General features: G+C 69.6%; 56 protein-coding genes, 1 rRNA gene and 1 riboswitch (1 of these 58 cut by a window edge). Of the genes, 27 read left to right on the plus strand and 30 right to left on the minus strand.

Annotated features, from left to right (window positions below):
• The 4 genes from rrf to ACFOW8_RS20170 all read left to right on the plus strand — a co-directional run.
• Positions 1–114, plus strand: a 5S ribosomal RNA gene (gene rrf / locus ACFOW8_RS20155); the annotation flags it as partial.
• 261 nt (positions 115–375) lie between these two features.
• Positions 376–1,014 carry a YdcF family protein gene (locus ACFOW8_RS20160; protein WP_378552518.1) on the plus strand — a complete coding sequence of 213 codons (639 nt, stop codon included), beginning with the start codon at positions 376–378 and terminating at the stop codon, positions 1,012–1,014.
• Positions 1,015–1,102: 88 nt separating this feature from the next.
• Positions 1,103–1,912, plus strand: a complete 810-nt coding sequence (locus ACFOW8_RS20165) for an SAM-dependent methyltransferase (RefSeq protein WP_378552520.1) — start codon at positions 1,103–1,105, stop codon at positions 1,910–1,912.
• 44 nt (positions 1,913–1,956) lie between these two features.
• The gene (locus ACFOW8_RS20170) at positions 1,957–3,237 is read left to right on the plus strand and encodes a diguanylate cyclase domain-containing protein (RefSeq protein WP_378552522.1); all 1,281 of its coding nucleotides are present in this window, start codon (positions 1,957–1,959) and stop codon (positions 3,235–3,237) included.
• Positions 3,238–3,256: 19 nt separating this feature from the next.
• Here the strand turns inward: ACFOW8_RS20170 and ACFOW8_RS20175 are convergent, their stop codons facing one another.
• Positions 3,257–4,249, minus strand: a complete 993-nt coding sequence (locus tag ACFOW8_RS20175; RefSeq protein WP_378552525.1) for an acyl-ACP desaturase — start codon at positions 4,247–4,249, stop codon at positions 3,257–3,259.
• 204 nt (positions 4,250–4,453) lie between these two features.
• Between ACFOW8_RS20175 and ACFOW8_RS20180 the strand changes: the two genes are divergently transcribed.
• The gene (locus ACFOW8_RS20180; RefSeq protein WP_378552527.1) at positions 4,454–5,674 is read left to right on the plus strand and encodes a KasA/KasB family beta-ketoacyl-ACP synthase; all 1,221 of its coding nucleotides are present in this window, start codon (positions 4,454–4,456) and stop codon (positions 5,672–5,674) included.
• A gap of 84 nt (positions 5,675–5,758) precedes the next feature.
• The gene (gene fadD32 / locus ACFOW8_RS20185; protein WP_378552529.1) at positions 5,759–7,642 is read left to right on the plus strand and encodes a long-chain-fatty-acid--AMP ligase FadD32; all 1,884 of its coding nucleotides are present in this window, start codon (positions 5,759–5,761) and stop codon (positions 7,640–7,642) included.
• A 52-nt stretch (positions 7,643–7,694) separates the two neighbouring features.
• Here the strand turns inward: fadD32 and ACFOW8_RS20190 are convergent, their stop codons facing one another.
• The 3 genes from ACFOW8_RS20190 to ACFOW8_RS20200 all read right to left on the minus strand — a co-directional run bounded on the left by ACFOW8_RS20190 (position 7,695) and on the right by ACFOW8_RS20200 (position 9,746).
• Positions 7,695–8,240 carry a YceI family protein gene (locus ACFOW8_RS20190; protein ID WP_378552531.1) on the minus strand — a complete coding sequence of 182 codons (546 nt, stop codon included), beginning with the start codon at positions 8,238–8,240 and terminating at the stop codon, positions 7,695–7,697.
• Positions 8,241–8,328: 88 nt separating this feature from the next.
• Entirely contained in the window at positions 8,329–8,523 is a 195-nt protein-coding gene (locus ACFOW8_RS20195; RefSeq protein ID WP_378552534.1) for a hypothetical protein, read from the minus strand.
• Entirely contained in the window at positions 8,520–9,746 is a 1,227-nt protein-coding gene (locus tag ACFOW8_RS20200) for an MFS transporter (RefSeq protein ID WP_378552536.1), read from the minus strand. Before ACFOW8_RS20200 ends, ACFOW8_RS20195 begins: the two co-directional genes overlap by 4 nt.
• Positions 9,747–9,851: 105 nt before the next feature.
• On the opposite strand from ACFOW8_RS20200, the gene ACFOW8_RS20205 reads away from it, so the two are divergent.
• Together ACFOW8_RS20205 and ACFOW8_RS20210 are read left to right on the plus strand one after the other, a co-directional pair.
• Positions 9,852–10,694 carry a DUF72 domain-containing protein gene (locus ACFOW8_RS20205; RefSeq protein WP_378552537.1) on the plus strand — a complete coding sequence of 281 codons (843 nt, stop codon included), beginning with the start codon at positions 9,852–9,854 and terminating at the stop codon, positions 10,692–10,694.
• Between the two features lie 239 nt (positions 10,695–10,933).
• Positions 10,934–11,293 (plus strand): Rv3235 family protein, encoded by a 360-nt coding sequence (locus ACFOW8_RS20210; RefSeq protein WP_378553163.1) that lies wholly within the window; start codon positions 10,934–10,936, stop codon positions 11,291–11,293.
• A gap of 1 nt (position 11,294) precedes the next feature.
• On the opposite strand, the gene ACFOW8_RS20215 is transcribed toward ACFOW8_RS20210, so the two are convergent.
• The 4 genes from ACFOW8_RS20215 to ACFOW8_RS20230 form a co-directional block, all read right to left on the minus strand.
• Entirely contained in the window at positions 11,295–11,579 is a 285-nt protein-coding gene (locus tag ACFOW8_RS20215; protein ID WP_378552538.1) for a metallophosphoesterase, read from the minus strand.
• A gap of 338 nt (positions 11,580–11,917) precedes the next feature.
• On the minus strand, positions 11,918–12,730 hold the full coding sequence (locus tag ACFOW8_RS20220; RefSeq protein ID WP_378552540.1) for an ion transporter: 813 nt from the start codon (positions 12,728–12,730) through the stop codon (positions 11,918–11,920).
• A 257-nt stretch (positions 12,731–12,987) separates the two neighbouring features.
• A complete protein-coding gene (locus tag ACFOW8_RS20225; protein WP_378552542.1) occupies positions 12,988–13,443 on the minus strand; it encodes a DUF4254 domain-containing protein in 456 nt (151 codons plus the stop codon).
• 169 nt (positions 13,444–13,612) lie between these two features.
• Positions 13,613–14,758, minus strand: coding sequence for an acyl-CoA dehydrogenase family protein (locus tag ACFOW8_RS20230; protein ID WP_378552544.1), 1,146 nt, complete (start codon positions 14,756–14,758; stop codon positions 13,613–13,615).
• A 340-nt stretch (positions 14,759–15,098) separates the two neighbouring features.
• On the opposite strand from ACFOW8_RS20230, the gene ACFOW8_RS20235 reads away from it, so the two are divergent.
• Together ACFOW8_RS20235 and ACFOW8_RS20240 are read left to right on the plus strand one after the other, a co-directional pair.
• Complete coding sequence (locus ACFOW8_RS20235; RefSeq protein WP_378552546.1) at positions 15,099–16,385, plus strand: hypothetical protein; 1,287 nt, start codon at positions 15,099–15,101, stop codon at positions 16,383–16,385.
• 78 nt (positions 16,386–16,463) lie between these two features.
• On the plus strand, positions 16,464–17,732 hold the full coding sequence (locus tag ACFOW8_RS20240; protein WP_378552547.1) for a hypothetical protein: 1,269 nt from the start codon (positions 16,464–16,466) through the stop codon (positions 17,730–17,732).
• 96 nt (positions 17,733–17,828) lie between these two features.
• Here ACFOW8_RS20240 and ACFOW8_RS20245 read toward each other — a convergent pair whose 3' ends face one another.
• The 10 genes from ACFOW8_RS20245 to ACFOW8_RS20290 all read right to left on the minus strand — a co-directional run bounded on the left by ACFOW8_RS20245 (position 17,829) and on the right by ACFOW8_RS20290 (position 28,480).
• Complete coding sequence (locus tag ACFOW8_RS20245) at positions 17,829–19,244, minus strand: AIM24 family protein (RefSeq protein ID WP_378552548.1); 1,416 nt, start codon at positions 19,242–19,244, stop codon at positions 17,829–17,831.
• Positions 19,245–19,340: 96 nt separating this feature from the next.
• Positions 19,341–19,895, minus strand: a complete 555-nt coding sequence (locus tag ACFOW8_RS20250) for a GNAT family N-acetyltransferase (RefSeq protein WP_378552549.1) — start codon at positions 19,893–19,895, stop codon at positions 19,341–19,343.
• The gene (locus ACFOW8_RS20255) at positions 19,892–20,869 is read right to left on the minus strand and encodes an ABC transporter substrate-binding protein (protein WP_378552552.1); all 978 of its coding nucleotides are present in this window, start codon (positions 20,867–20,869) and stop codon (positions 19,892–19,894) included. The genes ACFOW8_RS20250 and ACFOW8_RS20255 overlap by 4 nt, the downstream gene beginning before the upstream one ends.
• Before the next feature lie 33 nt (positions 20,870–20,902).
• Positions 20,903–21,982, minus strand: a complete 1,080-nt coding sequence (locus ACFOW8_RS20260; protein ID WP_378552554.1) for a FecCD family ABC transporter permease — start codon at positions 21,980–21,982, stop codon at positions 20,903–20,905.
• Positions 21,979–22,914 (minus strand): ABC transporter ATP-binding protein, encoded by a 936-nt coding sequence (locus tag ACFOW8_RS20265; RefSeq protein WP_378552555.1) that lies wholly within the window; start codon positions 22,912–22,914, stop codon positions 21,979–21,981. Before ACFOW8_RS20265 ends, ACFOW8_RS20260 begins: the two co-directional genes overlap by 4 nt.
• Complete coding sequence (locus ACFOW8_RS20270; protein WP_378552556.1) at positions 22,911–23,864, minus strand: GHMP family kinase ATP-binding protein; 954 nt, start codon at positions 23,862–23,864, stop codon at positions 22,911–22,913. The genes ACFOW8_RS20265 and ACFOW8_RS20270 overlap by 4 nt, the downstream gene beginning before the upstream one ends.
• Entirely contained in the window at positions 23,861–25,417 is a 1,557-nt protein-coding gene (locus ACFOW8_RS20275; RefSeq protein WP_378552558.1) for an MFS transporter, read from the minus strand. The genes ACFOW8_RS20270 and ACFOW8_RS20275 overlap by 4 nt, the downstream gene beginning before the upstream one ends.
• Positions 25,414–26,451, minus strand: a complete 1,038-nt coding sequence (locus ACFOW8_RS20280) for a PLP-dependent cysteine synthase family protein (protein WP_378552560.1) — start codon at positions 26,449–26,451, stop codon at positions 25,414–25,416. The genes ACFOW8_RS20275 and ACFOW8_RS20280 overlap by 4 nt, the downstream gene beginning before the upstream one ends.
• Positions 26,448–27,263 carry a hypothetical protein gene (locus ACFOW8_RS20285; RefSeq protein ID WP_378552562.1) on the minus strand — a complete coding sequence of 272 codons (816 nt, stop codon included), beginning with the start codon at positions 27,261–27,263 and terminating at the stop codon, positions 26,448–26,450. Before ACFOW8_RS20285 ends, ACFOW8_RS20280 begins: the two co-directional genes overlap by 4 nt.
• Positions 27,260–28,480 carry an ATP-grasp domain-containing protein gene (locus tag ACFOW8_RS20290; RefSeq protein ID WP_378552563.1) on the minus strand — a complete coding sequence of 407 codons (1,221 nt, stop codon included), beginning with the start codon at positions 28,478–28,480 and terminating at the stop codon, positions 27,260–27,262. The genes ACFOW8_RS20285 and ACFOW8_RS20290 overlap by 4 nt, the downstream gene beginning before the upstream one ends.
• A gap of 161 nt (positions 28,481–28,641) precedes the next feature.
• On the opposite strand from ACFOW8_RS20290, the gene ACFOW8_RS20295 reads away from it, so the two are divergent.
• Complete coding sequence (locus ACFOW8_RS20295) at positions 28,642–30,063, plus strand: amidase (protein WP_378552566.1); 1,422 nt, start codon at positions 28,642–28,644, stop codon at positions 30,061–30,063.
• Here the strand turns inward: ACFOW8_RS20295 and ACFOW8_RS20300 are convergent, their stop codons facing one another.
• Together ACFOW8_RS20300 and ACFOW8_RS20305 are read right to left on the minus strand one after the other, a co-directional pair.
• The gene (locus tag ACFOW8_RS20300; protein WP_378552568.1) at positions 30,064–30,294 is read right to left on the minus strand and encodes a hypothetical protein; all 231 of its coding nucleotides are present in this window, start codon (positions 30,292–30,294) and stop codon (positions 30,064–30,066) included.
• A gap of 181 nt (positions 30,295–30,475) precedes the next feature.
• Positions 30,476–30,961 (minus strand): MarR family winged helix-turn-helix transcriptional regulator, encoded by a 486-nt coding sequence (locus tag ACFOW8_RS20305; protein WP_378552569.1) that lies wholly within the window; start codon positions 30,959–30,961, stop codon positions 30,476–30,478.
• 49 nt (positions 30,962–31,010) lie between these two features.
• On the opposite strand from ACFOW8_RS20305, the gene ACFOW8_RS20310 reads away from it, so the two are divergent.
• The 7 genes from ACFOW8_RS20310 to ACFOW8_RS20340 all read left to right on the plus strand — a co-directional run bounded on the left by ACFOW8_RS20310 (position 31,011) and on the right by ACFOW8_RS20340 (position 35,955).
• Complete coding sequence (locus ACFOW8_RS20310) at positions 31,011–31,385, plus strand: cupin domain-containing protein (RefSeq protein ID WP_378552570.1); 375 nt, start codon at positions 31,011–31,013, stop codon at positions 31,383–31,385.
• Positions 31,386–31,452: 67 nt separating this feature from the next.
• Positions 31,453–32,373 (plus strand): metal ABC transporter substrate-binding protein, encoded by a 921-nt coding sequence (locus ACFOW8_RS20315; protein ID WP_378552571.1) that lies wholly within the window; start codon positions 31,453–31,455, stop codon positions 32,371–32,373.
• A complete protein-coding gene (locus ACFOW8_RS20320; RefSeq protein WP_378552572.1) occupies positions 32,370–33,101 on the plus strand; it encodes a metal ABC transporter ATP-binding protein in 732 nt (243 codons plus the stop codon). Before ACFOW8_RS20315 ends, ACFOW8_RS20320 begins: the two co-directional genes overlap by 4 nt.
• Positions 33,102–33,111: 10 nt before the next feature.
• Positions 33,112–33,987, plus strand: coding sequence for a metal ABC transporter permease (locus tag ACFOW8_RS20325; RefSeq protein ID WP_378552574.1), 876 nt, complete (start codon positions 33,112–33,114; stop codon positions 33,985–33,987).
• Positions 33,988–34,026: 39 nt separating this feature from the next.
• Entirely contained in the window at positions 34,027–34,368 is a 342-nt protein-coding gene (locus ACFOW8_RS20330) for an MmcQ/YjbR family DNA-binding protein (protein WP_378552575.1), read from the plus strand.
• Positions 34,369–34,388: 20 nt separating this feature from the next.
• The gene (locus tag ACFOW8_RS20335; RefSeq protein WP_378552576.1) at positions 34,389–34,931 is read left to right on the plus strand and encodes a YaeQ family protein; all 543 of its coding nucleotides are present in this window, start codon (positions 34,389–34,391) and stop codon (positions 34,929–34,931) included.
• 73 nt (positions 34,932–35,004) lie between these two features.
• A complete protein-coding gene (locus ACFOW8_RS20340; RefSeq protein WP_378552578.1) occupies positions 35,005–35,955 on the plus strand; it encodes an alpha/beta hydrolase fold domain-containing protein in 951 nt (316 codons plus the stop codon).
• Here ACFOW8_RS20340 and ACFOW8_RS20345 read toward each other — a convergent pair.
• Positions 35,909–36,490, minus strand: a complete 582-nt coding sequence (locus ACFOW8_RS20345) for a TetR/AcrR family transcriptional regulator (RefSeq protein WP_378552579.1) — start codon at positions 36,488–36,490, stop codon at positions 35,909–35,911. The genes ACFOW8_RS20340 and ACFOW8_RS20345 overlap by 47 nt on opposite strands.
• Positions 36,491–36,580: 90 nt before the next feature.
• On the opposite strand from ACFOW8_RS20345, the gene ACFOW8_RS20350 reads away from it, so the two are divergent.
• Complete coding sequence (locus ACFOW8_RS20350) at positions 36,581–37,618, plus strand: beta-ketoacyl-ACP synthase 3 (RefSeq protein WP_378552581.1); 1,038 nt, start codon at positions 36,581–36,583, stop codon at positions 37,616–37,618.
• A 36-nt stretch (positions 37,619–37,654) separates the two neighbouring features.
• On the opposite strand, the gene ACFOW8_RS20355 is transcribed toward ACFOW8_RS20350, so the two are convergent.
• Positions 37,655–37,990, minus strand: a complete 336-nt coding sequence (locus ACFOW8_RS20355) for a hypothetical protein (RefSeq protein WP_378552583.1) — start codon at positions 37,988–37,990, stop codon at positions 37,655–37,657.
• Positions 37,991–38,315: 325 nt separating this feature from the next.
• Between ACFOW8_RS20355 and ACFOW8_RS20360 the strand changes: the two genes are divergently transcribed.
• On the plus strand, positions 38,316–38,984 hold the full coding sequence (locus tag ACFOW8_RS20360) for an MspA family porin (protein WP_378552585.1): 669 nt from the start codon (positions 38,316–38,318) through the stop codon (positions 38,982–38,984).
• Positions 38,985–39,025: 41 nt separating this feature from the next.
• Entirely contained in the window at positions 39,026–39,688 is a 663-nt protein-coding gene (locus ACFOW8_RS20365; protein ID WP_378552586.1) for an MspA family porin, read from the plus strand.
• A gap of 225 nt (positions 39,689–39,913) precedes the next feature.
• Here ACFOW8_RS20365 and ACFOW8_RS20370 read toward each other — a convergent pair whose 3' ends face one another.
• The 3 genes from ACFOW8_RS20370 to ACFOW8_RS20380 form a co-directional block, all read right to left on the minus strand.
• Positions 39,914–41,326, minus strand: a complete 1,413-nt coding sequence (locus ACFOW8_RS20370) for a HAMP domain-containing sensor histidine kinase (RefSeq protein WP_378552588.1) — start codon at positions 41,324–41,326, stop codon at positions 39,914–39,916.
• The gene (locus ACFOW8_RS20375) at positions 41,292–41,999 is read right to left on the minus strand and encodes a response regulator transcription factor (RefSeq protein WP_378552589.1); all 708 of its coding nucleotides are present in this window, start codon (positions 41,997–41,999) and stop codon (positions 41,292–41,294) included. Before ACFOW8_RS20375 ends, ACFOW8_RS20370 begins: the two co-directional genes overlap by 35 nt.
• Positions 42,000–42,061: 62 nt before the next feature.
• The gene (locus ACFOW8_RS20380; RefSeq protein WP_378552591.1) at positions 42,062–42,643 is read right to left on the minus strand and encodes a TerD family protein; all 582 of its coding nucleotides are present in this window, start codon (positions 42,641–42,643) and stop codon (positions 42,062–42,064) included.
• 129 nt (positions 42,644–42,772) lie between these two features.
• Between ACFOW8_RS20380 and ACFOW8_RS20385 the strand changes: the two genes are divergently transcribed.
• Together ACFOW8_RS20385 and ACFOW8_RS20390 are read left to right on the plus strand one after the other, a co-directional pair.
• Entirely contained in the window at positions 42,773–44,479 is a 1,707-nt protein-coding gene (locus ACFOW8_RS20385) for a SulP family inorganic anion transporter (RefSeq protein WP_378552592.1), read from the plus strand.
• Between the two features lie 111 nt (positions 44,480–44,590).
• Positions 44,591–45,958, plus strand: coding sequence for an MFS transporter (locus ACFOW8_RS20390; RefSeq protein ID WP_378552594.1), 1,368 nt, complete (start codon positions 44,591–44,593; stop codon positions 45,956–45,958).
• 113 nt (positions 45,959–46,071) lie between these two features.
• Here the strand turns inward: ACFOW8_RS20390 and ACFOW8_RS20395 are convergent, their stop codons facing one another.
• The 4 genes from ACFOW8_RS20395 to ACFOW8_RS20410 form a co-directional block, all read right to left on the minus strand.
• Positions 46,072–47,094 carry a medium chain dehydrogenase/reductase family protein gene (locus ACFOW8_RS20395; protein WP_378552595.1) on the minus strand — a complete coding sequence of 341 codons (1,023 nt, stop codon included), beginning with the start codon at positions 47,092–47,094 and terminating at the stop codon, positions 46,072–46,074.
• A gap of 71 nt (positions 47,095–47,165) precedes the next feature.
• On the minus strand, positions 47,166–47,738 hold the full coding sequence (locus ACFOW8_RS20400; protein WP_378552596.1) for a TetR/AcrR family transcriptional regulator: 573 nt from the start codon (positions 47,736–47,738) through the stop codon (positions 47,166–47,168).
• 62 nt (positions 47,739–47,800) lie between these two features.
• Positions 47,801–48,349: a TerD family protein gene (locus tag ACFOW8_RS20405; RefSeq protein WP_378552598.1), complete on the minus strand. Its 549-nt coding sequence runs from the start codon at positions 48,347–48,349 to the stop codon at positions 47,801–47,803.
• A 59-nt stretch (positions 48,350–48,408) separates the two neighbouring features.
• Positions 48,409–49,614 carry a glycoside hydrolase family 76 protein gene (locus tag ACFOW8_RS20410; RefSeq protein ID WP_378552599.1) on the minus strand — a complete coding sequence of 402 codons (1,206 nt, stop codon included), beginning with the start codon at positions 49,612–49,614 and terminating at the stop codon, positions 48,409–48,411.
• Between the two features lie 165 nt (positions 49,615–49,779).
• A riboswitch (cobalamin riboswitch) is annotated at positions 49,780–49,948 on the plus strand.
• Positions 49,949–49,981: 33 nt separating this feature from the next.
• Here ACFOW8_RS20410 and ACFOW8_RS20415 point away from each other — a divergent pair.
• Positions 49,982–50,971 carry a methylenetetrahydrofolate reductase gene (locus ACFOW8_RS20415; RefSeq protein ID WP_378552601.1) on the plus strand — a complete coding sequence of 330 codons (990 nt, stop codon included), beginning with the start codon at positions 49,982–49,984 and terminating at the stop codon, positions 50,969–50,971.
• Between the two features lie 89 nt (positions 50,972–51,060).
• Here ACFOW8_RS20415 and ACFOW8_RS20420 read toward each other — a convergent pair whose 3' ends face one another.
• Positions 51,061–52,488 carry a short-chain fatty acyl-CoA regulator family protein gene (locus ACFOW8_RS20420; protein ID WP_378552602.1) on the minus strand — a complete coding sequence of 476 codons (1,428 nt, stop codon included), beginning with the start codon at positions 52,486–52,488 and terminating at the stop codon, positions 51,061–51,063.
• Between the two features lie 155 nt (positions 52,489–52,643).
• Here ACFOW8_RS20420 and prpD point away from each other — a divergent pair, with 155 nt between their 5' ends.
• The 3 genes in view from prpD to ACFOW8_RS20435 are tightly spaced (each overlapping or abutting the next) and all read left to right on the plus strand, a layout consistent with a single transcriptional unit that may run on beyond the window.
• Positions 52,644–54,146: a 2-methylcitrate dehydratase PrpD gene (gene prpD / locus ACFOW8_RS20425; RefSeq protein ID WP_378553165.1), complete on the plus strand. Its 1,503-nt coding sequence runs from the start codon at positions 52,644–52,646 to the stop codon at positions 54,144–54,146.
• A complete protein-coding gene (gene prpB, locus ACFOW8_RS20430; protein ID WP_378552604.1) occupies positions 54,146–55,060 on the plus strand; it encodes a methylisocitrate lyase in 915 nt (304 codons plus the stop codon). Before prpD ends, prpB begins: the two co-directional genes overlap by 1 nt.
• Positions 55,057–55,414: the 5' portion of a bifunctional 2-methylcitrate synthase/citrate synthase gene (locus ACFOW8_RS20435; protein WP_378552606.1), read on the plus strand. Its footprint extends 809 nt past the window's final position; only the first 358 of its 1,167 coding nucleotides appear in the window; it begins with the start codon at positions 55,057–55,059; its stop codon lies beyond the right edge, outside the window. The genes prpB and ACFOW8_RS20435 overlap by 4 nt, the downstream gene beginning before the upstream one ends.

The raw sequence follows: 55,414 nt of genomic DNA on the forward strand, positions 1-55,414 counted from the left end.
GGCGGTTATAGCGGTGGGGAAACGCCCGGTCCCATTCCGAACCCGGAAGCTAAGGCCACCTGCGCCGATGGTACTGCACTCGACAGGGTGTGGGAGAGTAGGACACCGCCGGACATACTTTGCGAAAGGCCCTCCAACTACGGTTGGAGGGCCTTTTTGCGTTTTCGCACGCTTGATGGGGGCGCGCGGTAACTCCATCGGGCAGGCTCGCCCCGCCGCCGCCTGACTCAGGCATGCCCGACCCGCAACTAGCGGGCTCCTGGGTTCACGACCACGGCGCGCAGCAGCAGGACTGAAGTGAGCAATTTTCAGAAACCGGCCCGGCAGGCGGTCGCCGTCGGTCACCATGGTCCCACGTTGATTCGGGAGGTCCCCATGGATTGGCTGTTCTCACCTACGTCACTGCGACGCTGCACCGTCGCACTCCTAGTCCCCGCGGCGCTGATCGGCGCCGTTGCCATCGCGTCGCCCGCGTCCGCCGCGCCGGCGCCCGGCCCCTTCGCCGACGTCGCCGACCGCGTCGCGGTGACCGCCAACTCCGTGGCGGGTATCGCGGGCATCGATCTCCCCGACACCTACGGACCGGAGACGGCGATCGTCGTGCTCGGCTACGGTCTGCTTCCGGACGGCACCATGCGGGCCGAGCTGGGCAATCGGCTGCACGCCGCGCTGATCCAGGCGTTCATGTCGCCGTCGTCCCCGGTGATCGTCACCGGCGGCAACCCGCGTAACGGGATCACCGAGGCGCAGGTGATGGCCGAATGGCTGCGCCTGCGAGGGGTGCCCGCGCATCGGATATTCACCGAGACCAAAGCCGGGTCGACGGTTCAGAACGCAGAGTTCGCCGCCGAGGTGATGGCGGCTCTCGGGCTGCACAGAGCGGTGCTCATCACCTCGGCCGATCACATGCGCAGGGCGCTGGAGAACTTCCTTGCGGTCGGCGTTCCGGTGGTCGCCACGATGACGCCGGACACCGCGCCGCTGTTCGCCAAGCCGTTCGGCGCGGGGAACTAGCTCTACCGCGCGCCGGAAGGGTTCGCGCGCACTACGATGCGTCTGGCGTCATCGCGGGGTGCGAGGACGGAGTGGACAGGGGTATGTGATGGATAGGCCTTCGTGGGCACCTGAGGGCGTCGATATGCAACAACCGAGCCCGGCTCGGATGTACGACGCGCTGCTCGGCGGCTCGCACAACTTCGCGGTCGACCGGATGGCCGCGGAGATGGGAGTCAAGCTGGTCCCGGACCTACCGCGGCTGGCCCTGAGCAATCGGGCCTTCCTTCGGCGGGCGGTGCGGTTCATGCTCGACTCCGGGATCCGGCAGTTCGTCGATGTCGGGTCGGGCATCCCCACCGCGGGCAATGTGCACGAGATCGTGCACGAGCTGGCGCCGGCGGCCCCGGTGCTCTATATCGATGTCGACCCGGTGGCTGTCGCTCACTCGCGGGCGATCCTGCAGGGCAACGAACATGCCGGGGCGATCGAGGCCGACGTGCGCGAGCCCGACGCCATGCTCGCCGCAGTGCGCGACACCGGGCTGATCGACTTCTCCGAGCCGGTCGGCCTGCTGCTGGTCGCGGTACTGCACCTGGTGGCCGACGAGGACGATCCGGCCGGGAAGGTAGCCGAACTGCGGGACGCTGTCGCGCCGGGCAGTCTCATAGCGATTTCACATCTATCGTCCGCGTCGCGGCCGGAGGATGCCGGTAAGCTGGGTGCGCACGCGGTGAACGAGACCAAGGTCGGCATCCATTTCCGGTCCAGAGACGAGATCACCGGGCTTTTTCAGGGATGGGACATGGTCGCTCCCGGCGTCGTCGAGTTGCCGCTCTGGCGGCCGGAGTCGGAGCGCGACCAGCACGAAAAGCCAGGCCGTTCGCTAGGGCTGGCCGGGGTGGCGCGCAAAGACTGAGCCGTTCGCACGGCGGGGTCGTGAGATGACAGGGTGGACGAGCAGTGGGGTCGTGGGAGCTGGCGCAGCGGTGGGCGGATGCCCTCGACGGCGTCGTCGCCCCCACGCTGAACCGCTCGCAGATCGAGGAGATGCTCGCGGCGCTGTGCATCGGACTGATCGACGCGGCGCGCGGTGGCGAGGATCCCGATATCGCGCGCCGGTCCGCCAGGATGCTGGTCGCCGCCAACTACCGTGATCCGGCGGCGGTGAGCAGGTCGGTGCGGGTGATCTGCGACGACCTGGTCACCGCGGCCGCCGACGGTCCCACCGATCCCGCCGTGCCCGAGATCAGGGACCGCGCGATCGGGCTGGCCGCCGACTTCGCCGCAGGCTTCACCGCCGCGCTGCGGGCGGCTGCCCTGGCCGAACAGGAAGCGACGCTGGCCGCGGTACTCGCCGCCGCGCAGGAGGCCGAGAGCAACCGGGTGCTGTCGGAGGCCCGTTTCGAGGCGGTGTTCGACGGCGCCATGGTCGGCATCGGCACCGTCGACATGACCGGCCAGGTGGTGAACTGCAATGCCAGGATGGCCGAGATGCTAGGCCAGACGCCCGAGACCATGCCGGGCCGCACGGTGGCCGATATTCTCGGGCCGCAGAATCTGAATCACGCTTTCGTCGAACTGCAGCGCATGGTGGCCGGCCAATCGGACAGCTTCCGCACCGAGACCGAGCACCTGCACGACGACGGCGAGGTCACCGTCATCGACCTGTCGATGTCGGCGGTGCGCGACGCCTGCGGCGATATCCGGTTCCTGATCGGCGTCGCCGTCGACGTCACCGAACGTAAGAAGCTGGCCGATCGGCTGTGGCACGACGCCAACCACGACGCGCTCACCGGGCTGCCGAACCGCCCACACCTGTTCGGCAAGCTGGCCGAGACCGAACCTCCGGTCGGGGTCTGCTACCTCGACCTCGACGGCTTCAAGGAGATCAACGACCTGTGGGGTCACACGATCGGCGACCGGGTACTGCGCATCGTGGCCGACCGGCTGCGCGATACCGTGCGGGCCGCCGACGCGACAGCGGCCAGGATCGGTGGTGACGAGTTCCTCGTACTCGTCGAGAACTGTTCGGGGCAGGAACAGCTGGGGGCGCTGGCCGATGAGCTGATGGCGGAGCTCACGGCACCACTGGAAGTCGACGGTCATATGCTGGCGGTCGGGGTGAGTATCGGCGCCGCCTATTTCGACGAAATGCCGAGCACCGTAGACGAACTGGTGCACGCCGCCGACGCGGCCATGTACCGGCGCAAGCACGAGGCGCGGCGCGATCCGGCGCGCTAGCGCCGATCGCGCCGCACGCTCACACCAGCTCGGCCGCGCGGCGCGCCGCCCGCGCGAGCGAGCGATCGCGCTGTTCCTCGAAGCGCGCCACGTCCGCGCGCAGGCGGTCGAGGAACGCCGCGAGGTCCTCGCGGACTCGCTCGCCGCGCGCACCGAAATCATTGCGCTCGAAGATGTTCCACTTGCGCAGTACGGGCAGTAACACCTCGTCGAGGTGCTGGCGCAGGTCGTAGATCCCGTGCTTGGCCATCAGCACGCCGTTGCGCCGCCAGCCCGGCATCCCGGCCCCTGGCATCTGGAAACCTTGCACGATGGTGTTGATCGCCTCGATGGTCTGGTCGGGCGCGAGGTCGAGCGCGGCCGCGCACAGGTTGCGGTAGAAGATCATGTGCAGGTTCTCGTCGGCGGCGATGCGGGCGAGCATGCGGTCGGCGATCGGGTCGTCGCAGACGCGGCCGGTATTACGGTGGCTGACCCGGGTGGCCAGCTCCTGGAACGTCACGTAGGCGACGGAGTAGAGGAAACCCGCGCCGGACTCGGGCCGGATGTCCTGCTCGCCCGCCTTCGCGTCGACCACCGCCATGGCCGAGTAGCCGTTGGTCATGTGGACCATCCTGGCCTCTTCCAGGGCCACCGGGTCGACCCCGCGGGTGACGACGAGGTAGTCGCGCAGCACGATGCCGTGCCGGTTCTCCTCGGCGGTCCACCGGCCCACCCAGGTGCCCCACGCCCCGTCCTTGGAGAAGTTCTCGGCGATCTCGCGGTGGTAGGAGGGCAGATTGTCCTCGGTGAGCAGGTTGGTGATCATCGCCGCCCGTGCCACCTCCCCTAGCGCGGATTGCTCGGTGTCCCAATCGATTCCGCCCATGGCCGCGAAGTTGCGGCCTTCGTCCCACGGGACATAGTCATGGGGGTGCCAGTCCTTGGCCATCGACAGGTGCCGGTCGACATTGCGTGCCGCGATCGGCTCCAGTTCGATGAGCAATTCCAGCTGGGTGAGGTTCCTGGCCACGCTCGTACCCTTTCGGTCCGGTAGTGTTGCCCGTCGTCGCCGACAATAGCCCCGGTGCATGGCGGCTCCGAACGACACGGTGCGCTCGCGCCGTTTCCCGGAATTTGGGCGCGTCGCGTCGCCTGCATATACGCTCCACCAGTTCAGCTCCATCAAGCGGTTCCCGATCAGTCGTGGCATAGCTAGAGAGAGTGAGCGAGAAATATGACGGACATCGTGGTCACGAGCCTCGCGGCGACCACATCGATCGCGGGTGACGTCGACTCCACCTGGAAGGGTCTGCTCAACGGGGAGAGCGGTATCGATGTCCTCGACGACACCTTCATCGACGACTTCGACCTGCCGGTGCGGATCGGTGGCCATCTGAAGGTCTCCCCGGCCGCCTCGCTCACCCGCGAGGAGGCGCGCAGGCTGTCGTATGTGGAGCAGATGGCCGTGGTACTCGGCCGTGAGGTATGGCGCAACGCGGGCAGCCCCGAGGTGGATCAGGACCGGCTCGGTGTCTCGGTCGGTACCGGCCTCGGCGGCGCCGAATCGCTGATCTACGCGCGCGACAAGCTCGGCAACGGTGGCTACCGCAAGGTGTCGCCGTTGACCGTCGGGGCGATCATGCCCAACGGGCCCGCCGCCTGCGTCGGTCTCGAGCTAGGTGCCCGCGCCGGAGTCTCCACCCCGGTGTCGGCCTGCTCGTCGGGTTCGGAGGCGATCGCCAACGCCTGGCGGATGATCGTGATGGGCGACGCCGACATGGTGGTGACCGGCGGCGTAGAAGGCTCCATCCAGGCGCTGCCGATCGCGGCCTTCACGCAGATGCGCGCCATGAGCACCCGCAACCACGACCCCAAGGCCGCGTCGCGCCCGTTCGACGCCGATCGGGACGGCTTCGTCTTCGGCGAGGCGGGCGCGATGATGGTGCTCGAGACCGAGGAGCACGCCAAAGCGCGGGGCGCGACGATCCACGCCAGGCTGCTCGGCGCAGGCGTCACCTCCGACGGATTCCACCTGGTCGCCCCCGATCCCGAGGGCACCGGCGCGGCGCGGGCGATGACGAGGGCGCTGCAGACCGGCGGGATCAGCAGTACCGATGTCACCCACATCAACGCGCACGCGACCGCGACGCCGATCGGTGACACCGCCGAGGCCAACGCGATCGGCAAGGCGATCGGTGACCACGCCTCGGTGTACGCGCCCAAGTCGGCGCTCGGGCATTCGATCGGCGCGGTCGGCGCGCTGGAGGCGGTGCTCACCGTGCTCAGCGTCCGCGACAGCGTCATCCCGCCCACCCTGAACCTGGAGAACCAGGATCCCGAGATCGCGCTCGATGTGGTCTCGGGGCAAGCCAGGACCGGGCGAATCGACTACGCGGTGAACAACTCCTTCGGATTCGGCGGGCACAACGTCGCTATCGCCTTCGGTCGGTACTGACGATCGCCGCGGCGGCGCGCCCGCCACTTGCATTGCACGATCGGGGCCTCTCGGCGAGGCATTGTGCGTGGAAAAGGATTGGGAATGATCGGCGAGACTTTCGATGACTATGTGGACGAATCGGGCAATATCCGGATCCCCGGTGATCAGACTCTGATCGATTTCGTCGACAAACACAGTGAAGACAACGGGGATGATCTGGCCTACCGCTTCATCGACTATTCCCGGGAACGCGAAGGGGAATATCTGGAACTGACCTGGCGGGAATTCGGGGTGCGGCTGCGCGCGGTGGCGGCGCGGTTGCAGCAGGTCACCGCGCCCGGCGATCGGGTCGCGGTGCTCGCGCCACAGGGCCTGGACTATGTCGTCGCGCTGTTCGCGGCGGTGTACGCGGGGAATGTGGCCGTGCCGCTGTTCGACCCGGAGGAACAGGGTCACAGCGACCGGCTGCACGCGGTGCTCGGCGACTGCGAGCCCGCAGCCGTGCTCACCGTCGGTTCGGCGGCGGCCGGGGTGCGCGCGTTCTTCCGGGAACAGCCCGCCGCGCAGCGGCCGCGGATCATCGCCGTCGAGGCGATCCCGGATACCGTCGGCGCCACCTGGCGCAGGCCCGACATCAATATCGACAGCGTGGCCTATCTGCAGTACACCTCCGGCTCGACCAGGGTGCCCGCGGGTGTCGAGATCACCCACCGGGCCGTCGGCACGAATCTGCTGCAGATGGTCGACGCGATCGGGATCACCGAGAACGCGCGCGGGGTGACCTGGCTGCCGCTGTTCCACGACATGGGGCTGCTCACGGTGATCCTGCCGACCATTGGCGGCAAGTTCATCACCATCATGTCGCCGAGCGCGTTCGTGCGCAGGCCGTCGCGCTGGATCAAGGAACTGGCCGCCCAGGCCGATGGCGCCGAGATCTATTCGGCGGCACCGAACTTCGCGTTCGAGCACGCGGCGACGCGCGGAGTGCCCAAGGGGGACGAGGCGCTGGACCTGTCCAATGTGATCGGCCTGATCAACGGCAGCGAGCCGGTGTCGGTGGCCTCCATGCGCAAGTTCAACGAGGCGTTCGCCCCGTACGGGCTGTCCAAGACCGCGATCAAGCCGTGCTACGGGATGGCCGAGGCGACGCTGTTCGTCTCCGCGACCCGGCGCGCCGACGAAGCCAGGGTGGTCTATGTCGACCGGCACAAGCTCAACGACGGCCGGATGGTCGTGGTCGACGAGCATTCCGCCGACGCGGTCGCACAGGTGTCGTGCGGGTATGTGGCACGGTCGCAGTGGGCGGTGATCGTCGACCCGGAGACCGGGATCGAGCGCAGGGAGGGCGAGGTCGGCGAGATCTGGCTGCACGGCGACAACATGGGCATCGGGTACTGGGGCAGGCCGGGCGAGACCGCGGAGACCTTCCACAACCGGGTGATCGCCCGGCTGCCGGTCGGTAGCAAGGCCGAGGGCGCGCCCGACGACGCGCGCTGGATGCGCACCGGTGACTTCGGCGCCTATCACGACGGTGAACTGTTCATCACCGGCCGGGTGAAGGATCTGGTGATCGTCGACGGGCGCAACCACTATCCGCAGGATCTCGAACACTCGGCCCAGGAGGCGAGCACCGCCTTGCGGCCCGGCTTCATCGCGGCCTTCTCGGTGCAGGCCGGGCAGCTGCCCGCGCCGGTGCGCGAAGCCGGTGGCGGCGCCGACGAGATGGCCGAGCAGCTCGTCGTGGTCGCCGAACGCGGTACCGGCGCGGCGAAACTGGAGCCGGGTCCGATCGCCGACACGGTGCGCGCGGCGATCGCGCGCAGGCACGGAGTCACCGTGCGTGACCTGCTGCTGGTGCCCGCCGGGTCGATTCCGCGGACCTCGAGCGGCAAGATCGCCCGACGGGCCTGCAAGGCGGCGTATCTGGACGGGACACTGCGCGGCGGGCATCGTCAGCAGGCGTATCCGGACGCGCCGGAGGAATGAGCGGTCCGGTCACCGGGGCGCACCCCGGTGGCCGGTCACCGGGGTGCCCGGCTCAGGCTTGCAGACCCACCTCGACATCCAGCGTGAGCGCGATCTTGTCGCCGACGACGGCACCGCCGTCGGCCATCGGGATATCGGTGGTGATCCCGAAATCACGGCGGTTGATCGTGGCGGTCGCGGTGAATCCGGCGACCGGCGCATCGGTCATCCCGGGGCCGGAGCCGAGGAATTCGACGTCGAGGGTGACCGGGCGGGTGGTGCCCCGGATGGTGAAATCGCCGGTGACCTCGAACTCGGAACCGGCCGGGCGGAATCCGCGCGCGGTGAAGGTGGCGACCGGATAGTTGGCCGCATCGAAGAAGTCGGCGGTGGCCAGATGACCATCGCGCTGGGCGTTGTCGGTGGTGACGGACGCGACCTGGAACTGCACGTCGGCGTCGGCCGTGCCGTCGGGGTGCACGACAAGTGTGCCGCCGAAATCGGTGAACCGACCGCGCACCTTGCTCACCATCAGATGCCGAACCGAGAACTCCAGGGCGGAATGGGCCGGGTCGATGACCCAGGTTCCGGCGGCCAGATCCTTGGTGGGTGCCGACATGATCTCTCCTCACTGAACGGACCGGCCGTGCGGCCGACAAACGGTGAAGCGATGACGGCCTTCAGCCTAGCCCGGCGGGGTCGGTGCGTCAGCCCTCGCTGCTCGTGCGTTCGCCGAGGAAACGCCGCAGCGCGGACTCGGCGGAGGTGAACCGGTCGACCTCCTGCCCACCGGTGCATTCGAACAGCCCGACGGTCACCGTGTCACCGGCGCGGCCGAGCACCCGCCACACTCCGCCGGACTCCGCCCAGCGCCGCAACACCTCGACCGGGTCGCTGCTCATCGTGGCTCCCGGTAGTTCGCGGCGACCAGTGCCAGGCAGGCCGCGGCCAGCAGCGCGGTCACCAGATACATCGCCGGATAGCCGAATCCGAAGCCGCCGTGCAGGGCCGAGAGCACCGCGGGAACGCCGAAGCCGAGGTAGCTCACCGAATAGAAGACCGCGGTGAGTCCGGCCAGATCGCCGGGGCCCGCGACGCGTTCGATCTGCTGGAGCCCGGCGACCAGCCCGATGCCGTAGCCGCTACCGAGGACGACGGCGGTCAGCAAGGTCGCCGAGACGCTGAGGGTGGCGGCCGTCCACGCCGCGAGTAGCATGCCGATGGTGAGCAGCACCAGCGCCACCACTGCGGCGCGGGTGGTGCCGGGCCGGTCGATCCGCCGGGCCACCGACTGGATGAGGAACCCGCAGCCGAGCGCGACCATGGTGACCAGGGCGGAGAACGCGATGGGTGCCTGCTGGACCCGCGGCAGCATAAGCGTCGGCAGCACCGCGTAGGCGGTGGCGTTGGCGGTGAACAGCCACAGCGCGATCGGAACGGCAACCCGCAGGAACCGGCGATGCCCGGCGGCCGGGATCTTCAGGTCTTCGGTGAACGGTCCGGGATCGGCGCGCGGCACGACGGTCTCGGGCGCCCGGCTCAGCCAGACCGCGGCGGCCAGGCACAGCGCGGCGTTGACCAGGTACGCGGTGGAGTGCGGCAGTGGACCCCATTCGGCCAGGGCGCCGGCGACTCCGGCGCCGAGTGCGAAACCCGCGGTCAGGCTCATCGCCGAACGGCGGGCGCCGGTGCCCGCCGCCGCGACAGCGTACGGGGGCTGCGACAGCTCCTTGACCCAGCTGCCGCCGACCGCCATCGCCAGCCCGAGCGCGACGCCGGACAGCATCCGCCCGGCGGCCAGCATCGGCACCGAGGCGGCACCGGCCGCGAGCAGCAGCGAGCCCGCCGCGGCGATGAGCGGAGCGGGCAGCATGAGCGGGCGCCTGCCCCACCGGTCCGAGAGCGGGCCGCCGATCAGCATGGCGGGCACGATGCCGAGCACGTAGTAGAACAGCAGCAGGTCCACCGCGGTGAGTGGCAGCCCGTCGGCCTTGTACATCACCAGCAGCGGGGTGAACTCGTTGCCGCCCCAGGCGATCGCCACGATCGCCGCGGCGACGCCGAGCCAGGCGCGGGGACGGGTACCCACGGCAGCATCGAGCCGCTCGGTGGTGAGAATCGCCATCACAGGCCCTTTCCGTCATGCGCGCACCGTGGCACGCTCCGGGGGCGAATTGGTGGCAACCGGTCTCATTTTAGGTGCGGCATCCGGCTGTACTACCGTCGGCCTGTGCGTGAGCTGCGGGTGGGATGTGCGATGTGGACCCACCCGAACTGGCAGGCGCGGCTGCCCGCGCCGGGGGAGCGGTTGCGCGCCTATGCCGGGTACTGCGGTGCGGTCGAGGGCAACACGACGTTCTACGCGACGCCGTCGGCGGATACCGTCGCCTCCTGGGTCCGGCAGACCGCGCCGGATTTCCGGTTCGTGCTCAAGCCGCCGCGCGCGGTCACGCATGAGCGCAGGCTGGTCGACGCGCACGGCGAGCTGGCGGCGTTTCTCGAGGTGATGGCGCCGCTCGGTCCGCGGGTACACGCGCTGTGGATCCAGCTACCCGCCTCGTTCGGTCCGACCGATCTCGGCGCCCTCGCCCGGTTCCAGCGCGAGCTGCCCGCCGGGCTGCGGTGCGCGGTGGAGGTGCGCCATCCGGCCTTCTTCACCGATGAGCGGGCGGCGGTGCAGCTCGAGCGGGTCCTCGGGCGGATCGGGGCCGAATGGGTGCCCTTCGACACCACCGTGCTGTTCGACGGACCGCCCGGCGACCCGTCGGAGTACGAGGCGCGGGCCAAGAAGCCCCGGGTGCCACGCCGGATGCGGGCACTGACCGAATACCCGATCGTGCGGTATCACGGCCGCGCCGATCCCGACCGCACGGTCGCGGGCTGGCAGCCGTGGGTGGACACGGTCGCGGACTGGCTGCGGGAGGGCCGCTCGCCGACGGTGTTCGTGCACACCCCCGACAATGCCGCCGCCCGCGACCTGGCCCGCCGCTTCCACGAAGCGGTCTCGGCCGTCGTGCCTGGCCTCCCGCCGCAGCCGGTGCCGGCGCCGACCGAACCGATGACGCTGTTCTGAGCGCGCGTGTTCGGATTCACCGGACGGTTGTCGGTGGGTCGTGGCATGCTGTGCGCGTTCACTGGGGAGTGGGTGGGCGTACTCGGAGGGGACGGGTTATGTCCGGGGATGGGTTGTCGTTGGCTCGGGTGCCGCGGTGTGAGCCGGGTGCCGGATCTGGCCGTGGTGTCGCGCCGGGTGTGTCTGTGGCGCCGCGGGTTTCAGAGCGGCGGACGTCGGGCGGTGCGGGCGTGCGCCGAATGGTGCGCGCGGCGTGTGAGGCCGGTACCGGTGATGTGGAGGTGGGTGCGCGGGGTTTCGCGGAGCGGTCGGTGCGGTTGCTGCTCGAGGTCGTCGACCGGCGCAGGAATGTCGATCAATTGTGCTCGGTGGCGGATCGGCGGGTGGTGGAGTCGGTGCGCACGATGCTGGTTCGTGGACTCGCGCCCGGTGCTGGGCTCGGGTCGGCGGCGCTCAAGCAGGTGCGGGTGGTGGTGGCGGGGTCGGCGGGTGCGGAGGTGTTCGCGTCGTACGAGCGGGGGTCGCGGACCTTCGCCCTGGCCGGTCGGGTGGAGTTGTCGCGCGGGCGGTGGTGGTTGGTGGCCTTGCGGATGTTCTGATTCACCGCGCCGCGGTCAGACCGGAGAAGTCCCGGACCACCTGGTGATTGCGGTCGGCGAGGGTGCCGAGGGCGTGATCGGGGTGCAGGCCGGAGTACTGCCTAGCGACGTCATGGTTGCCGCGGCACACCAGATAGTCGTTGCCGTACCGGCCCCACCCGTCGAGGCGGGCGCGAATCCCCGTGACCTGTTCGGCGGTGTCGCGGTCGGTGAGATCGCCGGCGACGACGAGATGGTCGGCCGCGCGTTCGGGCCGCCGGATGTCGTGCAGCAGCGCATCGGTCATCACCTGCGGGTAGTGGCCGTCGTCGTGGCGCAAGTCCGGGTGGCAGCCCGGCCACGATGAGGCCGCTGCGGTCCTCACCCCAGTGCAGGTCGTTGGCCAGCACGATGGTGCGCAGCAGCCTGCCGGGCGGCGGCGGGAGCGGTGCGGAAGACACCGGTCAGCTCGGGCGTGCCGGGTCTGCGGGTCACCCAGGTGCGGCCCGCGACCGCACGCACTCCGTCGGAGCAGGCGGTGAACCGGTAACGGCGGCCCGGTTCGAGCATCGCCGAGCTCCGTTCGCCGTCTCCGTGCCGACGGTACGGGCGCCGGTCGAACGCGTGTGGGCCGTGACGTGGCCGTCAGCCGCCGTGGTCGTGGCGAACGCGGGCCCCAGCGGCGTCGAGTGCGTCCAACCGGGCGTGCATGGTGCGCAGCAGTTCCAGGATCTCGCGGCGTTCCTCGTGCGCGACCAGCTCCCGTGACTCGGTCTCGGCCCGCTGGTCCTGATCGTGCACCTCCTGGGTGGCGCTGACGATGATCGCGATGAACAGATTGAGCACGACGAAGCTGGTGAGCAGGATGAACGGGACGAAATACAACCAGGCGTAGGAGTACTCGGCCATGATCGGCCTGGCGATCCCCATCGACCAGCTTTCCAGCGTCATGATCTGGAACAGGCTGTACACGCTGCGGCCGAGGTCGCCGAACCAGTCGGGAAAGCGCCCGCCGAACATCTCGGTGCCGATGACCGCGAACACATAGAAGAGCAGGCCGAGCAGCGCCGCGGACCAGCCGATACCCGGCAGTGCGCGGGTCAGGGAGTCGACGAGCATCCGCAGGCGGCGCACGGTGGACAGCAGCCGCAGTACCCGCAACACCCGCAGTGTGCGCAGCACCGAGAGCGGGCCGACCGCGGGGACCAGCGCGATGCCGATGATCACGAAGTCGAAGATGTTCCACCCGGATCGGAAGAACCGCGGCCCGGTCGCGATCAGCTTCAGCAGCAGTTCCAGCACGAAGACGGCGAGGAAGACGCGATCGAGAACGGTCAGCAGATCCCCGGCGTGCGCCCGCGCCGACGCCGAGGTCTCGACGCCGAGCACGACGGCGTTGGCCAGGATGACCGCGGTGGTGGTGGTTCGTACGCGCGGGGAATCGACCCACTGTGCCAAGGCGTTCCGCCAGCCTGCCGAATCCGCTTCTACCGCCGTAACACCCACCGCAGCACTCTCTTTCGCACTCAGGACGCTTGATCCTGGCACCGTGCGGGTGCCGTGTCGAATCCGAGTGAGCCCAGCAACGGCCCCGCCGCCCGAAGAGCGGGACCGCCTGCCGCGCCGGACCTGGGGGAGGGTGGGTTGAAACCCGGGCGCGGCGGTGGAGCTGTGGTGCGCCGGTTCCGTGGCCGGATCGGGCAGCGCACCACCCGTTATTCGGTGCGCGGCAGGTTCCGGCTTGGTTGCGCGCCACCGTTTTCCGGTGTGCCGTCGGCGGGGCCGTCGGGCAGCCTGCGGGCGCCGTTGGCGACCTCGACGACGAGATCGTCGTAACCGCAGGCGAGTTCGTGCAGCCGGGTCTGCGCGGCCCGCAGTTGCGCTTCGGCTCCGCAGGCCAGCGCCCGGTAGGTGAGCGCGGCGAAGTGTGCCATCCGGTCGACGACGGCGCCGATGCTCTCGGTGTGCATCGGCGCCGTGGTCGCGGGCCGCGGTGCGCGCAGCACCACCCAGCGGTCGATCTCGCAGACCAGATGCGCTCGCTGCCAATCGATCTCGCTGGTGTCGCCACCGGCGAGCTGTTCTCGCCGCTCGTGCAGGGCGGCGAGCTCGTGCGCGGCGTGCAGCACGGGATCGCCCGAAACCGCCACCCCGCAGACCGCCCGCATCATCTCGGCACGGTCCGGGAGTGTCGGTTCCTGTCCGGGCTCACCCGATGAACCGCCGTCCGTGTCCACTGTGCCGCACCGTCCTCGCTGTCGCGTTCGCGCTGTTCGTCGAAGGACATTCGGTTCGGCGGGGACTATGGATAGGCGGACCGAGCAGGTGGGGTCGCAACCGCTACAGGCTGCGGGCGATGATCTCCTTCATGATCTCGTTGGTGCCCGCGTAGATCAGCTGGACGCGGTTGTCGACCCACATGCGGGCGATGGGGTACTCGTTCATGTAGCCGTAGCCGCCGAACAGCTGCAGGCAGGTGTCGGCGACCTGCATCGCGCGGTCGGTGGTCCACCACTTGGCCATGGCGACGGTGGGGATGTCGAGTTCGCCGCGGATGTGCTTCTCGACGCAGTCGTCGATGAACACCCGCGCGATACGCGCCTCGGTGGCCACCTCGGCCAGCTTGAACTTGGTGTTCTGGAAACCGAACACCGGGCGGCCGAAGGCCTCGCGCTCCTTGGTGTAGCGCAGGGTGTGCTCCAGCGCGACCTCCATGCCCGCGACCGCGCCCATGGCCACGATCAGGCGCTCCTGGGGCAGCTGCTGCATCAGCTGGACGAAGCCCTGGCCCTCCTTGGTGCCGAGCAGATTGCTCACCGGAACGCGCACGTCCTCGAAGAACAGCTCGGAGGTGTCCTGGCCCTTCTGGCCGATCTTGTCGAGCACCCGGCCGCGGCGGAAGCCGGCCCGATCGGCCTCGACCAGGATCAGCGAGACACCGGCCGCGCCCTGGGTGGGGTCGGTCTTGGCGACCAGGATGATCAGGTCGGCCTGGGCGCCGTTGGTGATGAAGGTCTTGGAACCGTTGATGACGTAGTCGTCGCCGTCGCGGATCGCCTTGGCCTTGACCGACTGCAGGTCGGACCCGGTGCCCGGCTCGGTCATGGCGATGGCGCCGACGACCTCACCACTGGCCATCCTGGGCAGCCACTGCTGCTTCTGCTCCTCGGTGCCGTAGGCGAGCAGGTAGTGGGCCACGATGCCGTTGTGCAGGCTCACGCCCCACGAGGTGTCGACCGCGCGGGCCTGCTCTTCCATCAACACGGCCTCGTGGGCGAAGGTGCCGCCACCGCCGCCGTACTCCTCCGGGATCGACAGGCACAGCAGGCCCACTTCACCGGCCTTGTTCCACAGGTCGCGGTCCACGTGGTGCTGCTCGCGGTACTTGTCGATATTCGGGACGAGTTCCTTGTTCATGAACGCACGGGCGAGTTCGCGCAGTGCGTCCAGGTCCTCGTTCATCCAGCTCGACCGATTCGCGGCCATCGAGTCTCCTTACGGCTCGGCACAGCACTGGTTCAGGTAACCAGTGGTCACAGCTACAGTGTGACCCACTATTGGCGAGGTGGCAATAGTGGGTGCGGCTCAGCAACGGTTGGGCACCGATGGCGCGAAACTCTTGGCTCGGGACGGGGTGGGCGTTTATCTTGCAGGGTCGGACTACCGGCGGGTACCGCTTGCGCGTGTCGCCCGCGGCACGCCGGTAACGGGGAGCGGTGTCGGAGTATCGGTTTCACACCGGAGGGTGTATGGACTATTAATGGCGTGTGCCGTTCACACGTGTGGTCACCCGTCTGCCGTCGCGATGCCGGGGCGGTGGTCGCCGATGACCATCGAGACTCCCGTCGAAGACGACGTCAGCCAGCTCGCCCAACGCGTCGAACGGGCGCGTGGGCGCCTCGCCTATCAGTTCGATCCCGCGCTCACCGACGCGTTGTCGGAAGACGAGCTGCGCGCCGAGCGCGAACTCGCCGAACGCATCCGGGAACAGGATCGCGAACAGCGCTGGAAGCACACCCAGGCGATGGCGCAGGCCTCGGACCGGGCCAGGCAGACGACCGAAGCGATCGAGAAGGCCGACATGCGAGATATGCTGCTCGCCAGGAAGGCGATGGCCGCCCAGCGGCGCGAATCGAGCCCGCACGCAAAATTGGCCTCGCTGTACCGGCATCGGTCGTGGTCGCTGAAGGCGCTGGCCGGTGTGGTCGGGGCGGGCATGCTCTGGTCGGCGGTCAACGTGCAGCAGAACATCGCGCCCGGTGGGCCGAGCGACCCGCTGTTCTGGTTCAGCTACCTGCTCGAGGCGATGATCAGCGTCTGCCTGATCATCATCATGGTCGGCACCAACAAGGTGGCCGAGTGGGGCGTCATCGACAACCGGCGCCAGGTGGCGGTGGCCGAGATCGCGCTGCTTTCGCTCACGGTCACCCTCAACACCTATCCGTATGTGCGCGACGGCCGTTGGTACGACGCCGCGGTACACGCCGTCGCGCCGGTCATGATCGGCGTCGCGCTGCTCATCCACGACGCGGCGAGCGCCCGCTACGGCCTGGCCATCACCAGGGCGACGAGCCAGGTCAGGGATCTGCCCGACCCGGCGGAGAACGTGCTCAACCGGCAGCCGGGTGAAGGCGTCCGGCTCACCTACACACCCCCGATGACCGGTGCGGCAAGGGCCGAGGCGTTCGCCACCGAGCAGCAGGCCGTCACCACGCCGGTGAGCCGCGAACCGGCGTGGACGCCGACCGAACCCATCGGCAACGGCAAGCCCACCGAGAAGCGCAAGCGGTTCGGCATCGGTAAGCCGTCGGCGGACAAGGCCAAGAAGTCGGTGGTGCCGCCGGTTCCGGCGCCGGAACCGGTCGCCGAGACCAAACCGGTCGAGGCGCCCAAGCCCGCCGACGCGGTGCCTGCCGCGCGCAAGAGTGCCATCTCCGATATCGAGGCACGTGTGGAGAAGGCGTTCGCGGAGGCCAACTTCGGCTACGAGGCGATCGAGCCGGTGAGCGTGTACGACACCGGGCAGTTCCGCATCGCGGAAAGCCTGGAACAGGAGCTCAACGCCATGCGTGAGGCCAGGCGCCAAGCGCGCAAGGAACGGGCGGGCTCCTAACCCTGTCCAGTGAGAGATCCACGCTGAGCAGCTGATTCGCGCTCGGTGATGCCGTAGGTGCGGCTATCGTGCTCGGGCATGAACGGGCGTTGGGTGGTCTGTGCCGCGGTCGGTGTGCTGTGCGGATACCTCAGCGGGTACGTCATCGGGCACACGCGGACGAACTACGCCGTCGTCGTCCACGATGGGCGGGCGAGCTTGTTCGGATCGGGACCCGCCGCCGCGGCCGTTGTCGCCGCCCTCATCGCGGTGGCGGTCGTGCTGGTCCTCGGCCGATTCCGGGCGCGCTATCTCGTCGCGGTGGCAGCCGGGCTCGCCGGGCTGGCGACGGTGGTGGCGATCGCCGCCATGCAGTCGGCCGGAACCTGGTCACAGGACTGGGTTCTCGGCAGTATCGGCGCCGGATTGCTCGCTGCCGTTGCGGTGAGCAGGCCGGAGGGGCAGGTCTGGTTCGTCGCCGGATCGGTGATCGCCGTACTCTACGGCGCGCGCATCGATGCGAGTGCCGCGGTGATGCGTCGCTACGCCGATTACGCGCCGTCGGGGACCGTGCCCGACCTGCCGGAGAGCTGGCCGCTGCTCGTCGCCGCCGTGATCGCCCTGCTCGCCGCGGGTTTCGTGATCGGAAGGGAACGGATCGAGCCGGTGACCGACCATCGAGCGGTCGTGGTCGGGGCCGCGATCCCCATGGTGGTCGGGGCGCTGATCCTGGTGGTCGGCAGGCTGCCGGGCAAGCCGTCGGTGACAGTGGCGGTGCTCGCCGTCGTCGCGGCGGTGGCGGCGAGCTGGTGGCTACCGCGGGCCGACGGTGCCTTCACGCTGACGATGCTTGCGGTCGCGGCGGTGATCGCGGTGGATCCGTCGGTCGCGTTCGGTCCCGACCGGGTCGGGGTATCGATCCAGGTCGGCGTTCTGCTGCTCGGTGCGCTCGTGGCCACCGTCGCCAGGTCGGCGGGCATGCCTGCGACCGGGACGTGGGGGCCGGTGGCCGGAATCGGGCTGCTCGCCCTGGTGGCGTCGACGGGCCTGGCGCCCGCATCGGCGACCCTCACCGAGGCGGCCTACCGGTTCGTGCTGCCCGCGGTGATCGGATCGGCCGTCGGTTCGTGTCTGCCCGTCGCCCCGACGACCGTCCTCGGTCTCTCGGTGTTCCCGGTCGTCGCCCTGCTGGTCGAGAACAGCCGGGTCGGTACCGAATTCGGCTGGACGGCCTACCTCCCCGACACCTACGAGATCGCCCGCAACCCGACGGCCGCCACGATCGCGGCGACCGTCGTGATCACCGGCTGCGCGGCGCTGATGCTGTTGCTGCGCCGCGTTTCACCGGTCCGCACGAGCGTCGGCTGACCAGGTGGTCATCGAATCCTGGTGCCGCGTGGCGATAGCCGCAGGCGGCCGATTCACGTGGCGAAGGCAGCGGGCGAGGCTTGCCCGCGGGATTCCTCAGCCGAACAGGCCGCCGCCGTGACCGGCCTGCTGGCCGCCACCGGTGCCGCCGATGAACCCGCCCGGCGGCAGTTCCGATGGCTGCACGATGACGAAGCCACGGCCGGTGAACGACAGGGTGCTCGCCTCGCCGGTGCTGCGGCCCATCAGCCTGCCGAGGCCGAAGGAGTCGTTGCGCTTGATCCCGGTCTGCAGACTCGACGACCACGCTACCGCCGCGTTCGGGTCGGCGTAGGTGGCCTGGTCGACGGTGAGGACCACCGGGGAGCCGTGCGTGGTGATGGCGATGCGGCCGCGCCCGGTGAACACGCAGTTGAACAGGCCCGCGTTCGAGGCGTAGCCCGCGGCGCCCTGGACTCGGCCGATGTCGTAGCTCAGCGTCGAGTCGAAGGCCAGCACATTGGCGCCGTTGATGGTGAGGCCGTCGCTGCCGTCGAGATCGATGATGTGCACGTCGGCGGCGCTGTTGGCCAGGAACAGATCACCGCGGCCGGTGACCTTCATCAGCGGCACACCCTCCCCGGTGAGATGCTGCCGGATGGCCCTGCCGATCCCGCCGGAGCCGAGCGCCTGGAACTGCAGCTCGCCCTGGTAGGCCACCATCGACCCGGAGCGGGCCATCACCTCGCCGTTGAGGCCGACCTTGACCATCTTGCCGCCCTGCTTCTGGATGCCGAGCCCGGTGACCTCGGCGTGGGAGGGGTTGAACAGGTCGCTGTGCACGGGGGTGGCTCCTTGCTGTGCGGCGTAGGCGGGTTGTGGCTGCGGTGCCTGCGGCGGGTAGCCGGGCTGGGCGGGTGACGCGAGCCGGCTCGGCTGGGCAGGGGGTGACGCGGGCTGTCCTGGGGTGAACTGGCCCGGAGACGCGGGCGGCGGGGCCGTATACCCCGGCGGTGCGCTCGGCGGCGGTTCCGGCTCGTCGTCCAGGTTCACCCCGAACGCCGACGCGATCCCGGCGAGCCCGTCGTCGTAGCCCTGGCCGATCGCGCGCACTTTCCACGCACCGCCGCGCCGGTAGATCTCCACGCACACCACACCGCTTTCGGTGGTGAGGCCGGGAATGGTGAACGTGAGGTGCTCGGAACCGGATCCGATGGTGGTGGTGAGCTGACCCACCGAGGCGAAGGTGGCTGGTCCGCGCCCGTCCAGGCTCGCGGTGACCACCACCCGGTCGACATCGGCGGGCAGCGCCGATGTCTGCACCTGCACCACGTCGGGTCCGCCGTTGCCGTGCCGGTACAGCACGCCCGGCCCGGCCGGCTGGTTGAAGAACACGAAGTCGGCGTCGGAACGCACCGTGCCCGCGCCGTTGAGCAGCAGTGCGGAGACGTCGACCGAGGCCGAACTCGCCACGGTGACGGTCAGCTGATCGCCGGGGGCGGGCCGGTTCTCACCTGGTGCCAGCGCGGTCACGACACGACACCCGAGGGTCGGGCGGATTGTCCGATTCGCAGTTGGTCCACGGACTCGATAGTGCCGTGAATGCCGCGACCGCGCCAGCGTGCCGAGTCAGGGCGCCGTTTCCCGGTCCAGCGGGATCTCCAGGTGCACCGTCTGGAAACCGGCGTGTGGTCCGCGGGCGTCGTGGACGATGTGGCCGACGGTGCGCCAGAAGTCCAAGGCGCCCACCGTGCGCGCGTCGGTGTGCAGGTAGAGCCGGTCGAACGACGGTGTCGCGCGGACGTGCTCGATCGCCGCCCGCACCAGCAGACTCGCCAGCCCGCGTCGCTGGTGTTCGGGGCGCACGTACACCCGGAACAGTTGCGCGGTGGTCGCGTCGGGATACCGCGCGGCGAGTTCGGCCGGATGCGGTGGATGCGCCGGGCCCTGCGCGCGGATCGCCGTCGTCGCCACGATGGCGCCCTCGTGCTCGGCCACCCACAGGCGGTTACGCGGATGGCGCAGGTAGGCGCCGTCGAGATCGATCACGTCCAGGTGGTATTCGGGCAGGTAGCCGATGCCGAAGACCTGGTAGAAGGTGTCGAGCATGACGCTGCGGGCGCCGGGGAGATCCGCGGGCGCGGCCGGGCGGACGGCGTAGCCGGTGCTGGTCGCCGTGGTCATCGCAGGCTCGCCAGTTCGCGATCGAGTACTTCCAGACCCTCGACGGCCACCGGGCCGGGGCCGGTGTACCCGAAGGGCACCACGATGATCCGGTTGTCGCGGATGGCGCGCAGTCCGGCCAGTTCGGGTCGCTGCCGCAAGGTGGTGCGGACCTCGTCGGGTGTCTGGTCGCCCTGGGTGAGCAGGATGATCACCTCGGGATCGCGGGCGATCAGCGTTTCGGTATTGGCCTCGAAGTTGCGCTTGTCGATCTCGCCGTAGACATTGTCCAGCCCGAGGATCCGCATCTGCTCGTGGACGGTGCTCTTGGCGCCGTAGGCCTTCAGCTGGGCACCGTCGCGGGACAGGATCAGCGTCGCGGCGGGTGCGGTGGCCGCGGCGGCCTGATGGCGCGCGGTCACCGCCGCCACGCGTTGCCGCAGCGCGGTGACCTCGGCGTCGGCGGCGGCCGAGGTGCCGAAGAGCGTGCCGTAGAGCGAGATGTCGGCGAACACGTCCTCGAAGGTGCCTGCGGCGTCCTTGCAGTAGCCGCGGGTGACGATGAGCGGGATGTTCACCCGGGCGAGGTCCTCGGGGGTCACCGAAAGACCCTCGACACTCACGACGAGATCGGGGGAGCGGTTGATGATCTCCTCGCGGGCGAGTTCGGTGGTCGGCGCGGTGATCTCGATGCCGCTGAGCCGCTCGCCGTACTGACCGGGGAACGAGGCGGCCTCGAAGGTTCTGGTGACGATGCGGTCGGCGGCGCCCGCGGCGGCGATCAGCGGCGCGGCGATGGAGCCGACGGTGACAACGCGCTGTGGTGGCGCGGTGAAGGTGACGTCGCGGCCGCAGCTCGAGATCGTCAGGGGGAAGCCTTCGCCGGTGGTTTCCGCAGCGGGCGCCGGTGCGCCGCAACCGGCGACGACGACGCTGGTGAGCAGCGCGAGGACGGGTAGCGCCGCACGGCGCGACTGGATGACACCTGTGAACACGGTGATCGGATTTCCTTTCGTGGAGCGAGAAATTCAGGAGGTGCGCAGCCGCCGGATCAGGACGAGCAGCAGCGGAGCGCCGACGGCAGCGGTGACGATGCCGATGGGCAGTTCGCGTGGGGCGAACACGGTGCGGGCCGCGACATCGGCGACGACGAGGAACAGCGCCCCGAGCAGACCGCTGACCACCACCAGCTGCCGATGCGCGCCACCGGCGCACAGCCGCGCGATGTGCGGCACGATCAGCCCGACGAACCCGATGGCGCCCGCGACCGCCACCACTGAGCCGACGGCGAGCGCGACGATCACCAGGGCCTGCAACCGGATCCGGTTCGGCGCGATGCCGAGGGTGCGGGCGGTGTCGTCGCCGGCGGCGAGCGCGTCCAGGCGCGGCGCGAGCAGCAGCACGGCGGCCACGGTCACGGCGACGACGGCGACGGTGGTCGCCACCGACGGCCATGCCGCGGGCGCCAGCGAGCCGAGCAGCCAGAACAGCACCGTGCGCGCGCCCTCCGGCCGGTCGGAGGCGAAGATCAGGAAGCTGGTCGCGGCCGAGAAGATGTAGCCGATGGTGACGCCGCCGAGCAGGAGGCGCAGTGAGGTGAGCTGTCCGTTGATTCCGGCGATCACGAACAGCAACGCGGTGGCGGCCAGCGCGCCTGCGAACGCGCTGGCCGCCAGCGCGGTCGCGGTGGTCGCGGCGGTCAGCCCGTACAGCAGGTACACCGCGGCGCCGGTGGACGCGCCCGAGGTGACACCGAGGATGTGCGGGTCGGCGAGCAGATTGCGCACCACCGTCTGCAGCACCGCGCCGGTGATCGCGAGCGCGGCACCGACGAGCGCGCCGAGCAGGACACGCGGCACCCGCACGAGCCAGACGATGGAGTCCTGTGCGGTGCTCCAGTCGGCGGCCGCCGGGTGACCGACGGTGTGGTGACCGATGATCCGGGCGACCGTGCCGGGTGGCACCGCGACGGGTCCGAGGCCCGCGGCGACGAGCAGGGTGCCGACGAGCGCGACGCCGAGTCCGCCGACGAGCAGCATGGTGCGGAACCGGTGCCCGGCATGGTCGAGATCGTCGACCGGTTCGACGGTGGTGCGGGTGGTGATCATCGGTGGGTCGTCTCCGTGAGGTCGGGCAGTGCGGGCGACATGGCGGATTCGCGGGTATCCGGGGCGGGCGCGGGCGTGCCGGGGACGGGCGGATTCTCGGGCGTGGAGGCAGGGCTGTGGTGGCCTGCGCCGGGCGGGGATTCGCCGTCGGCAGCGTTGCCAGGGGTGGCCTCGGGAGCCGGGCCGAAAAGCAACTGGATGGCGCCGAACGCGGTGGTCCGGCGGACCGGAATCCGGTAGACGGGTTCGATGGTCTCGGGCGTGAGTACCTCCTCGACGCTGCCGGCGGCGGCGACCCGGCCTGCGTCGAGCAGCACCAAACGGTCGCAGTAGCGCGCGGCCAGATTCAGCTCGTGCAGCACCACGATCGTGGTGGTCGCGGTGAGTCCACGGACCAGGCCGAGCAGTTCGTGCTGGTAGCGGATGTCGAGGTGATTGGTCGGTTCGTCGAGCAGCAGGTGATCGGCCTGCTGGGCCAGCGCGCGGGCGATCAGGACACGCTGACGTTCTCCGCCCGACAGCGTGGCGTACCGCCGGTCGGCCAGCGCCCTTGCCCCGACGTGTTCGAGCGCGGCGGCGGCGGCGACCCGATCGGCCCGCGAATACCCCTGGAACGCACCGACCCACGGTGAGCGGCCGAGCAGTACCGTCTCGGCGACGGTGACCGGGGTGTCCGGCGGTGCTTCCTGGGCGACGACGGCCACGCGGCTCGCCAACGCTCGGCCACGGAGCCGCTCCACCGGGATGTCATCGATTACGACGCTCCCGCCCGCCGGTCTGAGGGCGCGATACATCAGACGCAGCAGGGTGGACTTGCCGGACCCGTTCGGCCCGATCAGCCCGACGGTGCTGCCTGCGGCGGCGTGGAAGCCGATGCCGTCGAGGGTGATTCGGCCGCCGTAGGTGAACTGGATCTGGTCGACGGTGATCATCGCGGTGTGCTCTCCGATCGAAAGACGGCCGAACGGTACGTGTGGTCGACCGGGGGCGTGCGGGTCTCGGCGGTGGGGCCGGGGCGCCAGGTGTGGTGCACAGTGACGGCGCCGGCGAATTCGGCGCAGATCCGGCGCGCGGCGAGCAGCTGTTCACGACAGCGCGGATGCGCGTCGGCGAGCAGGATCCCGGTGGTCGTTCCGCTGTGCGCGACGACGACACCGACCGCGCCGATAGCCGACGCGGCCCGGATCGTGGACTCGAGATGCGGGCGTGCCCGCAGTGCCGTACTGAGCTGGGCGCTGCGGGTGGCCACCGCGCCGATTCCGGCCGCGTCACCGCGGGCGACGGCCAGGCGCAGGTCGTCGAGCAGCCGGTCGTATTCGCGCTGGGCGGCCGGGCCGAAACGGTGCTGTTCCCGGTTGAATTCGACGGTGTCGACGGTGCCGCCCTCGTCGCCGGTGACGATGGTCAGCGCGGGCAGCGTGCCGAGCCGGGCCAGCAGCCGCACCTCCCGGTGCAGATAGGCCACGGTGCCCGGGTACATCACGCCGTCCGACGGTTCGATCGCGCGCAGATCGGCCTCCAGCTCGGCGACCGGAAGGACCCGTCCCTCGGCGTCGGCGACGGCGCGGGCGGTGGCGACCAGATCGGCCGTCGAGCTGGCCAGCCCCTTGCCTTCCGGCAGTTCGCTGTGCACGGTGAGCCGCCCGCCGCGCAGCAGGGGCGAACGCGCGATCATCGCTGAGGCCAGGCGCCGCGCCTTCGACTTGTGTTCCGGGGCGACGGTGATCGACTCGCCGCCCGGCTCGAACACCGCGACCGAGCCGCGACGGATCGGCAGCGTCACCAGGAAATGCCGATCGCCTGCGGTGACACCTTGGAGCAACTCACCGCAGCTCCCGTAGGCGCGCCCGACTCCGATGCCGGAGCGACTCTCGATCATCATGGGGCGCACCGTCGTTCGTGAGTGGAGTCGCCGCGTTCCCCAGCCGAATCGGGGGCGTGGAATGCGCAGGCCGGCGTCGGCCCCGGAGCTGAGCAGCGCTTGCCCGCCGCCGACGACTGCTGCGCAGCGGTTGCGCGATCAGCCAGGTCTCGCTCCGAGCCAACGGCGGCAGCCGATGACTCGGTGGCCGGACGCGCGGCACCTGGCACGACGGTCGGCAGGAGGCGACCGGGATGCGTAGCAGGCGAGTCGGTCTCGGCGCCGGGAACGATGGTGGCCGGCTGCGGCACGGGAGCGGCTTGGCCCGTCGCCGGTTCAGGGAGCAGCGCGCGACGGTGCAGCCACAGCAGCGCGGCAGCGGAGAGCAGCCCGGTGGCCGTGCACAGCAGGGCGGGCGGCCAGCTCAGCGATCCGCCGGTGCGGTCGAGCACCGCGCCGGTCAGCGAGGTGGCGGCGACGGTGAACACGCCGGAGGCGAGATAGAACGCGCCGAAGTAGGTGCCGGTCAGGCGCGTGCCGGCGAACCGGCCGATGGCCTCGTTGACGAACGGGTGCACCGCGGTCACCCCGATCGCGAGCAGTACGGCGGCCGCGATCACCGGTGTGACCCGAATCGCGGTGTCGAGCAGCGCGTTCCCGTCGACGGCGACCAGCTCCGACACGGCGGGCGGAACCAGGAACGCCGACCCCATGATCGCCATCCCCACCGCCATCGCCGGACCACGCCGCGGCCTGCGCGCCAGCACCGTGGTGACCCGCACCTGCAAGGCGATCACCGCGATCGTCTCCACCACGAACAGCGCCGCCACCGCGCCCGCACCGTGCCCCGGCCCCGCGCTGTCCTGCGCTTGCAGGGTGAACAGAAAATAGATCTGGCTCTGCAGGGCGAACATCGGCATGAGCGCGAGGGTGAAGGCAAGGAAGCGACGGTCGGTGAACACCGTGACGAAATCGGCGCCGACCCCGTCGTCGTGGTCCGGCACCGGCCGTGCCGGGAGCAGCAGGTACTGCACCACCGCGAGGACCGCGAAGATCGTCGCCGCGAAGAGCGCCGAGATCCGGAACCCGGCCGCGATCAGCACGGTGCCGAGCACCGGCCCGATCGCGGCTCCCGCGTTGCCGAACACGTTGAACAGCGCGAACGCCTGCGCCGATCGCTCGCCGCTGTCGCGGGCGATGAACGCGCGGACCGCGGGATTGAACAGCGCCCCGGCGAATCCGGTGAGCACCGCCGCGGCGAGCACCACGGGCAGCGACCCACCGACGGCGAACAGCGCGAAACCGAGCGCCCTGATCGCGAGCCCGGTCATGATCACGCCCCTGGCGCCGAGCCGGTCCGCGGCCGAACCGCCGACCAGGAACAGACCCTGCTGACTCAGATTGCGTACGCCGAGCACCACACCGACCACGGCCGCCGACAGCGCCAGGTCGTCGAGCAGGTAGTCCGCGAGAAAGGGGACGAGAAGGTAGAACCCGATGTGCCCGACGAGATGGTTCACCAGCAGCAGCCGCACCGCGCCGGGCAGCGTGCGGAAGGTGGCGAGTCCGCTCACGCGCGCACCCCGGCGGGATCACGGACGACCGTGCACCGGGCCCAGCCGCGTGCCTCGGCGCTGTCGGGGGTGGTGATCGTCGTCGGAGCGGCGGCGGGCGGGCCGGACAGGCCGTTGGCGCGACACCAGTCGTCGTCGTAGATGGTGCGCAGGTAGCGATGCGGTCCGTCCGGGAACACGGTCAGCACCCTGGCACCGGGTTCGCGTTCGGCCACCCAGCCTGCCACCAGCGCGGCCGCGCCGGTGCTCCAGCCGCCCGCGAGGCCGGTCGTCGCCGCGAGCCCGCGGCACGATGCCACCGCTTCGGTCGCGCCGACCCAGTGCACCTCCGCGAAATCGGGATAGGCGACATTGCGGGGCAGGATGCTGCTGCCGAGACCGCGCATGAGGCGCCTGCGGTCGGGCTGGCCGAAGATGCGCGAGCCGACGGCGTCGACGCCGATCACCCGCAGGTGCGGCCAGCGGGTCCGCAGTACCCGGGTGAGTCCGGCGCAGTGCCCGCCGGAACCGATCGCGGCGACCAGCACGTCCACCGCGTCCACCTGGGCCAGGATCTCCTCGCCCATGTCCTGATAGCCGTTGGCGTTGTCGGGGTTGTCGTACTGGTCGGGCCAGTAGGCGCCGTGGTGCGCCGCGAGCAGCTCGGCAAGGCGATCGAGCCGGGCCTGCTGCCAGCCGCCGGTGGGATGCGGGGCGGTGACCACGTCCAGGGCGATGCCGTAGGCCGAGAACAGGGCTCGCAGGTCCGGTTCCAGCTCGTCGTCGACCACGAGCAGCACCGGATGGCCGAGCGCCTTGCCCGCCAACGCGAGCCCGAGACCCAGGGTGCCGCTGGTGGATTCGATGATCGTCGCGCCCGGCGCCAGCTCGCCGCGCGCCGCCGCTGCCCGCAGCATCGACACCGCGGCCCTCGCCTTCATCCCGGCGATGCCGGCCGCCTCGAGTTTCGCGGTGTACCAGCTGTTTCCGGCGGGCACTGTGGCCACCGGGGTACCGCCGATCAAGCGCAGCAGTGCGGGCTGCGGTGCGGTCATGACTGCTCCCGGTAGGTGATGATGGTGCTCGGCCCGCCGTCGAGGGAGAAGAACGGGTAGGGCTCGGCGGAGACCGCGTGCACGCCGGCGCCGAGGAACCACGGCAGCACGGCGCTGCCGGTCTGGGCGAACAGCACCGTGGGCAGGCCGCCGGTCCGCAGCTCGTCGAAAGAACCGTTGCCCAGGGTCATTCCGGTGACGAGCAGCGCGTCGTAGTCCGCGGGCACCGAGGCGACCGAGTCGTACACCGGTTCGCCCCATTCGGTGAGTCCGCCAGCGAGATCACAGGGCAGATAGCCGATCCCGCGCGCCCGCAGTTCGGCCAGGAGCGAGCCGACGACGCCGACAACGAGGACCGTGCGCACCCCGGTGGGCAGCAGATCCACCACCAGGCTCGCGCGGCGGCGCGACTTCGCCAGCGAGGTCGGGCCGTCGATGGTCACCGGGACACCCGCGACACCACCGGCGTACGGATGCGGGCGCACGTGCATGAGATAGGCGTCGAGCGCGGCGATACGGACCGCGGGCACCGGATGCGCGAGCAGTTCGGCCACCCGTGCCGCGACACACTCGTCGACGAGTTCGTCGGCGGCGGTGCCCGGTTCGAGCGCGCACGAGCCGACGGCGGCGCCGATCCGGATGCTGAGGATCTCGTTGCGGTACGAGGTGGTACGGCCGGTATGTCTGGTGCCGTAGGTGGTGCGGAACGCCGTGGCCGCCCGCACACTGCCCGGATCGGTGCCGAGCCGCCCGGACAGTGCCCAGTCGGTGAGCTCGGTGACCGAGGCGGGCCGAAGGGTCGAGTCGATCACGCCCGCACCTCGGCCAGCTCGAAGCACAGGCCCGCGATCAGCTCGTTCGCGAGTTCGCCCGCGGTGCCGGGCTGTTCCACGGCGACCATGACATGACCCAGGTAGGTGTTGTTGTCGGTGGCCGGGCGCACCAGCGCGCCGGGCTCGGTCAGATTCCGTTCCACGACGCGGCGGTCGGTCGCCCAGTGTTCGGCGCCGTCGACCCTGGTCAGCTCGCCGGTCCCGGTGGGAACGGCGAAGGCGATGGCCGCGCTGCCGATGCCGGTGGGGCGTGGGGTGAGATCCGGTGTCCCGCCCGCCGCGACCTCGGCATACGTTGCGGCCAGGTCGATTCCGGTGACCCGGCGGATCAGCTCGGTGATCCGGTTTCCGGCGGGGCGAGGATTCACCTCGATCAGACGTGGTCCGGCCGCGGTGAGCTTGATCTCGGTGTGCGCGACGGTCGTGTCGAGACCGAGTGCCTCGATCGCCGCCACCGCGACCGCGGTGACGGCGTCGATGTCGGTGGGCGAGAGCGTGGCCGGGAACATGTGGCCCGCCTCGATGAAGGCGGGCGCACCGGTGATCTGCTTGTCGGTCACCCCGATCACCGTCGTGCGGCCGCCCACCGTCACGGTCTCCACGCTGAATTCCGGTCCGCACAGGCATTCCTCGAGCAGGATCTGTGGTGCGCGGCGCTGTCCGCGGGCGTTCACGTCGAACTCGCCGATGCGCTCGACCGCGGCGCGCAGCTGGGCGCGGTCGTCGACCCTGGTGACGAACATGCCGCCGCACAGATCCACCGGCTTCACCACCAGCGGGTAGCCGAGTGTGGCTGCGGCGCTGTCGATCTCATCCCACTCCTGGGCGACCGCGAACTCGGGCCCTGCCACACCGGCGTCCCGGCAGAGCTGCCTGGCGCGGTGTTTGGTGCAGGCGGCGGCCACCGCGTCCCGGCCCGGTCCCGGCAGCCCGAGGTCGGCGGCGATCGCCGCAACCGTCGGCAGGTAGTAGTCGCAGGAGGTGAGCACTCCGTCGAACCCGAACACCTCGTGCAGCCGCCGCACCTGTGGCAGCAGGGTCGCCTCGTCGTTCGTCTCGGCGGTGAACACATTGGCCGCGCCGAGCAGCGGATGCGGATGCGGTGCGCCCGGTCGCAGGTAGTGCCCGAGATCCCTGGTCAGGAAACTGAATCGGTGTCCGCTGTCCGTGATTCCCCTCGGGAGCAGGGTGCTCATCGATCCGACCCAACTCTCCACCATCAGCAGATGTCCCACATGCCCTCCAAGCCTCCATCAAGACGCTAATGATAACCATTATCGTTAAGTTCGCGATAGCGGAGGGGGTGATGAAGTCGTTACTGCTGCGAAGGGCTGTCGGTGCGCAGTAGGCTGCGGCCATGAGCTCCGCGGTCCACGGCTTCACCGACGACGCACTCGGCACGCTGGACGCGGTGGGACTCGCCGCCGCGCTGCGCGCGGGCGAGGTGAGCAGGTCGGAAGTGATCGCGGCCGCGATCGCGCGGACCACACTGGTCGACCCGCGACTCGACGCGGTACAGCTCGAGTGCTTCGAGCGGGCCAGGTCGGCGCCGGAGACCGCCGGGGTGTTCGCCGGGGTGCCCGCGTTCGTCAAGGACAACACCGATATCGCCGGTCTGCCGACCTGTCACGGGTCGGCGGCCTTCACTCCGCGCCCGGCCACCGCGACCGCGGGCCCCGGCGCGCAGTTCCTGCATTCGGGCGTGGTGGTGCTCGGCAAGTCGACGCTGCCGGAGTTCGGGCTCACCGCCAGTACCGAATTCACCGACCGGGCGCCGACGCGCAATCCATGGAATCCCGAGTACTCGGCGGGTGCGTCCTCGGGCGGTTCGGCCGCCTTGGTGGCGGCGGGCGCGGTACCGATCGCGCACGCCAACGACGGCGGCGGGTCGATCCGGATCCCGGCGGCGGCCAACGGGCTGGTCGGCTTGAAGCCCACCCGCAACCGGCTCCTCGACCAGCCGGGCGCCCGGCAGCTCCCGGTGCAGCTGGTCGCCGAGGGTGTACTCACCCGTTCGGTGCGCGACACCGCGCATTACCTGGCCGCTGTCGAACGGTTCCGGCCGAATCCCCGGCTCGAGCCGATCGGCCTGGTGGCTGGGCCGAGCGCGCGCAGGCTGCGGATCGGGTTGATCACCGCGGATGTCCTCGGGCGCCCGGTGCATGCCGACAATGCCGCGATTCTCGCCTCCGCGGCGGCGACATTCGGTGGTCTCGGACATGAGATCGTCGAAGCGCGCCTGGCGGTGGAGCCGCGCTTCGTGGCGGACTTCCAGCGGTATTGGGCGGTCATGGCCGGTGCGATGGCGCTGTCGTTCCGGCTCGGGCACCGAGCCCGGTTCGACACCGGCAAACTCGACCCCTTCACCAAGGGCCTGATCGGGCTCGCTGTGCGCAATCCGCTCGGCGCGGCTGCGGCGACCTGGCGGCTGCGGTCGGGCACCGCCACCTACGACCGGCATTTCGCCGATGTCGACGTGTTGCTCACCCCGGTGCTCTCGCATCCGGCGCCGCGGATCGGTGAGCTCGCGCCGGGTCAGCCGTTCGATGAGCTGTTCACCAAGCTCGTCGACTACGTGGGGTTCACTCCGCTCAACAATGTCGGCGGCGGGCCCGCGGTGTCGGTGCCGCACGGGCTGCTCCCGCACGGGCTGCCCGGCTCGGTCCAGCTCGCCGCGCCCCGTGGCGGCGAACGGACCCTGCTGGACCTGGCCTATCAGCTCGAAGCGGCGAGTCCGTTCCCGCGCATCGTCGACCTCACGGCCGAGGGCGCCGCCTGATCAGTTCTGGCGCACCGCGACATTGATCGGGCGCAGCCGCCCCGGGCTCATCGTGCCGACCTCGAACGCCCAGTGCTCGCCGGTCCAGCCCGGATAGTCGGCGTGCCAGCGGCCGACCAGCCGCGGATCCTCGAGCGAGGCGATGACGCCGGCCGAGCCGGTGTACTGCAGCCGCTCGTACTTGTGCCGGGTGATGGTGTCGACCGTGGCGAGGGTGGCTGGTGAAGACATGACGATCCTGTCGAGGCGAGGAGGTGGCTGACGTGACGAGGTGCACCGGGTCGGCAGGCCCGGATGCCGCGGTGGCGCGTCACCGCTCGTCGCCGAGTATGCCGCGCGGTGCGAGAGTACGCGCAGATTTTTGAAAATCCCGTACTCCGAATTGGCGGTTACGGTAATCGGGCGGCAGGTCTCACCACGTGGGCCTGACCCGGCCCGGCGTGACCACCAGGGCCAGCGCGTCGCGGAGTTGTCCGAGGGCGCGCGGGCCGATGGCGCCGGACCAGCGCCCGGCGAACTCGGCGAGCGCCGCGTCGGCGGCCCTTGTGCACGCCCAGCCGCGCTCGGTGAGGGTGATCAGCTTGGCTCGCGCGTCGCGCGGGTGTGGGTTGCGCTGGGCGTAGCCCTTGGTGACCAGCTCGTCGACGAGCTGACTCGCCGCCTGCTTGGTGACGCCGAGGTGCTCGGCGATCTCGCCGACCGTCGCACCGCCAGGTGCCATCCGCACGAACGCGAAGCCGTGCGCGGGCCGCACATCGGTGAACCCCGCGGCGCGCACGCCCGCCTCGACCGCCGCGGTCACGTCGGCGGCCGCGGCCAGGAGCAGGAGGGGGAGATCGCCCGCGGGCGGGGAGTTCTCGGGCACGGTCGCCATTCTGGCACTTGACAATATGGTCAAGTTAATTGACTATATGGACAAGGTGATTGACTTTATCGAGGAGGTTCGCGTGCCGGTCGTCCGTTCCGAACATGCGCCGGTGCACGAGGTGCACAACGCCCGTTTCATCTCACTGATCCGCCCCGATGTCGGTAGCTGTGAGCTGTGCGTCTGGCGGACCGAGGTGGCGCCGGGATCGCAGGGTGTGCCGCACCGGATCCTGGGGGAGGAGGCGTTCGTCCTACTGTCGGGTGCGGTGGGCATGCTGATCGACGGGGAATCGGCGCTGCTCGCGCCGGGTGACGCGGCCATCGCGCCCGCCGGCTCGGTCATCGCGCTGAGCAACGCGGGCGCCGAGCCCGCCGTCCTGCTCGTCACCGTGCGGCGCGGGTTCGCTGCCGAATTGCCCGACGGCTCCACCTTCGTTCCGCCCTGGGCGTCCTGAGCCGTCAAGCCGCCTGTTCCGGTGGCAAAACTTGAAAGTTCGGTCTCCCGAACAATATAATTCAGGAATGAAGGTTGGGTTTCGGGGTGCCGCCGCGGCAATGCTGAGTGTTCTGGCGATCACGCTCTCCGCGTGTGGTGGTGGCGTGACCGCCGAGGGCGACGGGAGGAAGGTGGTGCTCACCACCTTCACCGTGCTCGCGGATATGGCACGCAATGTCGCCGGTGATCATCTGCGGGTCGAATCGATCACCAAGGTGGGCGCCGAGATCCACGGGTACGAGCCGACCCCCGGCGATATCAAGAAGGCCGCGAAGGCCGATCTGATCCTGGACAACGGACTCAATCTGGAGGCCTGGTTCGCCCAGTTCGTCGCCGACCTCGACGTGCCGCACGCGGTGGTCAGCGAGGGTGTCGCGCCGATGGACATCGCCGAGGACGCCTACCAGGGCAAACCCAATCCGCACGCCTGGATGTCGCCGGTGAACGCGCAGATCTACGTCGACAACATGGTGCGCGCCTTCAGCGAGCTCGACCCCGATCATGCCGAGGATTACCGCGCCAACGGCGCCGCCTACAAGACCCAGCTCGGCGCCGTCGGCGACGACCTGGTCGCCGCGGTGAGCACCCTGCCCGCCGACCAGCGGGCGCTGGTGACCTGTGAGGGCGCGTTCTCCTACCTGGCCCGCGACGCCGGGCTCACCGAGAAGTACATCTGGCCGGTCAATGCCGAACAGCAGGCGACGCCGCAGCAGATCGGCTCGGCCATCGACTTCGTGCGCCAGCGCGGTGTGCCCGCCGTGTTCTGTGAGTCGACGGTCTCCGACGCGCCGATGCAGCGTGTCGTCGAGGCGACCGGTGCCCGCTTCGGTGGCGTCCTCTACGTCGACTCGCTGTCGGAGGCCGACGGCCCGGTGCCCACCTACCTCGAGCTGATCCGCCACGACGCGACCACCATCGCCACCGCACTCGCAGGAGCGTCACAATGACTACCGCGCCCGTCGTCGAGATCCAGGACGTCACCGTCCACTACGGTGACGTGCTCGCGCTCGACACCGTGGAACTGACCTTGAAATCCGGCCGGGTCACCGGCCTGATCGGGATGAACGGCTCGGGCAAGTCCACGCTGTTCAAGACCATCATGGGCCTGGTCACCCCGGGCCGGGGCCGGGTGCTGATCAACGGGCGCCCGCCCGCCGCCGCACGCAAGGCGGGCAGCCTCGGCTATGTGCCGCAGTCCGAGGACGTGGACTGGAGTTTCCCGCTGTCGGTCCGCGATGTCGTCATGACCGGCCGCTACGGGAAGATGGGGTTCACCAGGCGGCCGAGCAGGGCCGACAAGGCCGCTGTCGCCGAGGCGCTGGCCAGGGTCGAGCTCACCGAGCTGGCCGACCGCCAGATCGGCCAGCTCTCCGGTGGACAGAAGAAGCGGGCGTTCGTGGCCCGCGGTATCGCCCAGGAGGCCACGATCCTGCTGCTCGACGAGCCGTTCGCTGGTGTCGACAAGCGGTCGGAGGCCACCATCACCGGCCTGCTGCGCGCGCTGGCCGCCGACGGTGCCACCATTCTGGTGTCCACCCACGACCTGCACGCCCTCCCACAACTGGCCGACGAGGCGGTGCTGCTGTACCGCAAGGTGCTCGAGCACGGCGACCCCGACGTGGTGCTGCGGCCGGAGAACCTGGCCAAGGCCTTCGGGCTCGACGCGGCCGCGTGAGGAAGAACCGATGAGTCTCGACGAATTCCTGCTCGACCCGCTGCGCTACGAGTTCATGGTGCGGGCGCTGGCGACCACCGTCACCGCCGCGCTGGTGTGCGCGGTGCTGTCCTGCTGGCTGGTGCTGATCGGCTGGTCGCTGATGGGGGACGCGGTTTCGCACGCGGTACTGCCCGGTGTGGTGCTCGCCTACATCGCCGGCTGGCCGTTCGCCGTCGGCGCGGTGATCTTCGGGTTCCTCGCGGTCGCGCTGATCGGGGTGGTCCGCGACACGAGCCGGGTCAAGGAGGACGCCGCCATCGGCATCGTGTTCACTTCCCTGTTCGCGTTCGGCCTGGTCCTGGTGTCGGTGACGCCGAGCCAAACCGACTTGAACCACATCGTGTTCGGCAATCTGCTCGGCGTCGGCCGCAGCGAGATGATCCAGATCATGATCCTGGCCGCGATCGTGCTCACCGCGTTGGTGCTCAAGCGCCGCGACTTCACGCTCTACGCCTTCGACGCCACTCACGCGCACGCCATCGGCCTGAATCCGCGGCTGCTCGGTACCGCGCTGCTGGCCCTGCTCGCCCTCACCTCGGTGGTGGCGCTGCAGGCTGTCGGTGTGGTGCTGGTGGTGGCCATGCTGATCATTCCCGGCGCGACGGCGTACCTGCTGACCGACCGCTTCTCCCGCATGCTGATCATCGCGCCGACCGTCTCGGTCGCCTGTGCGGTGACCGGCCTCTACCTGAGCTACCACCTCGACACCGCCTCCGGCGGCATGGTCGTGGTCACCCAGGGCGTGGCGTTCGCCCTCGTCTATCTGTTCGCGCCGAGGCACGGCATCATCGGCCGCCGGGTGAGCGCGGCGCGGGCGCGAGCGAAGGTGGCCGCCGTGAGCTGACCCGGATTGTTGTCGGGGTCGGCTGGCAAGATGGGCGCCATGAAGCTCACCGGGGAGGATGTTCGCGCGTTCGTGCTGTCGCTGCCGGAGACGGCCGAGCAATTCGCCTGGGGCATGCCGATTTTCAAGGTCGCGGGCAGGCTGTTCCTCACCCTGCCAGAGGAGGAGACCTCGATGGCCGTGCGCTGCCCGATCATCGACCGTGACGAACTGGTGCAGGCCGAGCCCGCCAAGTTCTGGATCGCCGACCACGAGGCGGGCAACGCGTGGGTGCGGGTGCGGCTGGCCGCGCTCGACGACCGCGCGGAGATGACGGCCATCATCACCGACTCGTGGCAGCTGGCCGCGCCACGGGCGCTGCTGGAGCAGGGCGAGCGCTGACCGGTAGGCTCGGAGCTCCTATGGCACTCAGCGCAACCCTGCACCACTTCGCCGTCCAGCTCGCCGACGTCGACCGCGGCGTCTACGAGGACCTCGAGCTGCGGGTCGCCCGCCACCCCTCCGAAACACTCGAGTACATGCTCACCCGCATCCTCGCGTACTGCCTGCAATACGAGGAGGGCATCGCGTTCAGCGACGGCGGCATCTCCGCCACCGACGAACCCGCCGTGCAGGTCCGCGATCTCACCGGCCGCACCACCGCATGGATCGAGGTGGGCGCCCCCGACGCCGAGCGGGTGCACCGGGGCAGCAAGCTGGCCGGGCGGGCCGCCGTCTACACCCACCGCGATCCCGCGAAGGTGCTGGCGCAGTACGCAGGCAAGAAGATCCACAATGCCGAGGCGATCCCGCTCTACAGCTTCGACCGTGCCTTCGTCGAGGAGGCCGTCGCGCTGATCGATCGCCGCAACACGGCCACCCTGTCGGTCACCGAGGGCGTGCTGTACCTCGACCTCAACGGCACCAGCCTGCGTTCGGAGATCACCGAGCAACCACTGGCCTGAGCCTGCCCGGATCCGCGGAAAGCCTGCGCGGCACGGTTACCCTTGCCTCGACGGTGACGAAGTGGAGGAACGGGTGACCAGCGTGATGAGCCGGGTGGTGATCCCGCGGTTCCTGCGGCTCACCCGGGCCAACCGGGCCTACATCGATGCCGACGCGGCCAGGGCGCGGGTCGTCGAACGCAGCGTGCGGCCGCTGGACTACGGTCCGCCGCGCAGGCTGCGCGGAGTAGCGGTGAGCGTCGTCGTGACCGATGGCTGGCCCGTCTACACGCTGCGGCCGGTGGACCGGGCCTCGCGCGGCGGGCTCGTCTACGCCCACGGCGGCGGCTGGGTCGGCGAGATCGCCCCGCAACACTGGCAGCTCGCGGCCCGGCTCGCCGCGCAGGTCGGCCTCACGGTGACGGTGCCGATCTATCCGCTCATCCCCTCCGGCACCGCGGCGCAGGTGATTCCTCGGGTGGCGCAGCTGGTTACGGCGAGCAGGGCGAACCACGGTCCGACCTTCCTCGCCGGCGACTCGGCGGGCGGCCAGATCGCCCTTTCGACCGCGCTGCACCTGCGCGACACGGGGCAGCAGGCGCCGCCGCGCACCGTGCTCATCGCCCCCGCCCTCGACCTCACGCTGGAGAACCCGCAGATCGAGCTGGTGCAGCCGCGCGATCCCTGGCTCGGAAAGCCCGGCGGTCTGGTGTTCGGCGCGCTGTGGAGCGGCGAGCTGTCGATGCGGGATCCGATGGTGAGTCCGCTGTTCGGCGACTTCACCGGTCTCGGTCCGCTCACCGTGTTCACCGGTACCGACGACATCCTCAACCCCGACGCGCGGCTGCTGCTCGGCAAGGCGCGCGCAGCGGGTGTCGAGGTGGACTTCCACGAAGGCCACGGGCTGGTCCATGTGTACCCGCTCACTCCGAGCAGGGAGGGTGCGGCCGCGCGCCGCCACATCGTCACCGCCTTGCGCGCCGACCTGCGTCGCAGCCTCAGCGCTGGGCGAGGTGATGGTTCAGCAGGATGGTCAGCTGAGTGACGGCCTGATCGAACGGGTGGGCCGACTTCAGCGCGCGGCTGTGCACGATGGTGCCCTCGATGGTGGTGAGCAGGAAGCCCGCGATCGAGACGGCGGTCGCCCGTTCGATGCCCGCGGCGACCAGGCCGTCGGCCAGCCGGGCGGTCCACTCGGCGAACGCCTGCCCGGCGATGGACTGCACCGCGGGGTCCAGTTCGTCCAGGGCCGCGGCCATCATGAACGAACCGGCGCGGTAGTCGGACTTCTCCAGCGGTGCGCGCCAGAAGGCGAACAGCTCGGTCAGCCAGTGCTGGGCCGATGGCGCCGTCTGCAGGGCGTCGGCCATGGCGCTGACGTGCGAGTACACCAGGCGGGACACGATGCGGGCTGCGGTCTGCACGAGTTCGCCCTTGCCGGAGGGGAAGTGCTGGTACAGCGAGTTGCGCGAGGTGTTGCTGCGCTTGAGGAGTTCGCTGAGCGCGGCGGCGTGCACGCCGTGCTCCTGGACGGTGCTGATGGTGTGTTCGATCAGTCGGGTGCGCGGTCCGGCTGCCATCCGATTTCCTCCCAAACCCTTGATTGAACCGATCGGTCCATGTTAAACCTGATCCAGCGTGAACCGATCGGTTCATTTGGAGAGGATGCCATGCCCACCCCCATCGCCACCGCAGTTCCGGTCACCCACACGGGAATTCTCGGCCTCGGCGTGTATCGCCCGCGCCGGGTCGTGCCCAACGCCGAGATCGTCGCGGCCATCGACTCCTCCGACGAGTGGATCAGGACCCGCTCCGGCATCGCCGCCAGGCACTGGGCCGAGCCGGACGAGACCATCGTGGGGATGAGCGTCGCCGCCGCCCGCGACGCGCTGCGCGCCGCCGAGCTCGACGGCGCCGAGGTGGACGCGGTCGTGCTCGCCACGTCCTCGCAGATGGTGCTCGGGCCGTCGGCGGGCGCGGTGGTCGCCACCGAACTCGGCATGCACGACACCGCCGCCTACGACGTCTCCGCGGGCTGCGCCGGGTTCTGCTACGCGCTGGCCGACGCCGCGAACCTGGTGCGGTCGGGTCAGGCCAGGAATGTGCTGGTGATCGGGGTGGAGCGGCTCTCGGACCTACTCGACACCACCGATCGCAGCTGCGCGTTCATCTTCGCCGACGGTGCGGGCGCGGTGGTGGTCGGTGCGGCCGCGCAGGAGGGGATCGGCCCGGTCGCCTGGGGTTCGGACGGCAGCCGCACCTCGGCGATCAAGCAGGACAAGGGCTTTCAGGAGTACTTCGCCGAGGTCGCCGCGGCCGAGGCCAGTGGCGGCACGTCGGTGCGTCCGTACATCAGGATGAACGGCACCGAGGTGTTCCGCTGGGCTGTCACCTTCCTGGAGAAGGCCTGCCGGGACGCGCTGGACCGGGCGGGCGTCGCCGCGAGTGAGCTCGATGCTTTCGTTCCGCACCAGGCCAATATCCGCATCACCGATGCGCTCGTGCGCACCCTCGGCCTGCCCGAAACAGTGGCTGTCGCGCGCGACATCATCGAGACCGGCAACACCTCGGCCGCGTCCATTCCGATGGCCATGGAGCAGCTGATCCGCTCCGGCGGCGCGCGCCCCGGCGACACCGCGCTGCTGCTCGGGTTCGGGGCAGGGCTCGCCTACGCCGGTCAGGTCGTGCATCTGCCCCCGATCGCCTGACGCGCAGGCGATCAGCGGGGCGTGGGGGAGGTGGGGTCAGGCGGCGGGCTGGGGTGTGCGACCGGCCCGCTGGTCGCGGACGGGGACCGCGTAGGCGGCACCGTCGCGGATGCCGAATTCGAAGCGGCACGGGAACAGCGAGGGTAGGCCGGTGGAGCGTAGGTCGTAGTTCGCGGCGAGGGTCTGCATGGCCCAGTTCTGCAGCGAGTCCGGCAGGCGCAGGGTGGTGCCGTCCACACAGGACACATAGGCTTGTGTCCGTTCGCCGTCGATCGGCAGGGGGTTGCGCAGACCGACCGCGCCGATGTCGAGAATGCGTCCTGAGTTGTTGGCAGAAGCGACGCTCGGCAAATCCAACTCGATGTCGTCCATGCGGGAAACCGTAACTCGGCAACCATCCAGGGAACAGTGAAATCGCCCCGACTTCCGCTGTCTGACAAGCCGTGTTGACAGCACCGCCGCAAGCCCGATCGGGCTCGGCAGCGGCGGGCGATGGAATATTGCGATCGCACGATAGGCATCGTCATACAACTGAAAAAAACCGGAAACCTTCCCGTTTCGTGAGCTTCATCGTCGGGCCGTGGCGCGGTATCTATCGCGCCATAGACGGGCGGAAAGCTCGGCTCGGCCGTCGACGCGCCCGGACAGGTGTGCCGTGTCGGCAGGTATGACAGCTCGAAACCTGATGAGGGGAAGTATGAGAATCAACCGTATTCGCGGTACCCGTGGCCTGCGCGCCGCCGGCACCGGTGTTGCCGTGCTCGCACTGGGTGCGCTGGTGGCGGGCACCGCGGGCGCCGACGCGTTCGTGCCGCTGCCGGACGGCGAGAAGGCCGCGCCCGGCGCCACGATCAAGCGGACCGGCGAAAGCGCGCTGGTCTCCCCGTCCCTGGCGGCCAACGGCGCCGGTCGCGTCGCGTGGGTCTCGGCCACCGTGACCGCCGACGTCACCGCCACCCCGGAGGGCGAGGTCGGTCCGTACAACGGCCCGAACAACAAGCCGGGCACCAATAATTCCTCCACCCACGGCGCCTCGCAGCTGAACACCGGTTACATCATCGGCTGCCAGGTCGCCATCGGTGACGACGCCATCTCGGCGGGCATCTCCGGCAGCGTCAGCACCGGTGGTATGGGCATCGGCGGTTCGGCCGGCGTCGAGCTGGGCCCGGGCGAGGTCAAGTTCGTCCAGATCGACAAGAAGGACATCACCAAGCCGGGTGTCTACTCGATCGAGTACCAGGACGTGGAGATCCAGGTCCAGGGTTGCGCGGGCTACGCCCAGGCGCGTTCCTACAGCGTGGTCGAGATCATCGGCAACGACTACTCCAAGACCACCCTCTACGGTGCGCCGTTCAGCATCGGCTGATCGCTCCCCGACACACAACCTTCGATCCGAGGATGAAATACATGATCGACCGTAAGAATTCGGCTCGGCTGGCCGGTGTGGTCGGCGCGGCTGCCCTGACCTTCGGGCTCCTGTCCACCGGTGCGGCCAACGCCGACACCTTCGTTCCACTGCCCGGCGGCGAGATCGTCAAGACTCTGTCCGACGGCAGCACCGTCACCGTTCGCCTGGTGAACGAGTCGGCGCTGATCAGCCCCTCGATGGGTGCCACCCCCGTGCACCGCAACACCTGGGTTTCCGGCTCGGCGCAGGTCGAGGTCTCCGGTAACGCCAAGGGCGGCAAGATCTACCCGGGCTACGTCGTCGGCTGCCAGGTCAACATCGACGGCGGCGGTGTCGAGGGCGGCGCCGAGGCCGAGACCGACTGGGAAGGTGAGGCCGGCGGCGGCGTCGAGTCCGGCGCCGAGCTGAGCCTCGGGCCCGGCCAGGCCAAGTCGTTCTACCTCCTCGACCGTGAGGGCCCGGACGACTACGGCAACGAGGACCACAGCACCAACAACAAGTTCAAGGGCAAGAGCGGTTCGGTGACCTGGTCCGACTCCACCATCGGACTGTCGGGCTGCGGTGGCTACGCGCAGGCGCGTGCCTTCGTCAAGGTCAAGGTCGAGACCGAGAACATCAGCTCCACCGTCACCCTGTGGGGCCAGCCGTTCAGCCTCGGCTGATCATTCGCAAGACCACAACGAGCCCGGTGCGCCAAGCACCGGGCTCGTTGTTTTCGTTGGCGAGAGGCCACCGGAATCGTGTGCCGCCCAACAGCATCCGGACATCTGGTCCTTCGCTGGGCGAGTGCCCGCACGACGGTTGTCCTCCTCCGAACCGGACGCTGGGCAAGCGATTCCGGTGACCGGAAGCAGGATTCCAATGCTTCGTTTCGATGAATCCGGCGGTTAGTTTGCGATCGTGTGACAAAAATCTGCCATCGCCGGAATGCTCATGGTGAACCGCGCGCCACCACCGGGCCGGTCGGTGCACGACAACGTGCCGTGGTGACCCGCCACGGTCTCGGCGACCAGGGCGAGCCCGATCCCGGTGCCCGCCGTCGCCCGCGATGCGGTGACGAACCGTTCGAAGATCCGCGTCCGGTCCGCGACCGCGACACCGGGGCCCGCGTCGTCGATGATCACCCTGATCTCGGCGCCCTCGCGCTCTACCCTGGCACCGACCAGCCCACCACCGTGCCGATCGGCATTGGCGAGCAGATTCACCAGCGCGCGTTCGAGTTCCATCCGCCGCCCGCGCACCATGCCCTCGTCCCGCACGTCCAGCAGCCCCGGCGCGCTGTCGCGGCTGCTGAGCAGGTGACCGAGGAGCTCGGCCAGCGACAGCGGCGCGGGCTCCGAGCGGTGGATCCCGGCCTCGGCACGGGCGAGCGCCAGCATGTCGTCGAGTAGCCCGCGCAGATAGGAGGTCTCCTCGACGAGCAGATCCAGTGCGGCGCGCGGCCGTTGCGACAGTTCCTCCCGGTGGCCCGCCAGCACGGTGGCCGAGGTGGTGAGGGTGGTCAGCGGGGTGCGCAGCTCGTGGCTGAGGTCGGAGACCAGCCTGCGCTCGCGTTCGATCCGGCGTTGCAGCGCGTCGACCATGGCGTTGAACGAGTTGACCGTGGTCGAGAGGTCCTCGTCGGTGGAGTGTGCCAGCCGCAGATCCTGCTCGCCGGAGGCGATGCGCGAGGCGGTGGCCGAGACCTGCCGCAGCGGGCTCAGCGCCCGATCCGCCGCCCAGGCACCCACCGCGGCCGCCACGGTGACCGACAGCGCCGCGCAGGCGAGCAGAATCGTACGCAGCATGGCAAGGGTGGAGTCGAGTTCCTGCACCGGCGCGAACTCGTAGAGCACGGCGGTGTCGTCGACCGGCGCCCACACCCGCAGATACGGCACGCCGGCGAGTTCGACGCGGGTGGCGGCCTGGGGTACCGCCACCGTCGGGTCGACCACCGGCGGCGCCGCGGTGATGCCGTCGTCGGCGTCGGCGATCGACCAGGTCGACCCACGGTGCAGCATGGCGATGGTCCCGGTGGGCAGGGCCAGTTCGGCGATCGCCTCGTCACCGGACAGTGCCGGGTCGTCGAGCCGCAACCGCAGCAGTTCGGCATGGATGTTCACGGCGCGCTCGATACTGCGCACCCGCTGCGATTCCATATAGCTGGTGCTGATGCCGTACACCGAGCCCGCGAGTACCAGCGCGACCAGGCCCGCGCCGAGGACGAACGCGGCCATCACCCGGCCGCGCAGGCCGCGCCAGCGCACCGGCCAGCGGGAGGCTCGGTCAGCCTTGGACATCGAGCCGGTAGCCGAGGCCACGCACAGTGACGATGAGACGTGGGTCGGCGGGGTCGCGTTCGATCTTGGTGCGCAGCCTGCGCACATGGACATCGACGATGCGCTCGTCGCCGAAGAACCCGCGGTCCCAGATCTTCTCCAGCAGTGTCTGCCTGCTCAGCACCAGGCTGTCGTTCTGGGCGAGTTCGCACAGCAGGCGGAACTCGGTCAGCGTCAGGTGCACCTCGCCGCCGTTGAGGCGGAGCAGACCGCGCTCGGGCGACAGGATCAGCCGCCGGTCGAGAGCGGCGTCGAGGACGATCTCGGTGACATCGCGGTCGGTGGCGTTCCTGGTGCGGCGCCGCAGCGCGCGGATGCGCGCGGTGAGCTCCTTCACCTCGAACGGCTTGGTGACGAAGTCGTCGGCACCGGCCTCCAGCGCGGCGACCACGTCGTGGGTGTCGTCGCGCGCGCTGACCACGATGATCGGCACGTCGTGATCGCGCCGCACCTCCCTGATGCAGGTGAAGCCGTCCATGCCGTCGAGCATGAGATCGACGATCATCACATCGGGCACGCCGAAGTCGCGCACCTTGTCCAGCGCGACTTCGGCGCGTTCGGCCTCGTCGACGACGTAGCCTTCGTCTTCCATCGCCAGCCGCAGCGATGCCCTGACCCTGGTGTCGTCCTCGACGATCAACAACTGTGCGCTCATCACATACCCTTCGCTATCGGTTACTACCGTAGCCGGGTGCGTGGTGCGGCCTCCGGCGCTGGCTACGCGATGGCGAATCGCAGCAGCGCCTGGCGGTCGCCCTGCTTGATCTTGCCCTTGCGGTCGAGTACCTCGAGCTGCCAGACCTGGCCGTTGCGGAAGGCGCGGGCGATCGCGTTGGCGTTCTCGGCGCCGAGCAGGGAGGGCCAGATGTCGGCGACCGGCTGGCTGTCGGCACCGGTGGCGTCGTAGATCTTGAACGAGACGTTGTTGGCCTTCTCGAACGAGGAGCCCTTCTTGAACGCCGCGGCGACGAACACGATCGCATCGATGCCGGACGGAATCTGGGCGAAGGTGACGTGCACGGTCTCGTCGTCGCCCGCGGCAGCGCCGGTCTGTTCGTCGCCGGTGTGCAGCACCGCGCCGTTGCCGAGCGGATCGAGGGAGTCGAGTCCGGCGAAGCGGACCGGTTCACCGCCCTGCATCAGCACGGCGATCAGGTCGAGGTCGACGCCGCGCTTGCGCCGCGCCATGCCGAGCAGCCCGCCGCTGGAACCGGCCGACGGATCCCAGCTCACCCCCACGCTCATCTTGGTGATGCCGGCGAGGTCGGCCGCGCCGTCTTCCTTCTTCAGCGTAATCACGAACCCAGGCTACGGACTCGCGGGCCGGGCTGCAGCACAACGGATTTCGCCTGGTCGGCGCGGTACGGCCGACGCGCCGACGGGCGCGGGCTGTCGGATCCCGGCGGGAAAGCGCACAATGATCGGACTGTGTTGGAGCGAGCACTGCCGGGTCTGCGGCAGTTCCGGGGCTATCGGCGCGCGTGGCTGCGTCCGGACGTGGTCGCGGGTGTCACGGTGGCCGCGTATCTGATTCCCCAGGTCATGGCGTACGCGACGGTGGCGGGCCTGCCTCCGGTCGTCGGGTTGTGGGCGACCGTCGCGCCCCTGGCGGTCTATGTGCTGATCGCCACCTCGCGGCAGCTCTCGGTCGGTCCGGAATCGACCACCGCGCTGCTCACCGCGGTGACGCTGGCTCCGCTGGCCGCCGGAGACCCGACCCGCTACGCCACGCTGGCCGCCCTGCTCGCCCTGCTGGTCGGGGCGCTGTGCCTGCTCGCGTCGGTGGCCCGGCTCGGGGTGCTCGCCGATCTGCTGTCGCGACCGGTGCTGATCGGGTATCTGGCCGGGACCGCGGGGCTGATGATCATCAGCCAGCTCAGCCGGGTCACCGGGGTGCCGGTCGACGGGGAGTCGGTGACCGCCACGCTGCGGTCGTTCGTGGCGAACCTGGGCCAGTGGCATCCGGCGACCGCGTTGCTGTCGGCCGCCGTCCTCGCCATGCTGCTGATCCTGGCCAGGTGGGCGCCGCGCGCGCCGGGCCCACTGCTCGCGGTGCTCGCCGCCACGATCGCGGTGGCACTGCTGTCGTTGCAGCGCTTCGGGATCGAGGTGATCGGACAGGTGCCCGCCGGGTTGCCGGTGCCGAGCGTACCGAGCATCGCGCTCGCGGACGTGGCGATGCTGCTGCTGCCCGCGGTGGGCATCGCGGTTGTCGGGTTCTCCGACAACGCGCTGACCGCCCGCGCTTTCGCGGTGCGGCACGGACAGCAGGTCCAGGTCAACACCGAGCTCGCCGGTCTCGGCGCGACCAATGTGGCGACCGCGCTGACGCACGGCTTCCCGGTGAGCTGTAGCAGCAGCCGCACCACCATCGCCGATCTGATGGGGGCGCGCAGCCAGCTCTACTCGGTGGTCGCCCTGGTCTCGGTGCTGATCGTGCTGTTCGGCGCGACCGGTGTGCTCGCCCAGTTCCCCGCCGCCGCCCTCGGCGCGCTGGTCGTGTACGCCGCGTTGCGGCTGATCGATGTGCGTGAGTTGCGGCGGATCGCCCGGTTCCGGCGCAGCGAACTGCTTCTCGCCCTGGTGACCGCGGGGGCGGTGCTGATCTTCGGCGTGCTCTACGGCGTGCTGGTCGCCGTGGCCCTCTCGGTGTTCGATCTGCTGCGCCGGATCGCGCGCGGCCACGACGCCATCCTCGGGTTCGTCCCCGATGTCGCGGGCATGCACGATGTGGACGACTACCCAGAGGCGAAACCCCTTCCCGGACTTGTGGTCTACCGCTACGACGCACCGCTGTTCTTCGCCAATGCCGAGGACTTCCGCAAGCGCGCGCTCGCCGCGGTGGACTGGTCGGCCGAGCGCAGCGGGTCGCCGGTGCGCTGGTTCGTGCTCAATGTCGAGGCCAATGTGGAGGTCGACCTCACCGCGCTCGACGCCGTCGAACAGGTGCGGGCCGAATTGGCCTCGCGCGGTGTGGTCTTCGCGATGGCGCGGGTCAAACACGATCTGCGCGACGATCTGGACGCGTTCGGCATGACCGAACGCATCGGCGCCGATCACCTCTTCCCGACCCTGCCGACCGCGGTCGAGGCGTTCCGCGCGGCCACCGGCTCCGGCTCACCCGGCACCCCGTAGCGGCCTCCCACGTACCCCCTATTCGGGGGTGCAGGGAATGTGACGTGGATTACTACCGTGTTCGCATCCGGCGCGCTGAGGCGCCGGGCCTTGCGAGAGAGTGAGAACACGGTGACGACCCTGAAAGACACCACGCCACCGCCGGAGCCCCCCGCCGTCCCCGACGTTTCCCCCGCCGTACTGCGGCGGGTGGCGGCCGCCAGCTCCATCGGAACGACCATCGAGTTCTACGACTTCTTCATCTACGGCACGGCCGCCGCGCTGGTGTTCCCGAAGGTGTTCTTCCCCGCCGCCGACCCGGCGACGGCCACCCTTGCCTCGTTCGCGACCTTCGCGGTCGCCTTCTTCGCCCGGCCGGTCGGTGCGATCCTGTTCGGGCACTTCGGTGATCGGATCGGACGCAAGCGGACGCTGGTGTGGACACTGCTCATCATGGGCTTCGCCACCGTGGCCATCGGGCTGCTGCCCGGGTACAGCACCGGCGTGTTCGGCATCATGCCCGGCGGTATCGGCATCTGGGCGCCCGTGCTCCTGGTCGCCATGCGCTTCCTGCAGGGATTCGCGGTCGGCGGCGAATGGGCCGGGGCGACGCTGCTCACCGCGGAGTACGCGCCGGCGGGCAAGCGCGGGCTGTACGCCATGTTCCCCCAGCTCGGTCCCGCCTTCGCCTTTTTCCTGTCCAGCGCCACCTTCCTGATCGCGAGCCGTACGCTCGGCACCGCGAGCGACGCCTTTCTCGACTACGGCTGGCGGATTCCGTTCCTGCTGTCGTGCGTGCTGGTCGGGGTGGGGCTGTGGGTGCGGTTGGCGGTCGCCGAAACGCCGGTGTTCCGTGATCGGGTGCGCGAGAGTGCCGTGCCCGCCACCCGCGCGCTGCCCTTCCTGGACGCGGTGCGCGCCCAGCCGAGGGAGATCCTGATCGCGGCGGGCGCGCTGACCAGTCTGTTCTCGCTCTTCTACACGGGGACGGCCTTCCTCACCAGCTACGGTGTCGGCACCCTGAAACTGTCCCGTGACTACATCCTCGGCATGGGCATGGTGGCCGCCGTCGTCTTCGGTCTCGCCACCGCAGCCTCGGCGCTGTGGTCGGATCGGGTCGGCCGCCGCCGGGTCATCATGGTCTCCTGCGCGGCCGCGGTGCCGTGGAGCCTGGTCCTGTTCCCGATTCTCGACATCGGCGGCGCGCTCGCCTTCGCCGTCGGGCTGTTCGGTACCCTCGCGATCTTCGGCATCGCCTACGGTCCGGCGGGTGCGCTGCTACCGGAGATGTTCCAAGCCAGGTACCGCTACACCGGTGCCGGCATGGGCTACAACCTGGCAGGCATTCTCGGTGGCGCGCTGCCGCCGCTGATCGCCACCAAGCTGCTGGCCGGTCCCGGCTCGTTCTGGGTGGGTGCGCTGCTCGCGGGGCTGTCCGTGATCAGCGTGGTGTGCACCCGGCTGATCGTGGAGACCAAGGATCGCAGGATCGACGCCTGACCGGATCGGCCCCTCCCGTGCTCGCGGCGCGGCAGGGGCCGAGGTCGGCAGGCGATTCGTCACGTGCGGGACTGGTACCTAGGCGCGGCGGCGAGGTCACGGATCTCCTTGACTCAGGCGACGAGGACGACTTTGCCGAGAACGGTGCCCGACTCGGCGAGGGCCATCGCGTGCGCGGCGTCGGTCAGCGGGATGCGGGCGGCGACCTGGGCGCGCAGCTCGCCACGCGCGGCGAGTGCGAAGACTTCGCCGAGGTCGGCGGCGATGCGCGCGCGGAAGTGGGTGCGGTCGCGCTTGCCCGCCCACAGATTGAAGAAATGCGCACTGCGCGAGTTCGGCATGGCGTTCCACCACAGCAGCCGGGCCAGCAGCCTCAGTACCGGCAGCCGGGAATTGCCCGTGTTGTTCTTGGTCGCGGCGGTGCCGTAGGAGACCAGGGTGCCGTGTGGAGCGAGCAGCGCGAAGGAGTCGGCGATGCCTGGTCCGCCGATGTGGTCGAAGACCGCGTCGACGCCGTCGGGCGCCAGCGCGCGCACCCGCTCCGGCACGTCGTCGCGGTAGTCGACCCAGGTGGCACCGAGCGCGCGTACCGCGTCGGCATGGCGTGCCGACGCCGTCCCGATGACCTGAATTCCCTTGGCGCGCGCCAACTGCACCAGGGTGGAGCCGACACCACCATTGGCGCCGTGCACCAGCACGGTCTGCCCTGGCCGCACCCCGGCGGTGCGGAAGAGCATCTGCCAGGCCGTGATCCCGTTGACCACGAACGTCTCGGCCGCCGCGGCATCGAGTTCGGCGGGCACCGGGACCAGATCGGCCGCGTCGAGGACCGCGTGACTGGCCCAGCCGCCGATCTTGGTCAGCGCGGCGACCCTGGTGCCGATCAGCGCCGGATCGACCCCGGTGCCCACGGCCGAGACGGTGCCGACCAGGTCGTAGCCGGGCACGAAGGGGAAGGCGGGCTGGTCGTAGTACTTGCCGCGGCGCATCTGCTGCTCGGCGAACGAGACGCCGCTGGCCTCGACCTCGACGAGCGCCTGCCCGGCGCCGGGAGCGGGCAGTTCGCGGTGGGTGACGAGCAGGCCGTCGGGTTCCACCCGGCCGGGCAGGACGATTTCGGTGGCGGTGGTGGACATGATCTCTCCTAGTGTGTGACTGGTCAATCACTTTATTGGTCGAAAAAACGCCCCCGAGGGGGCACGCGTGGTCAGCGAAGTTTCGGATGGCGGATGCCGGCTGAGACGATCTGCGCCCAGGGGCTGGTATCGCCGTCGAGTCCGAGGGTGGTGATCAGGTGGCACAGCTGCCCGAACGCGATGAACCGCTGGACCAGCGCGTCCTCCGCGCCGGAACGCTGTTTGGCGAGTTCGGTCACCCTGGCCAGGCCTTCGCGCAGCGCCTGGCCGATTTCGGGGACATCGGCCACGGACTGGGCGTGGACCTGCAGCATGAGCAAGTTCTTGTCGCTGATCAGCTCCGCGTAGGCCCCGCCCATGTCGTAGAGGAGCTGCTCGGGGGTAGCCTCGGCGGCGGCCCTTGCCGCACCGGCCGACATGGCGGCGGTGATCTGGTCGAAGCAGCGCTCCAGCGCCGCGACGAACAGGGCGACCTTGCCGGGGAAGAGCTTGAACACGTACGCGGGAGAGATCTGCGCGGTCGCCGCCACGGTGGCGATCGGCGTGCCGTGGTAGCCGGTCCTGGCGAACTCGACGATCGCGGCGTCGACGACGGCGTCGCGCCGCAGGTCCGATCGGGAGAGAGTGACTCCGCTCTTGCTCACGTGAGTGACTGTACACTCACTCTTTCGGTGTGGTCAAAGAGTTCGCCTGCCGCGCGGTGTCGTCAACGGCCGAGTTGCCGCGCGATGAGCGGGACCGCGTCGGCGATGTGCTCGACCTGGATCGGCTCGACGATCGCGGTGTACTCCCAGCTGCCGCGCGGGCGGTGCAGCATGCCGATGACCAGGCCGGTGTGCTCGGCGGCGTCGGCGAGATCGAAGCGCACCAGCTCCACCCCGGTCACATTGTCCACGACCCGGCAGAACCCGTTCTCGATCTGCCCGAACCGATGGCCGGTATAGCAGCTGACCAGGAAGACCACTGCCGTGACCACCGGGTCGACCTTGGTCAGATCGACCACGATCATCTCGTTGTCGCCGTCCCCGTCTCCGGTGACACTGTCGCCGAGATGCCTGGTCGAACCGTCCCGTGAGGTCAGCTGTTCGTGGTAGGCCACATCGACGAAATCCGTTCCGGCGAACAGCAACGCGGCGGCATTGAGATCGATGTCGGAGTTCCCCCGCCGGAAGAACCCGCCGCGATCGGCCGGATCCCACCCGAGCCCCATCGTGACGTGGGCGAGTGGACGGGGCTGGAACGGTAAGCCGGTCATCCACGTAAAGATGCCGTAAACGCCACCCACTTGGCAACCGGCACGGGCCGTTTCGCGGTTCAGCGGTCCGCGGCGGTGAGCTGGTGGTCGGCTTCGAGGAGGATCCAGCTGCTGAGCTGGACCGAGAGGTCGCGGCTGAGGTTGGCCGAGCCCGCGGTGGCCGAGGAGGTGAGTTGGAGGAAGGTACCCGGCTGGTTCGGGGCGGTGACGGGACGTGCCCAGTCGGTGCCGAACAGGGGGAGGCCGTCGACCTCGGCGCGGTTGCGCCACGCCGCTTCGGCGGAGGTGTGGACGATCGTGGCGGCGGTCCTGTTACCGAGCACCAGTGCGGCTTCGGCGAGATAGCGGGCGAGAATTCCCATGAACAGCCCGGAGTCGTTCGTGTCGGCGGCGGCGATCACCCCGTCGGTGGTGAGCCGCTGCGCCACCGCCTCGATCAGGGCGCTCGCGCGCCGATGGTGCACCGGATCACCGGTGCGTACGGCCAATTCGGTGTTCAGCCCGATCGCCACGCCCTGGCAGTAGGTGTGGATGTCGCGCTGTACCCGCCCGTCCGGTTCGTGCACACCGTCGAGGATCAGCCCGGTGCCGGTGTCGTGCAGCCGCGTGTAGAGGAACTCGGCCAGCTGCGCGGCGCGCGGCACTCTGCCGAGCCGGGCCATCGCGATCCCGGTCGGGCCGACCGCGGGGGTGTTGTAGTAGCGGTCACCGCGCCGCCACGGCACCGCGCCGACCTCCGGGTTCCAGCCGTCGTCCAGCGCGGTCAGCAGTTCGTCGACGGCACCGTCGAACCGGACGCCGAGCAGCCGGTCGGCCCGGTCCAGCGCCAGCACCAGCCAGGCCATGTCGTCGTAGTAGCGGTTCGCCCAGCCGGTGACGTTGCGGGTCCTGATGCCATAGGCCAGCGCGGCCACCCTGGCCACCCGTTCGGGGGTGCTGTGGCGGTGCGCGGCGTCGATCGCGCAGTCGAGCAGGTGGGCCTGCCACCAGTAGCACCACCGCAGGAACGACTGGTCGGCCGGTGTCGCGGGCCAGACGAGCAGCCCGAGCCGCCACCCCGAATGCCCCCACAGTGTGCGCACATGCCGCGCCACAATGGCCCGCTCCGCCAGTTCCGCCCGCTCGGCACTCCCCGACGGTCCCGCCGCCGTGACCCGCGTGATCGGCCCGGCGGGCATGGGTTGCGCCAGCCCGGCCGCGGCGACGGCCGCACCCGCGGCGAACAACACGGTGCGCCGACTGACCCCGTCGACCCGGCGATCCATACCCGTATAACCCCTTTCCGAACGCCGAGAGTCCCGCGCGGGGATGGCCGCCGTCTGAATGGCGCCGGTGCGCCGTGGTGAACGTGTCGTATGCTGTCGGGGCAGCTGGTTCGCCGGTGGCCTGGATGTCGGGAGTCCCCGCTCGGCCCGGTGTCGACATCCCGCGCCTCCCATGTGGCGTTTCGGGGTGAAGAGGGAACCCGGTGGGAATCCGGGACTGTCCCGCAGCGGTGAGCAGGAACGAAAGCCGTCATTCGAGCACCGGACTGTGTCCGGGAAGCGACGGCCGGTAGGTCGACCCGCGGGGTCGGTGCCCGCGAGTCCGAAGACCTGCCGCTGTGCCGGGCACGGGGCTAGGAGAACAGCTATGACGAAGATCGGTTCGGGACGGCAGTACTGCGGTGAAACCGCCCGCGGCACCGGGCATTCGGTGGCGCGGAGCCTGCCCATCCATGCGGCCGCGAGCGGTCGCGTCCCGTTCTCGGTGGAGTTCAATCCGCCGCGTGACGGGGCGGGTGAGGCCAGGCTGTGGCGTGCGGTGCGCGAGTTCGAGCGGATGCATCCGGCGTTCGTGTCGATGACATACGGTGCCGGTGGTTCCACCAAGGACCGCACCGTGCGGATCACCGGTGAGCTGGCCACCGAGACCACGCTGCTGCCGGTCGCCCACCTCACTGCCGTCGGCCACAGTATCGACGAGTTGCGCGCGCTCGTCGGTTCCTACGCCGACGCGGGCATCCGGAACCTTCTCGTGTTGCGTGGTGATCCACCGGGTGATCCGCTGGGGGAGTGGACCAGGCATCCCGAGGGTGTGGAGTTCGCCGAGGAACTGGTGCGGATCGTGCGTGATCTGGGTGATTTCCATGTGGGGGTGGCGTCGTTCCCGCAGGGTCATCATCGTTCGCCGGATCTGGATCACGATACCCGGTTCCTGGCGGCGAAGTTGCGTGCGGGCGCGGAGTATTCGATTACGCAGATGTTCTTCGACGTGGAGCATTATCTGCGGTTGCGGGATCGGGTGGTGGCGTTGGATCCGGTGGAGGGTGCCAAGCCGATCATTCCGGAGTTGATGCCGATCACGTCGTTGCGGACGGTGGAGCGGGCCGAGGAGTTGTGTGGTCGGCCGTTGTCGCCGGTGGTGCTGGAACGGTTGCGGCGTGCGGCGGGCAGTGGCCCGGTGGAGGACAAGGCGGCGGTGCGTGCCGAGGGTATTCAGATCGCGACCGAGATGGCGCAGCGGTTGATCGATGAGGGTGCGCCGTGTCTGCATTTCATCACGCTGAATTTCGCGAAGGCGACCAGTGAGGTGTTGACCAACCTCGGTTACGGGGTGACCGCCGCACCACTCAGCGCATAGCCGCAGCTCGGAGCGGACACGTTGAAACGCTACCGCGTGGATCCGGCACGGGGACAACAGGAGTCGCCGTGCCGGCGAACCACAGCGGGTCAGCGTTCGCGTGGCAGGTAGTCGTCGTGGGCGTAGGGAGTGGTGGCCGAGCGATTGTCGTCGACGCGGATGCCACGGCCCAACTGCGGGAACGCGCGTTGGGCGCACTGGGGCCGCTCACACACCTTGCACCCCGACCCGATCGGCACCGCGGCCGACGCGTCGTGCAAGGGCAGCCCGGTCGAATACACCAACCGTTCGGCGTGCGCGATGTCGCAGCCGAGCCCGATCGCGAAATCGCGGGTGGGCGAGAGGAATCCGGGCGTGCTCTCGTCGGTGGTCCGCGCCAGCCACAAGTACTTGCGGCCGTCGGGCATCGCCGCGATCTGGGTCCTGATCCGGCCCGGTGTGGCGAACGCGTCGTGTACCACCCACAGTGGGCAACTGCCACCCACCCGGGAGAAGTGGAAAGCCGTGGCGGACTGCCGCTTCGAGATGTTGCCCGCGCGGTCGGTGCGGACGAAGAAGAACGGCACCCCGCGCCGCCCCGGACGCTGCAGCGTCGACAACCGGTGACAGACGGTTTCGAACCCCACCTCGAACGTGGAGGACAGCAGTTCGATGTCGTAACGGAACCGTTCCGCGGCATCCAGGAACCGCCCGTACGGCAGGATCAGCGCGCCGGCGAAGTAGTTCGCCAAGCCGATCCGCAGCAGGTCGCGTGATTCGGCGGGCAGGTCGGCCGCCGCGCTGATGGTGTCGATCGCGCGGTGCTGCGCGAGGAACGCCAGTTGGGTGGCGAGCTGAAATGCGCGCTGCCCGGCGGAGAGCCTGCGCGCCAGCACCAGATGCCGGGTTTCGGCGTTGTACACCCGTTTGGGTCCGGGATCGGCCGGATCGTCCGAGTGAATCGTGACGCTGATGCCGTAGCGCTCCCGCAGCAGCCGCGACAACTGCAGGTCGAGCCCGCCGATTCCGAGCCGGTTCTCGGTGAACATGGCCTCGGCCGCGGTATCGAGTTCGGGGATGTGGTTGCGCCGGTCGTAGAAGAAGTCCCGGACGTCCTCGTACGGGGTGAGCGCGCCGCCCGCCGGCGTCTCGATCCCCGCGGAGAACTGCTCGATCTGCTGGGTGCTGCTGCGCAGGCGACGGTGCAGGCTCACCAGCAGGCGCGCCGCGGCGGGCACCCGGGCGGTGAGGTCGTCGAGTTCGGCATTGGTGATCGCGGCGGCGTCGGGGTCCTCGGCGAAGATGTCGTGCAGATCGGCGAGGAGCCTGGCGTCGGTGTCGGCGGCGAAGAAGCCCATCTCCAGGTCGAAGGTGGCGTTGAGTTTGAGCAGCACCGGCACGGTCAGTGGGCGCTGGTCGTTCTCCAGCTGATTGACATAACTCACCGATAGCTCGAGCAGTTTCGCCATGGCGGTCTGGGACAGTCCACGTTGCTCGCGCAGGGTGCGCAACCGGGCGCCCGCGAACATCTTCTGCATGCGCCGAATCTAGCATCCCGGATTTTCGCAACTTCCACAATTTCGCCGGGTGGCTTCCACAAAATTAGGCATTTGCGAGGCGTTCTGCCTGAGTAGTCGCGTGTGTAACGTGCGAAATGTCCGGTGAATATTTCGACGTTCTGGAGGCCAGCGCTGTGCAGCATCATCTCGTCCGCACCTACCGTTCCGCTGAGGACTTCCCCCGCGAGGAGCACCTGGCCTGGCGGATCGCCGAGGTAGCCGCCGACCCGGTGGCGGTGCAGGCCGACACCGAGGAGATGATCGTCAACCGGATCATCGACAACGCCGCCGTCGCCGCGGCCTCGATCACCCGCCGCCCGGTCGCCAACGCCCGCGCGCAGGCGCTGGCCCACCCGTACGGTCCCGGCGCCACGGTGTTCGGTGTGCCCGGCCGATTCTCCCCGGAATGGGCCGCGTGGGCCAACGGGGTCGCCGTGCGCGAGCTCGACTTCCACGACACCTTCCTCGCCGCCGAGTACTCGCATCCCGGTGACAACATCCCGTCGATCCTGGCCGTGGCCCAGCACACCGGCCGCACCGGCGCCGAGCTGATCCGCGGGCTGGCCACCGGGTACGAGATCCAGGTCGACCTGGTCAGGGCGATCTGCCTGCACGAGCACAAGATCGATCACGTCGCCCACCTCGGCCCGTCGGCCGCGGCCGGTATCGGCACCCTGCTCGGCCTCGACACCGAGACGATCTACCAGGCGGTCGGGCAGGCGCTGCACACCACCACCGGCACCCGGCAGTCGCGCAAGGGCGAGATCTCCAGCTGGAAGGCCTACGCGCCCGCCTTCGCGGGGAAGATGGCGGTCGAGGCGGTCGATCGGGCGATGCGCGGCGAGGGCGCCCCCGCGCCGATCTGGGAGGGCGAGGACGGTGTCATCGCCTGGCTGCTCGGCGGCCCGAACGCCGAGTACTCGGTGCCGCTGCCCGGTCCTGGCGAGCCCAAGCGCGGCATCCTCGACACCTACACCAAGCAACATTCGGCCGAGTACCAGAGCCAGGCCCCGATCGACCTGGCGTTCCGGCTGCGTGAGCGGATCGGGGACCTCGACCAGATCGCCACCGTCGTGCTGCGCACCAGCCACCACACCCACTATGTCATCGGCACCGGATCGAACGATCCGCAGAAGTTCGACCCCAAGGCGTCCAGGGAAACCCTGGACCACTCGATCATGTACATCTTCGCGGTGGCGCTGCAGGACGGCACCTGGCATCACGAGCGCTCCTACGCGCCGGAGCGGGCCCAGCGTCGCGACACGATCGAGCTGTGGAACAAGATCACCACCGCCGAGGACCCGGAGTGGACCCGCCGCTACCACTCGACCGACCCGAACGAGAAGGCGTTCGGCGCCCGCGCCGAGGTGACGCTGCGCAGCGGTGAGGTCATCGTCGACGAGCTCGCCGTCGCCGACGCGCACCCGCTCGGGGCGCGCCCGTTCACCCGCGAGCAGTACATCGCGAAGTTCCGCACCCTCGCCGAGGGTGTCGTCGAACCCGCTGAGCAGGACCGCTTCCTCGAGGTGGTCCAGCGCGCGGGCGAGCTCTCCGCCGCCGAGCTGTCGGAGCTCGGTTTCACCGTCTCGGCGGAGGTGCTCGCCCGCGCGCCCAAGTCCCCGGAGGGCCTGTTCTGATGACCGGATTGCTCGCTGCCGCCACCTCCGCGGCAGACAAGCGCGCCGCCTTCAAGGCCGGACTCACCTCGGGCTCGATCCAGCGGTTCCCCGGTGCGTTCAATCCGTTGGTGGCCAAGCTGATTCAGGAGATCGGCTTCGAAGGCGTCTACGTGTCGGGTGCGGTGCTCTCGGCCGATCTCGGCCTGCCCGATATCGGCCTGACCACACTGACCGAGGCGGCCGGACGCGGTCAGCAGATCGCGAGGGTCACCGATCTGCCGGTGCTCATCGATGCCGACACCGGTTTCGGCGAGCCGATGAGCGCCGCCCGCACCGTCACCGTCATGGAGGACGCGGGCGTCGCCGGGCTGCACCTGGAGGATCAGGTCAACCCCAAGCGGTGCGGGCACCTCGACGGCAAGGCCGTGGTGCCCACCGAGGACATGCTGCGCAGGCTCGGCGCGGCCGTGGCCGCGCGCCGCGACCCGAACTTCGTGATCTGCGCCCGCACCGACGCCGCGGGTATCGAAGGCATCGACGCGGCCGTCGACCGGGCCGAGGCGTACGCCGACGCCGGGGCGGATCTGATCTTCACCGAGGCGCTGCGCACCCCGGCCGAGTTCGAGAAGTTCCGCGCCGCGGTCTCGGTGCCGTTGCTGGCCAATATGACCGAGTTCGGCAAGTCCGAACTGATCTCGGCCCAGACGCTGGAAGCCATCGGCTACAACGCCGTCATCTACCCGGTGACGACGCTGCGGCTGGCCATGTTCGCCGCTGAGACCGGCCTGCGGCGGATCTTCGACACAGGCACTCAGGCCGATCTGCTCGACCGCATGCAGCACCGGAGCCGGCTCTACGAGCTCCTGCGGTACGAGCGCTACAACGAATTCGACTCCGACATCTTCAATTTCACGCTGAGAGGGAACCGATGAGCACGGTGTCGCAGAGCGAGGTGCGTGGGGGTGATCGGGCGGCGGATATCGCCATCCCGACCATCTACAAGGGTCTGGCTGGGGTCGTCGTCGACACCACCGCGATCTCGAAGGTGGTGCCCGAGACCAACTCGCTGACCTACCGCGGCTACGCGGTGCAGGATCTGGCCGCGAACTGCACCTTCGAACAGGTCGCCTACCTGCTCTGGTACGGCGAACTGCCGAACGACGCGCAGTACGCGCAGTTCTGTCAACGGGAGCGCGTGTCCCGGCGCGTCGATCGCTCGCTACTGGCGCTGATCGCGAAGATGCCGGACAACTGCCACCCGATGGATGTGGTCCGCACCGCCATCA

Origin of the sequence: Nocardia rhizosphaerae, assembly GCF_042650365.1 — a bacterium.
GTDB classification, from domain to species: domain Bacteria; phylum Actinomycetota; class Actinomycetes; order Mycobacteriales; family Mycobacteriaceae; genus Nocardia; species Nocardia rhizosphaerae.

Excerpts from the sequence above, each read along its gene's own strand:
- ACFOW8_RS20265 (WP_378552555.1), bottom strand. The coding sequence starts at position 22,914 with ATGATCACCGTCGACCAGATCCAGTTCACCTACGGCGGCCGAATCACC.
- ACFOW8_RS20195 (WP_378552534.1), bottom strand. The coding sequence starts at position 8,523 with ATGAGCAGCGACCCGGTCGAGGTGTTGCGGCGCTGGGCGGAGTCCGGC.
- ACFOW8_RS20165 (WP_378552520.1), top strand. The coding sequence starts at position 1,103 with ATGGATAGGCCTTCGTGGGCACCTGAGGGCGTCGATATGCAACAACCG.
- ACFOW8_RS20215 (WP_378552538.1), bottom strand. The coding sequence starts at position 11,579 with ATGACCGATGCGCTGCTGCACGACATCCGGCGGCCCGAACGCGCGGCC.
- ACFOW8_RS20280 (WP_378552560.1), bottom strand. The coding sequence starts at position 26,451 with ATGACCGCACCGCAGCCCGCACTGCTGCGCTTGATCGGCGGTACCCCG.
- ACFOW8_RS20190 (WP_378552531.1), bottom strand. The coding sequence starts at position 8,240 with ATGTCGGCACCCACCAAGGATCTGGCCGCCGGAACCTGGGTCATCGAC.
- ACFOW8_RS20240 (WP_378552547.1), top strand. The coding sequence starts at position 16,464 with ATGAACGGGCGTTGGGTGGTCTGTGCCGCGGTCGGTGTGCTGTGCGGA.
- ACFOW8_RS20360 (WP_378552585.1), top strand. The coding sequence starts at position 38,316 with ATGAGAATCAACCGTATTCGCGGTACCCGTGGCCTGCGCGCCGCCGGC.
- ACFOW8_RS20405 (WP_378552598.1), bottom strand. The coding sequence starts at position 48,349 with ATGACCGGCTTACCGTTCCAGCCCCGTCCACTCGCCCACGTCACGATG.
- prpB (WP_378552604.1), top strand. The coding sequence starts at position 54,146 with ATGACCGGATTGCTCGCTGCCGCCACCTCCGCGGCAGACAAGCGCGCC.
- ACFOW8_RS20330 (WP_378552575.1), top strand. The coding sequence starts at position 34,027 with ATGAAGCTCACCGGGGAGGATGTTCGCGCGTTCGTGCTGTCGCTGCCG.
- fadD32 (WP_378552529.1), top strand. The coding sequence starts at position 5,759 with ATGATCGGCGAGACTTTCGATGACTATGTGGACGAATCGGGCAATATC.
- ACFOW8_RS20315 (WP_378552571.1), top strand. The coding sequence starts at position 31,453 with ATGAAGGTTGGGTTTCGGGGTGCCGCCGCGGCAATGCTGAGTGTTCTG.
- ACFOW8_RS20200 (WP_378552536.1), bottom strand. The coding sequence starts at position 9,746 with ATGGCGATTCTCACCACCGAGCGGCTCGATGCTGCCGTGGGTACCCGT.
- ACFOW8_RS20290 (WP_378552563.1), bottom strand. The coding sequence starts at position 28,480 with ATGAGCACCCTGCTCCCGAGGGGAATCACGGACAGCGGACACCGATTC.
- ACFOW8_RS20350 (WP_378552581.1), top strand. The coding sequence starts at position 36,581 with ATGCCCACCCCCATCGCCACCGCAGTTCCGGTCACCCACACGGGAATT.
- ACFOW8_RS20210 (WP_378553163.1), top strand. The coding sequence starts at position 10,934 with ATGGTGCGCGCGGCGTGTGAGGCCGGTACCGGTGATGTGGAGGTGGGT.
- ACFOW8_RS20230 (WP_378552544.1), bottom strand. The coding sequence starts at position 14,758 with ATGGCCGCGAATCGGTCGAGCTGGATGAACGAGGACCTGGACGCACTG.
- ACFOW8_RS20235 (WP_378552546.1), top strand. The coding sequence starts at position 15,099 with ATGACCATCGAGACTCCCGTCGAAGACGACGTCAGCCAGCTCGCCCAA.
- ACFOW8_RS20375 (WP_378552589.1), bottom strand. The coding sequence starts at position 41,999 with ATGAGCGCACAGTTGTTGATCGTCGAGGACGACACCAGGGTCAGGGCA.
- ACFOW8_RS20260 (WP_378552554.1), bottom strand. The coding sequence starts at position 21,982 with ATGATCACCACCCGCACCACCGTCGAACCGGTCGACGATCTCGACCAT.
- ACFOW8_RS20325 (WP_378552574.1), top strand. The coding sequence starts at position 33,112 with ATGAGTCTCGACGAATTCCTGCTCGACCCGCTGCGCTACGAGTTCATG.
- ACFOW8_RS20295 (WP_378552566.1), top strand. The coding sequence starts at position 28,642 with ATGAGCTCCGCGGTCCACGGCTTCACCGACGACGCACTCGGCACGCTG.
- ACFOW8_RS20180 (WP_378552527.1), top strand. The coding sequence starts at position 4,454 with ATGACGGACATCGTGGTCACGAGCCTCGCGGCGACCACATCGATCGCG.
- ACFOW8_RS20335 (WP_378552576.1), top strand. The coding sequence starts at position 34,389 with ATGGCACTCAGCGCAACCCTGCACCACTTCGCCGTCCAGCTCGCCGAC.
- ACFOW8_RS20225 (WP_378552542.1), bottom strand. The coding sequence starts at position 13,443 with ATGATGCGGGCGGTCTGCGGGGTGGCGGTTTCGGGCGATCCCGTGCTG.
- ACFOW8_RS20320 (WP_378552572.1), top strand. The coding sequence starts at position 32,370 with ATGACTACCGCGCCCGTCGTCGAGATCCAGGACGTCACCGTCCACTAC.
- ACFOW8_RS20160 (WP_378552518.1), top strand. The coding sequence starts at position 376 with ATGGATTGGCTGTTCTCACCTACGTCACTGCGACGCTGCACCGTCGCA.
- ACFOW8_RS20355 (WP_378552583.1), bottom strand. The coding sequence starts at position 37,990 with ATGGACGACATCGAGTTGGATTTGCCGAGCGTCGCTTCTGCCAACAAC.
- ACFOW8_RS20420 (WP_378552602.1), bottom strand. The coding sequence starts at position 52,488 with ATGCAGAAGATGTTCGCGGGCGCCCGGTTGCGCACCCTGCGCGAGCAA.
- ACFOW8_RS20415 (WP_378552601.1), top strand. The coding sequence starts at position 49,982 with ATGACGAAGATCGGTTCGGGACGGCAGTACTGCGGTGAAACCGCCCGC.
- ACFOW8_RS20395 (WP_378552595.1), bottom strand. The coding sequence starts at position 47,094 with ATGTCCACCACCGCCACCGAAATCGTCCTGCCCGGCCGGGTGGAACCC.
- ACFOW8_RS20250 (WP_378552549.1), bottom strand. The coding sequence starts at position 19,895 with ATGACCACGGCGACCAGCACCGGCTACGCCGTCCGCCCGGCCGCGCCC.
- ACFOW8_RS20300 (WP_378552568.1), bottom strand. The coding sequence starts at position 30,294 with ATGTCTTCACCAGCCACCCTCGCCACGGTCGACACCATCACCCGGCAC.
- ACFOW8_RS20270 (WP_378552556.1), bottom strand. The coding sequence starts at position 23,864 with ATGATGATCGAGAGTCGCTCCGGCATCGGAGTCGGGCGCGCCTACGGG.
- ACFOW8_RS20365 (WP_378552586.1), top strand. The coding sequence starts at position 39,026 with ATGATCGACCGTAAGAATTCGGCTCGGCTGGCCGGTGTGGTCGGCGCG.
- ACFOW8_RS20410 (WP_378552599.1), bottom strand. The coding sequence starts at position 49,614 with ATGGATCGCCGGGTCGACGGGGTCAGTCGGCGCACCGTGTTGTTCGCC.
- ACFOW8_RS20345 (WP_378552579.1), bottom strand. The coding sequence starts at position 36,490 with ATGGCAGCCGGACCGCGCACCCGACTGATCGAACACACCATCAGCACC.